38 protein-coding genes and 7 pseudogenes (1 of these 45 running past the window's edge) are annotated in these 53,833 nt (G+C 64.3%); 27 read left to right on the top strand and 18 right to left on the bottom strand.

Annotated features, from left to right (window positions below):
* Positions 1 to 163: 163 nt before the first annotated feature.
* From BRW65_RS20000 to BRW65_RS19985, 4 genes and pseudogenes are all read left to right on the top strand, one after another.
* Positions 164 to 1,205 (top strand): annotated as a pseudogene (locus BRW65_RS20000) (alpha/beta hydrolase).
* 250 nt (positions 1,206 to 1,455) lie between these two features.
* Positions 1,456 to 2,856, top strand: coding sequence for a cytochrome P450 (locus BRW65_RS19995; RefSeq protein WP_073877506.1), 1,401 nt, complete (start codon positions 1,456 to 1,458; stop codon positions 2,854 to 2,856).
* Positions 2,853 to 3,509 (top strand): transglutaminase-like domain-containing protein, encoded by a 657-nt coding sequence (locus BRW65_RS19990; protein ID WP_007172209.1) that lies wholly within the window; start codon positions 2,853 to 2,855, stop codon positions 3,507 to 3,509. Before BRW65_RS19995 ends, BRW65_RS19990 begins: the two co-directional genes overlap by 4 nt.
* Positions 3,510 to 3,585: 76 nt before the next feature.
* A complete protein-coding gene (locus tag BRW65_RS19985; protein WP_047324229.1) occupies positions 3,586 to 4,728 on the top strand; it encodes an acyl-CoA dehydrogenase family protein in 1,143 nt (380 codons plus the stop codon).
* A 50-nt stretch (positions 4,729 to 4,778) separates the two neighbouring features.
* On the opposite strand, the pseudogene BRW65_RS19980 reads toward BRW65_RS19985, so the two are convergent.
* Positions 4,779 to 5,385: pseudogene (locus BRW65_RS19980) on the bottom strand (IS5 family transposase); the annotation flags it as partial.
* A gap of 188 nt (positions 5,386 to 5,573) precedes the next feature.
* Between BRW65_RS19980 and BRW65_RS19975 the strand changes: the two are divergent.
* Positions 5,574 to 6,848 carry an ISL3 family transposase gene (locus tag BRW65_RS19975; protein ID WP_046187320.1) on the top strand — a complete coding sequence of 425 codons (1,275 nt, stop codon included), beginning with the start codon at positions 5,574 to 5,576 and terminating at the stop codon, positions 6,846 to 6,848.
* A gap of 14 nt (positions 6,849 to 6,862) precedes the next feature.
* On the opposite strand, the pseudogene BRW65_RS19970 reads toward BRW65_RS19975, so the two are convergent.
* Both BRW65_RS19970 and BRW65_RS19965 read right to left on the bottom strand, forming a co-directional pair.
* Positions 6,863 to 7,198: pseudogene (locus BRW65_RS19970) on the bottom strand (IS5 family transposase); the annotation flags it as partial.
* Positions 7,197 to 8,485 (bottom strand): annotated as a pseudogene (locus BRW65_RS19965) (IS1380 family transposase); the annotation flags it as partial. The pseudogenes BRW65_RS19970 and BRW65_RS19965, both read right to left, overlap by 2 nt.
* Before the next feature lie 277 nt (positions 8,486 to 8,762).
* On the opposite strand from BRW65_RS19965, the gene BRW65_RS19960 reads away from it, so the two are divergent.
* The 4 genes and pseudogenes from BRW65_RS19960 to BRW65_RS19945 all read left to right on the top strand — a co-directional run bounded on the left by BRW65_RS19960 (position 8,763) and on the right by BRW65_RS19945 (position 13,730).
* Positions 8,763 to 9,773 carry an alpha/beta hydrolase gene (locus BRW65_RS19960; RefSeq protein WP_033721600.1) on the top strand — a complete coding sequence of 337 codons (1,011 nt, stop codon included), beginning with the start codon at positions 8,763 to 8,765 and terminating at the stop codon, positions 9,771 to 9,773.
* 82 nt (positions 9,774 to 9,855) lie between these two features.
* Positions 9,856 to 10,162 (top strand): annotated as a pseudogene (locus tag BRW65_RS32380) (TetR/AcrR family transcriptional regulator); the annotation flags it as partial.
* A 218-nt stretch (positions 10,163 to 10,380) separates the two neighbouring features.
* On the top strand, positions 10,381 to 10,800 hold the full coding sequence (locus BRW65_RS19950) for an MmpS family transport accessory protein (protein ID WP_007172563.1): 420 nt from the start codon (positions 10,381 to 10,383) through the stop codon (positions 10,798 to 10,800).
* Positions 10,797 to 13,730 (top strand): RND family transporter, encoded by a 2,934-nt coding sequence (locus tag BRW65_RS19945; protein WP_007172562.1) that lies wholly within the window; start codon positions 10,797 to 10,799, stop codon positions 13,728 to 13,730. Before BRW65_RS19950 ends, BRW65_RS19945 begins: the two co-directional genes overlap by 4 nt.
* 50 nt (positions 13,731 to 13,780) lie before the next feature.
* On the opposite strand, the pseudogene BRW65_RS31405 reads toward BRW65_RS19945, so the two are convergent.
* Both BRW65_RS31405 and BRW65_RS19935 read right to left on the bottom strand, forming a co-directional pair.
* A pseudogene (locus BRW65_RS31405) lies at positions 13,781 to 13,937 on the bottom strand (DUF5078 domain-containing protein); the annotation flags it as partial.
* A 245-nt stretch (positions 13,938 to 14,182) separates the two neighbouring features.
* The gene (locus BRW65_RS19935) at positions 14,183 to 14,824 is read right to left on the bottom strand and encodes a TetR/AcrR family transcriptional regulator (RefSeq protein ID WP_007172204.1); all 642 of its coding nucleotides are present in this window, start codon (positions 14,822 to 14,824) and stop codon (positions 14,183 to 14,185) included.
* 804 nt (positions 14,825 to 15,628) lie between these two features.
* Here BRW65_RS19935 and BRW65_RS19930 point away from each other — a divergent pair.
* Both BRW65_RS19930 and BRW65_RS19925 read left to right on the top strand, forming a co-directional pair.
* Positions 15,629 to 18,715, top strand: coding sequence for an RND family transporter (locus BRW65_RS19930; RefSeq protein ID WP_007172203.1), 3,087 nt, complete (start codon positions 15,629 to 15,631; stop codon positions 18,713 to 18,715).
* Complete coding sequence (locus BRW65_RS19925) at positions 18,712 to 19,608, top strand: alpha/beta fold hydrolase (protein ID WP_033717417.1); 897 nt, start codon at positions 18,712 to 18,714, stop codon at positions 19,606 to 19,608. Before BRW65_RS19930 ends, BRW65_RS19925 begins: the two co-directional genes overlap by 4 nt.
* A gap of 114 nt (positions 19,609 to 19,722) precedes the next feature.
* On the opposite strand, the gene BRW65_RS19920 is transcribed toward BRW65_RS19925, so the two are convergent.
* Positions 19,723 to 20,169 carry a DUF6188 family protein gene (locus tag BRW65_RS19920; protein WP_007172201.1) on the bottom strand — a complete coding sequence of 149 codons (447 nt, stop codon included), beginning with the start codon at positions 20,167 to 20,169 and terminating at the stop codon, positions 19,723 to 19,725.
* Between the two features lie 75 nt (positions 20,170 to 20,244).
* Positions 20,245 to 20,856: a TetR family transcriptional regulator gene (locus BRW65_RS19915; protein ID WP_007172200.1), complete on the bottom strand. Its 612-nt coding sequence runs from the start codon at positions 20,854 to 20,856 to the stop codon at positions 20,245 to 20,247.
* 428 nt (positions 20,857 to 21,284) lie between these two features.
* Here BRW65_RS19915 and BRW65_RS19910 point away from each other — a divergent pair, with 428 nt between their 5' ends.
* Positions 21,285 to 21,884, top strand: coding sequence for a TetR family transcriptional regulator (locus BRW65_RS19910; protein ID WP_033717415.1), 600 nt, complete (start codon positions 21,285 to 21,287; stop codon positions 21,882 to 21,884).
* A gap of 159 nt (positions 21,885 to 22,043) precedes the next feature.
* Here BRW65_RS19910 and BRW65_RS19905 read toward each other — a convergent pair whose 3' ends face one another.
* Complete coding sequence (locus tag BRW65_RS19905; protein ID WP_179299263.1) at positions 22,044 to 22,580, bottom strand: hypothetical protein; 537 nt, start codon at positions 22,578 to 22,580, stop codon at positions 22,044 to 22,046.
* A 310-nt stretch (positions 22,581 to 22,890) separates the two neighbouring features.
* Between BRW65_RS19905 and BRW65_RS19900 the strand changes: the two genes are divergently transcribed.
* On the top strand, positions 22,891 to 24,147 hold the full coding sequence (locus BRW65_RS19900; RefSeq protein ID WP_420492635.1) for an IS30 family transposase: 1,257 nt from the start codon (positions 22,891 to 22,893) through the stop codon (positions 24,145 to 24,147).
* Here the strand turns inward: BRW65_RS19900 and BRW65_RS31400 are convergent, their stop codons facing one another.
* From BRW65_RS31400 to BRW65_RS32375, 6 genes and pseudogenes are all read right to left on the bottom strand, one after another.
* Positions 24,148 to 24,768, bottom strand: a complete 621-nt coding sequence (locus BRW65_RS31400) for a hypothetical protein (protein WP_007172196.1) — start codon at positions 24,766 to 24,768, stop codon at positions 24,148 to 24,150.
* Positions 24,769 to 25,616: 848 nt separating this feature from the next.
* Positions 25,617 to 25,943 carry a helix-turn-helix domain-containing protein gene (locus BRW65_RS19890; protein WP_007172195.1) on the bottom strand — a complete coding sequence of 109 codons (327 nt, stop codon included), beginning with the start codon at positions 25,941 to 25,943 and terminating at the stop codon, positions 25,617 to 25,619.
* Positions 25,944 to 26,168: 225 nt separating this feature from the next.
* Positions 26,169 to 26,609 carry a DUF6262 family protein gene (locus tag BRW65_RS19885; RefSeq protein WP_007172194.1) on the bottom strand — a complete coding sequence of 147 codons (441 nt, stop codon included), beginning with the start codon at positions 26,607 to 26,609 and terminating at the stop codon, positions 26,169 to 26,171.
* Entirely contained in the window at positions 26,599 to 28,854 is a 2,256-nt protein-coding gene (locus BRW65_RS19880) for a tyrosine-type recombinase/integrase (RefSeq protein ID WP_007172193.1), read from the bottom strand. Before BRW65_RS19880 ends, BRW65_RS19885 begins: the two co-directional genes overlap by 11 nt.
* On the bottom strand, positions 28,851 to 29,960 hold the full coding sequence (locus BRW65_RS19875; RefSeq protein WP_007172192.1) for a tyrosine-type recombinase/integrase: 1,110 nt from the start codon (positions 29,958 to 29,960) through the stop codon (positions 28,851 to 28,853). The genes BRW65_RS19880 and BRW65_RS19875 overlap by 4 nt, the downstream gene beginning before the upstream one ends.
* Positions 29,920 to 30,487: pseudogene (locus BRW65_RS32375) on the bottom strand (tyrosine-type recombinase/integrase); the annotation flags it as partial. The gene BRW65_RS19875 and the pseudogene BRW65_RS32375, both read right to left, overlap by 41 nt.
* A gap of 150 nt (positions 30,488 to 30,637) precedes the next feature.
* On the opposite strand from BRW65_RS32375, the gene BRW65_RS32370 reads away from it, so the two are divergent.
* From BRW65_RS32370 to BRW65_RS19825, 10 genes are all read left to right on the top strand, one after another.
* The gene (locus BRW65_RS32370) at positions 30,638 to 30,901 is read left to right on the top strand and encodes a hypothetical protein (RefSeq protein ID WP_225325868.1); all 264 of its coding nucleotides are present in this window, start codon (positions 30,638 to 30,640) and stop codon (positions 30,899 to 30,901) included.
* Positions 30,870 to 31,802: a tyrosine-type recombinase/integrase gene (locus tag BRW65_RS19865; RefSeq protein ID WP_007172190.1), complete on the top strand. Its 933-nt coding sequence runs from the start codon at positions 30,870 to 30,872 to the stop codon at positions 31,800 to 31,802. Before BRW65_RS32370 ends, BRW65_RS19865 begins: the two co-directional genes overlap by 32 nt.
* Positions 31,799 to 33,022 (top strand): hypothetical protein, encoded by a 1,224-nt coding sequence (locus BRW65_RS19860; RefSeq protein ID WP_007172189.1) that lies wholly within the window; start codon positions 31,799 to 31,801, stop codon positions 33,020 to 33,022. Before BRW65_RS19865 ends, BRW65_RS19860 begins: the two co-directional genes overlap by 4 nt.
* Positions 33,019 to 33,648 (top strand): hypothetical protein, encoded by a 630-nt coding sequence (locus BRW65_RS32365; RefSeq protein WP_007172188.1) that lies wholly within the window; start codon positions 33,019 to 33,021, stop codon positions 33,646 to 33,648. The genes BRW65_RS19860 and BRW65_RS32365 overlap by 4 nt, the downstream gene beginning before the upstream one ends.
* A gap of 89 nt (positions 33,649 to 33,737) precedes the next feature.
* The gene (locus BRW65_RS19850; protein WP_162839945.1) at positions 33,738 to 35,207 is read left to right on the top strand and encodes a tyrosine-type recombinase/integrase; all 1,470 of its coding nucleotides are present in this window, start codon (positions 33,738 to 33,740) and stop codon (positions 35,205 to 35,207) included.
* The gene (locus BRW65_RS19845; RefSeq protein ID WP_007172186.1) at positions 35,207 to 36,931 is read left to right on the top strand and encodes a hypothetical protein; all 1,725 of its coding nucleotides are present in this window, start codon (positions 35,207 to 35,209) and stop codon (positions 36,929 to 36,931) included. Before BRW65_RS19850 ends, BRW65_RS19845 begins: the two co-directional genes overlap by 1 nt.
* Positions 36,928 to 39,129 (top strand): hypothetical protein, encoded by a 2,202-nt coding sequence (locus tag BRW65_RS19840; protein ID WP_007172185.1) that lies wholly within the window; start codon positions 36,928 to 36,930, stop codon positions 39,127 to 39,129. The genes BRW65_RS19845 and BRW65_RS19840 overlap by 4 nt, the downstream gene beginning before the upstream one ends.
* Entirely contained in the window at positions 39,126 to 39,596 is a 471-nt protein-coding gene (locus tag BRW65_RS19835; protein WP_007172184.1) for a hypothetical protein, read from the top strand. Before BRW65_RS19840 ends, BRW65_RS19835 begins: the two co-directional genes overlap by 4 nt.
* A gap of 224 nt (positions 39,597 to 39,820) precedes the next feature.
* Positions 39,821 to 40,405 (top strand): hypothetical protein, encoded by a 585-nt coding sequence (locus tag BRW65_RS19830; RefSeq protein ID WP_007172183.1) that lies wholly within the window; start codon positions 39,821 to 39,823, stop codon positions 40,403 to 40,405.
* Positions 40,402 to 40,995, top strand: a complete 594-nt coding sequence (locus BRW65_RS19825) for a hypothetical protein (RefSeq protein WP_007172182.1) — start codon at positions 40,402 to 40,404, stop codon at positions 40,993 to 40,995. Before BRW65_RS19830 ends, BRW65_RS19825 begins: the two co-directional genes overlap by 4 nt.
* Positions 40,996 to 41,076: 81 nt before the next feature.
* Here the strand turns inward: BRW65_RS19825 and BRW65_RS19820 are convergent, their stop codons facing one another.
* The 3 genes from BRW65_RS19820 to BRW65_RS19810 form a co-directional block, all read right to left on the bottom strand.
* Positions 41,077 to 41,697, bottom strand: coding sequence for a hypothetical protein (locus BRW65_RS19820; RefSeq protein ID WP_225325865.1), 621 nt, complete (start codon positions 41,695 to 41,697; stop codon positions 41,077 to 41,079).
* Between the two features lie 497 nt (positions 41,698 to 42,194).
* Positions 42,195 to 42,707: a hypothetical protein gene (locus BRW65_RS19815; protein WP_225325864.1), complete on the bottom strand. Its 513-nt coding sequence runs from the start codon at positions 42,705 to 42,707 to the stop codon at positions 42,195 to 42,197.
* Positions 42,708 to 42,716: 9 nt separating this feature from the next.
* The gene (locus tag BRW65_RS19810) at positions 42,717 to 43,229 is read right to left on the bottom strand and encodes a hypothetical protein (protein WP_007172179.1); all 513 of its coding nucleotides are present in this window, start codon (positions 43,227 to 43,229) and stop codon (positions 42,717 to 42,719) included.
* A gap of 295 nt (positions 43,230 to 43,524) precedes the next feature.
* On the opposite strand from BRW65_RS19810, the gene mobF reads away from it, so the two are divergent.
* The 4 genes from mobF (at position 43,525) to BRW65_RS31820 (ending at position 53,713) form a co-directional block, all read left to right on the top strand.
* Positions 43,525 to 49,380: a MobF family relaxase gene (mobF, locus tag BRW65_RS19805; protein WP_046182041.1), complete on the top strand. Its 5,856-nt coding sequence runs from the start codon at positions 43,525 to 43,527 to the stop codon at positions 49,378 to 49,380.
* Between the two features lie 248 nt (positions 49,381 to 49,628).
* The gene (locus BRW65_RS19800; protein ID WP_197083339.1) at positions 49,629 to 51,143 is read left to right on the top strand and encodes a serine/threonine-protein kinase; all 1,515 of its coding nucleotides are present in this window, start codon (positions 49,629 to 49,631) and stop codon (positions 51,141 to 51,143) included.
* A 46-nt stretch (positions 51,144 to 51,189) separates the two neighbouring features.
* A complete protein-coding gene (locus tag BRW65_RS19795; protein WP_007172175.1) occupies positions 51,190 to 52,986 on the top strand; it encodes a DEAD/DEAH box helicase in 1,797 nt (598 codons plus the stop codon).
* 553 nt (positions 52,987 to 53,539) lie between these two features.
* Positions 53,540 to 53,713 (top strand): hypothetical protein, encoded by a 174-nt coding sequence (locus BRW65_RS31820; RefSeq protein ID WP_154074410.1) that lies wholly within the window; start codon positions 53,540 to 53,542, stop codon positions 53,711 to 53,713.
* Here the strand turns inward: BRW65_RS31820 and BRW65_RS19790 are convergent.
* On the bottom strand, positions 53,703 to 53,833 hold the end of the coding sequence (locus BRW65_RS19790) for an AAA family ATPase (protein ID WP_007172172.1). Its footprint extends 1,675 nt past the window's final position; only the last 131 of its 1,806 coding nucleotides appear in the window; its start codon lies beyond the right edge, outside the window; the stop codon is at positions 53,703 to 53,705. The genes BRW65_RS31820 and BRW65_RS19790 overlap by 11 nt on opposite strands.

The following is a 53,833-nucleotide window of genomic DNA, read 5'->3' as shown; positions in this document are numbered from 1 at the left end:
CGGCCAGTCCTACCGAATGAAGGACGCCCAACACCGGAAGGAGAACCCCCAACCAATCTAAGAATCACTGCACGGGGTGGGTACTTTTATCCGGCCACCAGCGGGTACTTCTACTTGGCCATTGACAAGGGGGCCGCACCAACGAAAAGCTGGCTGGCTTATCGTGATATCCGTTTCCTCGGATTGGGATCCGAGCCTGACAAGCTACCTCATCGCAACATCCGCACGCGGGGTCCTTCGCCCATTGACGCAAGCACTACCGTCCAACCAGTACGGGCTTGCTGTGATGGATCGGGTGCTTCGGGCGGCGCTCATCGCGTCCCGCCCACGCCCAGGACTGCGCGTAAGGCTGGTCGACACCGTCTTCGCCGGCGATCGAGTGAGGGGAGATTGGGTCGTCGCACCGAACGTCAACCCGGACGGGCCACCGATCCTTTACATTCACGGCGGCGCATTTTCGATGTGCTCTCCCAAAACCCATCGCGGTCTGCTGGGCGAACTGTCTGCCGCGTCGCTGCGCCCGGTCTTCGCGGTCCGCTATCGATTGGCTCCGCGTTACCCGTATCCGGCGGCTGCTGACGACGCACTGAGGGCCTACCGGTGGTTGGCGGGCTCTGAAGAATCGACATCAGCCCGCACGGTAGCGATCGCAGGCTGTCAACGGCAATCGAAAACTGATCAGGAGTCGGCCGCGCACTGGTCAGTATTCACTTGCCGCCGACACAGGCGATTCGGCGGGCGGCCAACTGGCGGTCGCGACCTCGTTGGGTGCACTCGCACATCGCCTGCCGTTGCCTGACCGCATGCTACTGATGTCCCCCGTCATCGATCTGACGTGTCAGCTGGCGACGGCTCGCGAAATCTGGCGCCGCGATCCTTTCGCATCCGCCCGATCCGCGTCGCGGGCGCTGAGTCTCTACGTGGGCGACGCCGATCCGCACGACCCCCGCGTCAACGTGCTCGCCACCGACCTCACCGGCATGCCGCCGACATTGATCCAGGTGGGCGGGAGAGAAATGCTGCTCGACGATTCCCGACGACTCGCCGAGCGCATGCTCGCCGCGGGGTCGTCCGTGCAACTTCAGGTGTTTCGCGGTCAAATTCACGTGTTTCAAGCCCTGTTTCGACTCTTGCCCGAGGCGCGTCACGCTTTGCGCCTCAGCGGGGCGTTTCTCGCCGACAGCGCTGAACGCAAGTTTCCTTGACGCCGGAGCTGAACGCGGGCGCAGCGGCTAGCTGCGCGGCGACCGCCTTTGCGCGCCACTGGGAGCCCGTTGACAAGTCAGATATGCATGTATTAATTTTGACATTATTGGGCGTAATGTAAACAGCTGGTCGGTTCCTCATCGCGAGCAGGCCGCCAACGACGACCACAGGCCGGGGAGCGACAATGGTTAACCCGCTACACGCGCCCGTCGATAAAGCCATAAAGCCCGGGAACGGTTATCTTCGGTCATCTTGATTCCCGCGCCGCAACGGGTGGACGACGGACTTCGCCGGTGGAGTCGGCGGTGGCCAGTGCGTGAACTAGCCGCGCCCCCGGCCGGAAGCGGATTGCGACCGGTTCTCGGTGATGCCGGGCTCCCCTTGGTCGGGCACACCCTCGACTACATCCGGTTTGGGTCCGACCTGGGCAGAGAGCGCTACGAACGGTTCGGTTCTGTCTCGTGGATGGGAGCGTTCGGTACCAAAATGGCGGTCATCGCGGGCCCCCAAGCTACCCAAGAGGCGCTCACCACCAACGCAAAGGCGTTCTCGCAAGACGGCTGGGCCTTTCTCATCGACGCGTTCTTCCACCGCGGATTGATGCTGATGAGCTTTGACGAACACCTCATGCACCGGCGCATCATGCAGGAGGCCTTCACGCGGCCGCGACTGGCCGGCTACGTCACCCAAGTGACCCCTTGCGTCCGCGCAACCCTGCCCACGTGGCCGACCGGCCCGTCCGTCCGCATGTACCCGCTGTTGAAAAACCTGACCCTCGACATCGCCACCGATGTGTTCATGGGTGGCCGAGGCAAAGACAGCAGCGACGCCATTAACCAGGCGTTCGTCGCTACGGTACGCGCGGCCAGTTCGCTCGTCCGCGCGCCGCTTCCCGGTACCCGCTATCGCGCCGGGGTCCGCGGCCGACGGGTGCTTGAGGAGTACTTCGCCCGGCACTTGCCGGCCGCCCGGGCCGGCGACAGCAATGACCTGTTCTCGGCGCTGTGCCATGCCAGCACCGAAGACGGGCAACGTTTCAGTGACTCCGATGTCATCAACCACATGATTTTTCTGATGATGGCCGCTCACGACACATCGACGATCACCACCACCGCGGTAACTTATTACCTGGCAAAGCATCCAGAATGGCAGGATCGGGTTCGCGCCGAAAGCGATGTTCTCGGCGACCGGTCACCGGAGATCGATGATTTGGAAGGGCTCAGGTCCCTCGATCTGGTGATCAAGGAATCCATGAGACTCGTGGCGCCGGTTCCGCTAGTGATGCGCAAAACAGTGGAAGACACCGCAATAGACGGCCACTACATCCCCTCCGACACGCTTGTGGCGATCACTCCCGCCGTCAACCATTTCGTCCGCGAAGTCTGGCATAACCCGGATCGCTTCGACCCCTTACGTTTCGACGTCCCACGCCGCGAAGACCAAGCCCATCGCTTCGCGTGGCTGCCGTTCGGGGGTGGCGCGCACAAATGCATCGGTATGCATTTCGGCACCCTCGAGGTGAAAGCGATCCTGCACCAGATGCTGCGCACGTTCACCTTCGGCCTCGACACCGATTACCGCATCCGTTGGGACAACACATCGCTGCCGATCCCGGTCGACGGGTTACCGATCAGGCTCCACCACCGATGAAGTTAGAGTTCGCGCGGTTCCTTGCACCCACCGAATTCCTCGACTGGAAACACGATGCCGTGCAGCAGTTCACCGAATCGGCGACGCGTAACGCCATTGATTCCGTCGATAAGGCGTGCCGCATCTTCACCGCTGTCCGTGATTCGATCTGGTACGACCCGTATTCCGTCTCCGACGACCCGTGCCAGTACCGAGCCAGCGCGGTCGCCGTCGCCGAGCGCGCCTACTGTGTCCCCAAGGCGGTGCTCTTGACGGCTGCGTGTCGCGCCGCGGGGATTCCGGCGCGGTTGGGTTTCGCCGACGTCCGCAACCATCTGCAGACCCCGAGTCTCCGTGAACGGATGGGTGGCTCGGACGTTTTCGTCTACCACGGCTACAGTCAAATGCTGCTGAATGGCCGGTGGGTCAAGGCCACGCCGGCGTTCAACCGCGAGTTATGCGCGCGCTTCGGGGTCCCTCCTATCGAATTCGACGGTCAGCGAGACGCCATGTTGCACGCTCACACAGGCGACGGCTCCCAACACATGGAATACCTCCATGACCGTGGCGTTTTCGACGACCTTCCCCTCACGGAAATCATCGACGCGCTGCGCGACAACTACAGCGAACTCATCTACGAACCTCCGCCCATATCAGACTCGTTCACCAATTAACAGTTTGAAAGATTATGCTTGTGCAAAGCACTAATGCGGGATATCTCACGGCAGCTAACCGAAAGGACGCCTCCCTATGACAGCCGCCTCACCCTGGCTCAACCCGGAATTGGAAGCGCTTCGTGATCTCGCCGCAAAGTTCGTTGCCACTGAGATTGCACCCCACTCAGAGCGCTTCGCCGAGCAACACCATGTCGACCGGGCGGTGTGGGAACGAGCAGGCGAGCTGGGCCTGCTGTGCATGTCGATGCCGGTCGAATACGGCGGCGGCGGCGGGACATTCGCACACGAGGCAGTTCTGCTCGAAGAGCAAGCTCGAATCGGGGACAGTTCGTGGGGCGCCGGCCTGCACAGCGGCATCGTCGCACACTACATCCTGCACTACGCCCGGGAAGACCTGAAAAGGCAGTGGCTGCCCAAGATGGCGTCGGGCGAATTGATCGGTGCCATTGCGATGACGGAGGCCGGAACCGGATCTGATCTTCAAAGCGTGAAGACGCGCGCCGTCCTCGATGGGGACGAGTACGTCATCACCGGCTCGAAGACGTTCATCACCAATGGTCAGCAAGCCGATCTCATTGTCGTCGTGGCCAAGACCGACCATACTCAAGGTGCCAACGGTATTTCGCTGATTGTCGTGGAAGCCGATCGCCCCGGGTTCCGGAGAGGACGAGTCCTCAGCAAAATAGGTCAGCGCGGTCAGGACACATCTGAATTGTTTTTCGACGGCGTGCGCGTCCCCAAGACGCATCTGCTAGGCGACACCGAGGGGCAAGGTTTCATCCAGCTGATGACGCAACTGCCGCAGGAGCGACTAATCGTTGCGGTCGGAGCGGTTGCCGCCATGGAATTGGCCTTGCAGCAGACGGTCAAATACACGCGCGAACGAGAGGCCTTCGGACGAACGATCTTCGGGTTCCAGAACACCAAGTTCACCCTGGCCGAAGCGGCCACTGAAACAAGGATTGCGCGAGTATTCCTCGACCACTGCATCTGCCTACACCTCCAGGGCCAGCTCGACGTGCAAACTGTCGCGATGGCCAAATGGTGGACGACGGAACGGGCGATGAAAGTCCTCGACGACTGCCTGCAGCTGCACGGCGGGTACGGATACATGACGGAATATCCGATTTCGCGTCTCTGGGTTGATCAGCGAGTACAGAAAATCTACGCGGGGTCTAACGAAATAATGAAAGAGATTATTTCGAGGTCGCTTTGACAAGATAGCGACGACCGAACGCCCGGTGTATCAACGCAGATGAGGATCTGCTACTTGAGACAGGCAAGCTCCACCGCAGATAAAGCCATCGAATGGATCACGGCGCAGGCCAGCAGTACACCGCCGAGGTATGTTAGGGCGTACTTGTCGTAGCGGGTCGCGATGCCGCGCCACTGCTTGAGCCGATTGAAGCCACGTTCGACGGTGTTGCGCAGCGCGTAGATCTCGGCGTCGAACGCCGGTGGGCGGCCGCCGGCGGATCCCTTGGCCTTGCGGCGGTCGATCTGATCTCGACGTTCGGGAATCGTGTGCTTGATTCTGCGGGAACGCAATTGGGTACGGGTGCTCGGATGCGAATACGCCTTGTCGGCGAGCAACCGGAAATCGTCAGCGGACTGGTCTGAATCCCTGCATGTCGCGGCGTAATCATCGAGCAGCGCCATCAATTGCGGGTTGTCGCCGGCTTGGCCGGCGGTGAGCCGGACCGCCACGGGAGCTTCGCGAGGATCAGTCAGCGCGTGGATCTTGGTGGTCAGCCCGCCGCGGGAACGCCCGATCGCATGATCGTCGGGCTCATCGGCAGATTTCTTGTAATTCGAATTCGACAGTGCCCCCTGTGCACAACGTGTCCGAACGGGCGCCCGCCGAGTGTTGATGGGGCTCTGCGGAAATGAGCGTGCAGCAGTGGTTGGCGGATATCCGCGGTGGGGGTTCGTGTCGTTGAGCTGAGGTGGGGCCTCGGTGGGTGACGATTCAGGTTCCTACACGCCGCTTCACCAACACCACCGAGGTGACCCTTGCCTGAGGCTACTGCCTGCCCGCCGTCGGTTGTTGCCGACACGATCATGCGCACCATCGAGTTGGGGGTGACGATCACCGACGCCGCGGTCGACGAGAAGACGACGACGATCTTCTGCAGGCCGGTGGCCTGTGACGCCAGGTGTCCGGACTGCGGCCGGGAGGGCCGCTACCGCGACACTGTGACTCGGCCGTTGACGGATCTGCCGGTGGCCGGCTACCCGCTGGTGCTGCAGGGTGCCCTACCTCGCTACCGCTGCACAACGCCAGCGTGTGGGCGGGCAGTGTTCAACCAGGATCTGGGCAAGTTGGCGGCCCCGCGCTCATCGACGACGCGGCGCTGTGCCCGGTATGTATTGCGGCGGTTGATGATCGACCGCACCACCATTTCGGCGATCGCCGCCGAACTCGGGGTGTCCTGGCATACTGTCAGCTCCATCGCGATGCGTGCGACCGCCGGCCTGATCGCCACAACCGGGCCGGATCGGCTGGCCGGGGTGACGGTGATCGGTGTCGATGAGCATCGCTGGGCGCCTCGGCGTCGCGGCACAGAGGGGTTCGTCACGCTGATCATCGACCTCACGCCTACCCACGACCAGACCGGCCCGGCACGCCTGCTCGACCTGGTCGAAGGACGCTCAGCGACCGCACTGGCCACGTGGTTGGCCGCCCAACCCACCGACTTTGCCCGGGCCGTGGAGGTCATTGCGATGGACGGGTTCGCCGGCTACAAGACCGCCGCCACCGAGGTCATCCCGGACGCGGTCACCGTGATGGACCCCTTCCACGTTGTGGCTTTGGCCGGGACCAAGCTCGACCTGATCCGCCAACGCATCCAGCAGCAGACCCTGGGTCGGCGCGGACACACCGGTGACCCGCTCTATGGGATCCGGCGCATCGCCCGAACCCGCCTGCAGCTGCTCTCCCCACGCCAATACACCCGGCTGACCGAGGTGCTCGACGGCGACGACCATCTCGCCGTCAAGGTCGCCTGGCTGATCTATCAGAAGATCATCGCCGCCTACGCCGACCCGAACCGACGTCACGGCAAGAAGGCAATGACCAGGCTGATCGAGTCGATACGGCGCGGCGTACCCGCCGGATTGGAGGAGATCGCCCAACTCGGCCGCACGCTATCGCGCCGCCGCGCCGACATCCTGGCCTTCTTCGACCACCACGTCTCCAACGGACCCACCGAGGCCATCAACGGCCGCCTGGAAGCATTGCGCCGCAACGCCCTCGGATTCCGCAACCTCACCCACTACCGTTGGCGCTCACTACTACACAGCGGAGCACTCCACCAACTTGTCAATGCACTCTGAATTACGAAGAGCCGTTGATGGGCACGCACGTTGGTCGAATCGACTGATAACAGCTTTTCGATGTCGGCGTGCACGTCGGCGTCGAACCCGAACGAGGCCGCGACCCGGGCGAACATCTCGTCGTACGTGCCGTCCAGCGACCACCGGTGATGGCGTTTCCACACTGTTTGCCACGGCCCGAATTCGGCGGGCAGGTCCCGCCACGGGCATCCTGTGCGAAAATGCCAGGCGATCGCTTCCAGGATCAGCCGGTGATCACGAAACCTGTTGCCTCGCTTACCGTCATGCGACGGCATCAACGGCTCGACCACCGCCCAAAACTCATCACAAATCACACCCGTCCGTGTCACGAGATCGATCTTGGCTGCGGGCGGGTTGATGACGCTCGAAGGCCAGGGTTTGAGTCCAGGCGATCAGGTCGCCAGCCAGGGCGACGACTTCGAGCCAGATCCGGTTGGCCCGGTAGCTGTGGAAAGGCAGGTTACGCAGGCCGGTGTCCTTCAGACAGCGGATACGGTCTTCGGCGCGGGCGCGTTGGCGGTGACGCACTTCCAGGGTCGGCAGCGTCCAGCCGGTTCCGCGAGTGTTGGTCGCAAAGCAGGTGATTCGCCAGCCGTTATGGTCGGTCAGCCGTAGCTGGGCACCGGGGTGAGGACGTTCACGGCGGGCGATGACTCGCATCCCGCGTGGCCATTCCTGGGGGCCGTACTTGGCCGGCGAACGGGTGGGTTTGACCGGGGTCGGCATCCAGTTGGTGAGCTCGGCGACCTGCGCACCCTCACGAGGTGCGCCGTCACTGTCGAGCGCAGCCACCCAAGCCTGCTCGGGAATCGTCTCGATCGCGGCCTGGACAGGGCCGTGAGCGGGAAACCCGATGGAATAGTGCAATCCGGCGTCGGTGAGGTGATGCAGGAATGCTTTAGACGCCCCGCCGGCATCGGCGCGCACCAGCACCTGGCCCCGCTCGGCGGCGGGCAGTTGTTCCAGCGCGGCGCCCAGCACTGTGATGTGATCAGAACTATTGAACGGCGAGGCCTTTCCGGGCGTAGGTCCAGCGCCAGAGTTTCTCCGGTGCCGTGCTCGCCATGGTCGACAAAAGCGCACATCGGGGCGAACCCATAAGACATCTTGTGGGTCGCCTCAGCGCCCTCCTTATCCGAATGCGCCGCCACCAGGGTGGCATCGATATCGACGATGACCTGCCCACCCTCTCGTGTTCCCGGTGTTCCCGCCAGCGGCCGACGCCGTGACCAGACCCGGTCACGGGCTGCAGCGTGTGCCGAGCGCAGCGCCATGACCGCAGCATCGGTGGTGGCGTCATCGACGGCCAACGCCGCAAACAACCGAGACACAGTCGGGTCGGAGGCCACGACTCCGAACAAGTCGCGCTGCGCACGGACTGCGGCCACATCGGCCAAACAGTCACCACCGAGCGCGACCGCGATCGCCACGTCAAGCAGCACCTTGCCCGGATCATGGCGGGCCCGCGCCAGCCGCCACGGCCCCAGCGCCCTCGATAGGACAAGCCCCAGGCCCGCAACCCGGATCGTCTCGTTCATCATCGCCGCGCCCGATGACGTCACCAACGACTCGCGGACATCATCGACGACCAGCCCACCAACTGCGTTACGCTTCACCTACGGAGTTGCCTTCCTGCTTGAGGATCTTGAGACTTCAGCAATCCCAAGAATTCCCTGCAGGACAGGCGCTTCCGTGCATTACACGCCGTCACAACCCCCAACGACATGAAACCTCGAGGCTAGCATTGTGAAGTCGGCGATCTGGGCCCCTCCCGTCCGATCGCGAGGGGTCTGTCGAACGTGCAGACCGCTACCGTCCTCACTCCTTCGCGCGTTACAGCGGACCCCATACAGATAGTATCTAATACATGCGGTACCTGATACCGTTGGCTCTGTGAATTCGTCTGATTGGCGGGATCGGCCCGCGAGCGCCCACTTCGGCTCCATCTGCTGGCAGTCGCGCCTGCTGGCGTTATTGACGGCTATCTTCGCGCGCCCAGTGCTCGCTACCTTGACCGTCATCGGCATAGTCATCAACCGTTTCAGTCCTCACCTGTTGCAGCGTGCACGCCTTGACGTCATCGACAAACCGCTGCGCGTGGTGCCGCCACCGGCGGGAACTCAAGTGACCCCCGTCGCATTGCCACAGTGTCCGGCCGAGTGGGTGGTATTCCCGACGGCCCGCCAGTCCGACCGGGTTATCGTCTACTTCCACGGCTCGGCGCTGGTGACTTTGGGTCTCAATTCGCATCGGCGGTTTGTCGGTAAGCTCTCCCAAGAGACCGGCGCGCGGGTATTCAATGTCGGTTACCGGCTGGCCCCGCAGGCCCGCCTTGAGGATGCCGTGTCCGACGGGCTCGACGCCTACCGCTACGTTATGTCGCTCGGCTTTTCAGCGGATCGCATTGTGCTAGCAGGAGATTCGGCCGGTGGCATGGTGGCTGCCGGTACCGCACTGGCCGCCCGCGACAGCGGGCTGCCGGTGCCTGCGGGTCAGGCGCTGATGTCACCGCTGACGTCGTCGGATATGGGGCTGAAGTACCGGGCCCTCAAAGACCATCGCGACGTGATGTTTCCGTTCATGACGGTGAAGTTCCTCTATGACGTCTTCGGTACTGTCAACGGCACCCGGGCGGCGCCAGTGATGCCGTCGGAGGCCGATCTGCATGGCCTTGGCCCATTTTTGCTCCAGGTTGGCACCCACGAGATGCTGCTCAATGACACCCTCACGCTGGCCGACCGGCTGCGGGCTCACGGCGTACCAGTGTGGGTGCAGCAGTGGCACAAGGCGATGCACATGTTCCAGCTCGGTTTCGACGTCAACCCAGATGCGCTTCGCGCGGTTGAGGAGGTGGCGATGTTTATCCGTCATCTCACCACCGCGCCGGAAAAGAACAGCGCATAATCCGCCCATCGCGCAGGTCGTGGAACATAGAGCAGCCAGTAGCGCAGGGCTTCAAGTGCGGCGCGGACCAAGACGCCGGTCGCAGCACGAGGTGGACGACGAACGGGTTGTCGAGGTCAAGCGGATCAGGACCGCCGCGACGCTATCCCCGCCGACGCAATTGAGAGCTCGTTGCCTGCGCTCGGCCGTTCGGGATCACTGGATATGCTGTTGGCCGCCTACTCGCTGGTGGCCACCCTCTGGCAGACGCCAACCCGCCAGAGCGGCTCACCGATGTCTACGCAAAGGGCGCGCAAGTCGTTCCGCCCGAGTGGAATCTGGGCTTCGCGTCCGCCTTGACCCGCCTGCTGACCGCCAGGTGCATCGGCCTCATCTCTGAAACCTCATGAACAGAAAAGGAGACCAGGACGCAGTGGCTTGGCGAACTGCAACCGGTGAAAACGATGCCAACCTTGTCGATGGCCGGGAACCAGGCGAGACCGCGCAGCCTTCCGCCGGCAATGGCTTTGCGCCAAACGCTAAGTTGCGATCGATCCAGTCGAATGGGCGGTGGGGCGCCCAACTAGCGGGAGATGGTTGGCTGGGGAGGATTCACGTTGGCGCTGCGATGAAGAAAATGTGGATCGTCCTGGTCATCGTGGCGGTGGTGGCGGTAGCGGGCTTCTGCGTACTGCGGCTTCGCACCTTTTTCGGCGTCCACGACGATCAGACGATGACCAGCGGCATCGCCGATGAGATCAAGCCGTTCAATCCCAAGCGCGTGGTTTACCAGGTTTATGGTCCCCCGGGGACGGTGGCCAACATCAACTACTTGGACATCAATGCCCAGCCCCAGAAAGCTAGCAACGTGCCTTTGCCCTGGACGCTCTCGGTTACCTCGACGCTGCCCTCGGTGAGCGTCAACATCGTCGCGCAGGGCGACAGCAACCAAATCGGCTGCCGGATCATCGTGGACGAGGTGGTCAAGGACGAAAGGTCGAGTCAGGGTATGAATGCGCAAACGTTCTGCATAGTGAAGTCCGCATGACCGATGACCGGGCCGCAGGGCTGCCGCATATGCCGGTTTTCGCGCGAACGGTCCACAAACTCGCGGTGCCCGTCGTCTTTGCCTGGGTGGGGCTTGTCGTCGTCCTCAGCGTCTTGGTTCCATCGCTGGACGCGGTCGCCGAAGAACACACCGTGTCGATGAGCCCCAAGGACGCGCCGTCGATGCAAGCGATGAAGCACATCGGCAAAGTATTCAACGAATTCAACAGTGACAGTGCGGTCATGATCGTGCTGGAAGGTGACAAGCCGCTGGGCGATGAGGCCCACCATTTCTACGACCAGATCGTCCGCAAACTCGAGGCTGACACGAAACACGTCCAGCACGTCCAGGACTTCTGGGGGGATCCGCTGACGGCCGCCGGTTCGCAAAGCTCCGACGGCAAGGCCGCCTATGTGCAGGCGTATCTTGCTGGTAACCAGGGCGAGAGCCTGGCCAGCGAGTCTGTCGCGGCGGTCCGCAAGATCGTGGACAGCGTGCCTGCGCCGTCGGGGGTCAAGGCCTATGTGACCGGCGCTGGGGCGTTGATCGCCGATCAGCACTCGGCCGGACAAAAGAGCCTCCAGAAGGTCACGATCATCACCTTCGTGGTGATCATCGTGATGTTGCTGTGGGTATACCGCTCGATTATCACCGTGTTCAGCACGTTGTTCATGGTGGTGATCGAGGTGATGGCGGCTCGGGGGGTTGTCGCTTTCCTGGCCTACAACAACATCATGGGATTGTCGACCTTCGCGGTTAATATTTTGGTGCTGTTGGCCATCGCCGCTGGGACAGACTATGCGATCTTTATTCTCGGCCGATATCAAGAGGCGCGCGGCCTAGGCGAGGACCGCGAAAAAGCCTTCTACACCATGTTCCACGGAACCGCGCACGTCGTCCTTGGCTCTGGCCTGACTATTGCCGGTGCGATGTATTGCCTGAGCTTTACCCGGCTTCCGTATTTCCAGACTATGGGTATCCCTTGTGCGGTCGGGATGCTGGTCGCCGTTGCTGCCGCGCTGACCTTGGGTCCGGCGGTCCTGACCGTCGGCAGTTTCTTCAAGCTGTTCGATCCTAAGCGCAAGATGCGGACCCGGGGATGGCGACGGGTGGGCACCGCGATCGTGCGCTGGCCCGGGCCAATTCTCGCGGTGTCAGTCGCGATCGCCCTCATCGGTCTACTCGCCCTACCCGGTTATCAAACCAATTACGACAACCGGCTGTATTTACCCCCGAGCGTCCCCGCGAATATCGGCTACGCCGCCGCCGAACGGCATTTCCCCGCGTCCCGGATGAATCCGGAATTGTTGATGATCGAGACCGATCACGACATGCGCAACCCGGCGGGCATGCTGGTGTTGGACCGGATCGCCAGGGGGGTCTTCCACATCCCGGGTGTCGCGCGCGTCCAGGCGATCACCCGGCCGCTGGGAACGCCGATCGAGCACACCTCAATCCCGTTCCAGATCAGCATGCAAAACACCACGCAGGTCGAAAACCAGCAGTACATGCACCAGCGCATGGACGACATGCTCAAGCAGGCCGACGCGATGCAACAGTCCATCGACACCATGCAGCGCATGTACAACATCACCTCGCAGATGGCCGCGGTCACCCACCACATGGACGGCCTCACGCATGAAATGTTGGATGTCACAAACACATTGCGCGACAACATCGCCAACTTCGATGATTTCTTCCGGCCGATTCGCAGCTACTTCTACTGGGAAAAGCACTGCTTCGACATCCCGGGCTGCTGGTCGCTGCGATCCCTCTTCGACGCGCTCGACGGTCTGGATCAGATCACCGAAAAATTCACCTATCTTGCCGGCGACATATCTCAGCTGGACGCCTTGATGCCGCAGATGCTGGCGCAGATGCCGCCCATGATCGCCACCATGACGACCATGAAGCAAATGATGCTGACCATGCACAGCTCGATGTCGTCGCTGTATGACCAGATGGACGTGATGAGCCAAAACTCGACCGCCATGGGCCAGGCCTTCGACGCCGCCAAGAACGACGACTCGTTCTACATCCCGCCGGAAGTCTTCGACAACCCCGACTTCAAGCGCGGTCTGAAGATGTTCCTGTCGCCGGACGGGCACGCGGCCCGCTTCATCATCTCCCATGAAGGGGATCCCGCGACCCCGGAAGGCATTTCGCACGTCGAGCCGATCAAGAACGCAGCCAAGGAAGCCATCAAGGGAACTCCGCTGGAGGGCGCCAAGATCTACCTTGCCGGCACCGCCGCGGTCTACAAGGACATGCGCGACGGCTCCAAATACGACCTGATGATCGCGGCAATAGCTGCGGCCAGCCTGATTTTGATCATCATGCTGATCATCACCCGAAGCCTGGTCGCCGCGGTCACCATCGTGGGCACGGTGCTGATCTCGTTGGGCGCCTCGTTCGGACTGTCCGTGCTGGTGTGGCAGGACATCATCGGCTTCAAACTGCACTGGATGGTGCTGGCGATGTCCATCATCTTGATGCTGGCCGTCGGATCCGACTACAACCTGCTGCTGGTGTCCCGTTTCAAAGAAGAAATCGGTGCCGGTTTGAAAACCGGAATCATCCGCTCGATGGCCGGCACCGGTGCGGTGGTGACGTCTGCGGGCCTGGTCTTCGCCGCCACCATGGCCTCGTTCATATTCAGCGATTTGAAAGTCGTCGGGCAGGTCGGCACCACCATCGGCCTGGGTCTGCTGTTCGACACCCTGATCGTGCGCTCATTCATGATGCCGTCCGTCGCCGCGCTGCTGGGGCGCTGGTTCTGGTGGCCGCAGCAGGTACGCACTCGCCCGGCCAGCCAGCTACTTCGGCCCTACGGGCCACGTTCGGCGGTTCGCGCCTACCTGCTGCCCCGGCAAGATGACCCGCAGTCGGCGACCACCGACCGGTTCCCGGCGGCCTCACCGCACTACTAAGGCATTGCTGAGGTGCATGCAGTCCCGACCGCGGCGGGACTAGGGCGGGGTTAGCTCCAGTTCCAGACCGACATTTCCCCGGGGAAGGTAGTTGTTGCACACGTGGGTGGACTTGGCGACAACGCCCTTGTTGTTGCAGAAGATCTTCATGTGATTGGGCCACGCGAACCAAAGCGGATCGCCGTAGACAGCCTCGGAGAACACGCGAGTTTTGCAACATCCAACGCACCTTTCTCAATAGCGCCCGACGGTCGCTAAGACATCGACCTAAACGCCTACTTTCTGCTGCACCCCGCACCAGAAGACACTTCGGCGACATAGGCCCGCTGGTGACGTTGGCGGTTGGTCTATAGGGAAACCATCAAAGACCTCACCGTCGAGCATGAAGTCCTGAAGTCTTGGAGGACAAAGTGAAGCGGCTGCTGCGGAAAGAGGGGTTTGCGGACGGTGGCCTACGATGCGGGCTCATCGGCCTTGCGGCGGTGCGCGGCGAGGAAGTCATCGACGATGCGCTCACAGTCTTGACGATCGATGGCACGCAGCCCGGTGAGTCGGGCAAACGCCACTGGCCCGACGAGTTGACACAGGATGAGCTCCGGGTCGAAATCGTCGAGGTCGGCGCGGGCTTCGGGGCTTTGCAACAGGGCATCGAATGGCTGGCGATACTGGTCGATGATCCGTGTGCGCAGCGCGTGCCGGTCGTGGGTTTCCTGGGTGCCGTTTGGTGTGCGGCCAAGCGCGACCCAGGCCAGGGTGGTGACGTGCAGCGGTGCCTCCTGGAACAGCGTGGCCTGTCGGCTCAACAGTTCGATGAGTTGGTCGCGCAACGATCCCGTCTCCGGTGCAGGGTGGACCTGCGGCAGCAGCCTTTCAAATGTGGCGGCAAGCAGTTGAGTGGAGCTGCTGAAGTGGCGATACAGGGTCGTGCGCGCGACTTTGGAGGCTTTGGTGACCGCGTCGATGGTGACGGCTTCGATGCCGCCGGCGCTCAGGAGTTTGGTGGCCGCATCCAATAGCCGGGTTCGTGAGCGCAACAGGCGCGGGTCGACGTCATCATCGTCGTCGACCGGGAATTCCAGGGTGTCGCGCTCCATGTAGTCACCGTAAACCTCGCGCGTAGCTGGCCGGCACCGAATCGCGGCTGCATCGGTCGATTGATTCGACCCCTAGACGGCTACGCTACTACTAGTAGCGTAGCGATACCACTAGTACACTTGTCTGTAAGGGTCTGTGGGGCGAAGGAGGACGCATGATCGGGCAGCGGGTCGGACGATCCCTGGTTGAGCAGCTCCAGGGCGCGGCCACCACAGGCCGGTTCGTGTGGCGGACGAACGAACTCTGCCGGCGGGCGCGAGGGGGAATCGCACAGACGGGCGGGGCTGGTCGGCGATGAATGTGCCGCTTGGGCTAACCAAGACGCATGTGTGGGCGCGGGGGGTTCGCGATTTCAGGCTGGTCCGCCGCGGTATCACTCGGCGCCTACACCGACAGCCGCCGGTTGATGACCGCGGCCGCGTTCGTCCCCGTCACTACCCTCCTCGCTCCTGCTCCTACTTGGACGACGAGTTGATGAACCGGGAAATGTATGACCACGTGCGCGACGAGCCGATCAGGTTGATCTCCCGGCTGGGATTTCGCCTGCGCCGTTCATGAAGCGGTCACTGTTTCGGAGTCGGTGCATCGTCATTGTCAAACCGCCTGTGCGCAAAGGGATCACGTGTCGCTGTACCGGACATGCTGGACCGTCGACGGCGCGTTGGTCACCGCCTGAAGCGGCTGGTTGCGCGGCGGCGATCAGAGAGCTTCGGACACCGGTGGCGGTTTCGCCGGGCAGGTAGAAGGGTACTGGTAGTACTGTTGCGATACCGTTGATTTCTTTCGAAGTAGCGGGGCGGGGGATGGCAGACAACGGGTGGGTCTCTTCGGGCGTGGCGACCTTGAGTCGCCCTGTTCGGGAGCGACTTCAAAAGGTTGCGGCCGGTGAGGGCGCGTACAGCGATCGGCTAGCGCGCTTGGCGGGTTTCAGTATCCGACATAAGGTGCTGATCATCGGCATGTGGGTGGTGAGCGCCGCTGCCCTGGCGGTGCTGTTCCCGCAGCTGGAAACCGTTGTTAGACAGCAGTCAGTGAATCTCATACCGCGCGATGCGCCATCGCTTCAGACGGTAGACCGCATGGGCGCGGCCTTCGGCGAGCAGGGATCCAAGACGACGATATTTGTCGCGATGGAGGATCCGGCGGGCCTGACTGCGCCGGTGCGCGGACGCTACAACGCGATGATTTCCCGGTTGCGTGCCGATTCGGAGCATGTGCGCTTGGTTCAAGACTTGTTGGCCGACCCAGTCACCGCAAGCCAGGCAGTCAGCCAAGACGGCAAAGCCTGGTATGTGCCGGTGGGAGTGGCCGGAACGCTGGGCGATCTCAAAGCTGCCGAATCGGTCCAGGCGGTCCGCACGATCGCCGCCCAGGCATTTAGCGGCTCACCCACCGATGTTCGCGTCACCGGGCCCCCGGCCACCTTCCGCGATCAAATCGCTTCGGCCGAAGAGGATTTGGTTGTCATCTCGGTCGCGACAGCAGGCCTGATCGCGATGATTTTGCTGGTCGTGTATCGGTCGGTGTTTACCGCCTTGCTGCCGCTGCTGGTCATCGGCGTGAGCCTGGCGGTGGGGCGCGGAGTGCTATCAGCGTTGGGCGAATCGGGCATGCCGGTGTCGCAGTTCACCATCGCCTTCATGACGGTGATCTTGCTGGGTGCCGGCACCGATTATTCGGTGTTCTTGATCAGTCGATATCACGAGCAGCGACGCCAAAACGTCCCGCCGGATCTGTCGGTGATCAACGCGACCGCCACCATCGGGCGCGTGATTTTGGCTTCGGCCGCCACCGTGGCGTTTGCGTTTCTGGCCATGGTGTTCGCGAAGTTGAGCGTGTTCGCCGCGTTGGGTCCCGCGTGCGCAATCGCCGTCTTTGTCGGATTTGCGGCCACGGTGACTTTATTTCCCCCGGTGTTGGCGCTGGCGGCCAAACGCGGCATCGGTGAACCCAAGGCCGACCGCACACGCCGCTACTGGAACTGGATCGCCGTGGCCGTGGTGCGTCGACCCGTTCCACTGCTGGTCGCCAGTCTGGCCCTGGTGCTAGGCCTGGCGGCCGTCGCGCTGACTATGCACATCAGCTACGACGATCGCCAAGGACAGCCGGCGACCACCGCCAGCAATGAGGGGTATCACCTGCTGGACCGCCACTTTCGCAAGGACGTCATCATCACCGAATTCATGCTGGTTGAATCGCCCACTGATATGCGCACCAGCAAGGCCCTGGCCGACCTGGATGAAATGGCGTCTCGGGTCTCGCAACTGCCTGGTGTCACCAAGGTCTCCGGTGTCACCCGGCCCACGGGCGCACGCCTGGACCAGGCTCAACTGTCGTGGCAAAACGGCCAGATCGGTAACAAGATGGCCGGCGCGGTCGCCAAGGGAGACGCCCATAAGGATGACCTGGCCAAACTCACCCACGGCGCCGACCAACTCGCCGGCGGTCTCGCGCAACTGGACACCACCTTGCGCACCGCGTTGACACCGTTGACCGGGATCCTCACCCAGGCCCAATCCAGTGGATCCCAAGTCCAGCGGTTCCGTCCGCTGCTACAGCAGCTTTCGGCTACCGCCCCGGCCGTCGACCAAGCCATCCGAACCGGTCCGGGACTGCGCCAGCAAGCCGACCAAGCCCAAAACGCAATCGCCGCCATCGACCCGCTCGTCGGTGCGCTCAACACCTCCCCATGGTGTGCGACCACACCGGAATGCGCCCAACTCCGCGACCAGGTGCAGATCCTGGTGACCCTGCGCCATACCGGCTTCTTCAACCAGCTCGCCAACCTCGGCGACCTTTACCAGCCCGGCAGCGACACCGCGGCCGGCACCGTGGCCGACGTCCAAAACGCAATCACGTCGCTGGACAAGGCTTTCGGAGCACTCGGCGACCCTGCCGACCTGGCCGGCAACATCCGCCGCCTCCAAAGCGGCATCAGCCAACTCGCCTCCGGCGCACAGGCCCTCGCCACCGGCGTGCACACCCTGGCCGACAGCAACATCGAAATGCTGTCGGGCATGAGCCAAATCGCCACCCAACTGCAGAATTCCGCACGAACCACCGCCGGCTCAGACAACGCCAGCGGCTTCTACCTTCCCACCAATGCCTTCGAGAACCGCCAATTCGCCGACGTCGCAAAGCATTTCCTGTCGCCCGACGGCAAAACCGCGCGTTTCGCCATCGAATCCAGTTACGACCCCTACAGCAGCGACGCGATGAACCTCGCCCACAAAATCACCGAGATCGCCGATGCCGCACGACCCAACACCTCGCTGGCCAACGCCACGGTGTCGATGGCCGGATTCCCCGCCGTCAACTCCGACATCCAACGCCTGCTTTCCGCCGACTTTCATCAGCTGGCCTTTGCGACCCTCGTCATCGTCGGCCTCATCTTGGTCGTATTGCTGCGCGCCCTGGTCGCCCCGCTCTACCTGTTGGGTACCGTCGTGCTCAACTACGGCGCCGCGCTCGGACTGGGAACCCTCGTCTTTCAATATGGCCTCGGCAAGGAAATCGCCTGGCCCGTACCGCTTCTAGCGTTCATAATCCTGGTGGCCGTCGGCGCCGACTACAACATGCTGCTCATCTCGCGACTACGCGAAGAATCGACCCACAACATTCGCGTCGGCGTCCTGCGAACCGTCGCAAATACCGGCTCAGTCATCACTTCGGCCGGGCTCATCTTCGCCGCCAGCATGTTCGGCCTGATCGTCGGCTCCATCGCGATCATGATCCAAGCCGGGTTCATCATTGGCTGCGGCCTACTTCTGGATACCTTCGTCGTTCGCACGCTCACGGTTCCCGCGATCGCCACACTGCTGCGCGAAGCGAGCTGGTGGCCGCAACGGAAACCCCTGACTCACAACGGCCGACCACATCGGACCACATGACAATTAGCCAGGAGCGCATCCGCACCAGCGACGGGATCACTCTCGTGGCCGACTGCTACCGGCACGCCGCGACTCGCCCCGTCGTGCTGCTCCTCCATGGCGGCGGTCAGAACCGTCACGCGTGGGCCACCACCGCTCGTCGACTCCATTCCCACGGCTACACCGTCGTCGCCTACGACACACGAGGTCACGGCGACAGCGACTGGGACCCGATCGGACAATACGACGTCGAACGGTTCGTATCCGATCTGATCTCGGTACGAGGACACGTCAGCGCCGACAGTCCCCCCGCCGTCGTCGGCGCGTCGCTGGGTGGGCTGATCATCCTCGCTACCCATCTGCTGGCCCCACCCGACCTCTGGGCAGCCGTTGTCCTGGTCGACATCACCCCGCGGATCGAATTTCATGGAGCCCGTCGCGTCGTGTCATTCATGGCCGCCCACCCCGACGGATTCGGCTCACTCAATGACGCCGCCGACATCATCGCCGAATACAACCCCCGGCGCGCGCGACCCGAAAATCTCGACGGCCTGCACAAGGTCCTGCGGCAACGTAGCGACGGACGATGGATCTGGCGCTGGGACCCAGCGTTCATCAGCTCCAACTTCGATGTCCTGCAAGGCAATCTCATGACAGGCAGCGAGGAGTTCGACGCCATCAGCGGATTTCTCGCCGAAGGAGCACGTCGAATCACGGCCCCAACGCTGTTAGTACGCGGCGCACTGTCAGACGTAGTCTCCCAGGAAACCGTCAACGAATTCCTCCAGCTCGTCCCGCACGCCGAAACGACGGACGTCACCGGCACCGGTCACATGGTTGCCGGCGACAACAACGACGCGTTTACCGCCGCGGTCACCGACTTCCTCGACCGCACCACAAGGACCCCGACGTAAGCATCCAGCGAACCTGCACCCGCCCCGGCTGACACGTCGGACACCCATCGAGATGGCTCGATCTATCGTTCGCACGCCTTCGGCGCTTGTGCCGTCCTGTCGCCAGGCGCGCGGCTACTGATGCGCCATGGCCACTGATTGTGTTGCGTCTAAGTCATTCTCGTCAACAGGAAGGTCGTGCCGAATCACCCGGACTCGACCCCGCGGCAGACACGCCATGTAGCCGTGGCACTTGCCATAGAGCTCCCACGAAGTCGCCGCCGCATCCGGGTCGACATCGATGCGGTGGCCGCGGGAGAAACACAGATGCAGCGCACCGTCGTCGTCGCACCAGGCACGCGTGCAGATCGCTCCGGCCAGGTCCAACAGTGGCCGCTCCTCGGCCGAAAGATTGATAGGGTCGATCAACACTTCTTCCTCAGGCCAGCCTGCTGCCGGAGGGAGGGTCAGCCGCATCGGTCGGGAAATCACCAGCTGGTTGTGATCGTCCAGGTCGACTACCAGCCCTTCGTGCAGCGAGACTCGTTGCACGGTGCACTGCTCGATCCATTGCGTGTACATAACCACTCCCTTCGACGCACCAGCGAGTCGCCTACCTATGCTACCGCTAGTAGCGCACCGATACTATTAGTATTGCTATGCGCTCTTGCTCGCGTTCCACGCAGCAAGAATGCGCTGCAGACCTCGATCAATGCGCTCGCGCGCCTCCGCTGCTGTCGCCCGTCCGACGACGAAAGCCATTAGATTGGCCAGCCAGATATCTGCGATGACTCCGGCGATCTGTCGCTCGCAAGCTCCCTGCGTCGGCCCACCAACCGTGCGCGCCAGCATGCTTTCGACGACGTCGGCGGCGTGTTGCACTGTCAAGGCTTCGTCTGTGCCCGCCATAACGAATGCCCGAACCACGGCCTCGGTGAGCTGCAGGTTTTGCTGCCACTCGTCGTGGAGCCGCGCTGTCAACGATCCCAGTCGGTCACTCGGGGAAGCGGCGCACGTGCTCCAGTCGCGTTCCTGATTCACCCGCTCGAACTCACGGGCGAGCAGCGTCACCAGCAGGTCGGTCTTCGACGCGAAATGGTCATACAGTGACCCGACAGTGATGCCAGCTTGCTTGGCCACCGTCTTGAGACGCACGGCCTTGAAACCGCCCGCCGTTGCGACCGCTCGGGCAGCATCGAGGATTGCGGTGCTGCCCCCGGTACCGGTCTCGGAATCTGGCGCCGCGCGGAACGGTACGTCAACCGACACTACGACTTCACTTCGGGGATAGACCTTTCGACGAGGAGGTGGCGGGATGACATTCCTCAAATCCCCCTTCGGGGAAGACGATGTCTTTGCAGACCGTTGGATATGCGTGCAGCCGCAAGCGCAACTGCAAGAGCCGCGAGTGCGGTAAACGGGGCTAGCACGAGCGTACTGGTGACACAGCCATGAGTGGGTACTGAAGCTGTGCCGTCCAGACCGCGGTGCGAAACGCGGACCCGATCGGCGGACGCTTCCGGGCGCACTCGGCAGCGAATACTCATGCGGGTAGCCGCAATTCCCCACGCAACCCACGGCACCCGACGCTGCGACACCGGCAAGGAAATACCCCCAGTACTTTCGGTTTCGCTACGCTACTGTTCGTACCATAGCTCATAATGCAGTTGGAATGTCACATTGACGAAGGTGATGGCATGCCGTCAGCAAACATCCGCTCGTTACGGGACCGACGCCGCGCCGAGTTGATCTCCGAGATCCAGAACACCGCACACCAGCTTTTCGCCGAACGCGGATTCGCTGCCGTGACAACCGAGGACATCGCGGCCGCGGCCGGAATCTCGATCAGTACCTACTTCCGCTACGCACCCACCAAGGAAGACCTGCTTGTCGCACCCGTCCGGCAAACGGTCGCCGAAATCGTTGCGTCCTACCGCGCCCAGCCGTCCGATGCATCAGCAACCGAAACTCTGATGCGTCTGCTTATCGAAACCGCTTGGGACAAAGCAAATCAGAATCTGCAATACTGGCGAGAAGCCATCCGGACCGCCCCCCACCTACTGGGCGAATCGGCGCTGATCAGCGAGAACGATAACCACCGGCTCATCGAACTGGTCGCTACGCATATGGACGTCGACGCGGTGACCGACATCCGCCCCTCGCTGCTGGTCCACACGGGTTTGGCCACTGCACAATTCATACTTCGGCGCTGGCTTAGCACGGACACCAAAACGAGTCCACCGCTCCACATTCAACTGGAACAAGCCTTGAGAATCACACTAGCCGGATTCGACTAATCGCGGACCGCGATGAACCATCGCGCTCGGCGGCAGCCGCGGCCGTTGCCACGTCCACAGCCCGGAGGACCCGGCCGGTAACCCGAAACCCCACACCATATTTGTAACGGCAACCACCGGTGATCAAATGGGCTAACCCTAGTGGGGCAGGCGCAATTGCTAGGTAGAGCCCGCTTTTCGGGTGGCAAGATACTGATTCCAGTCGCGTTTGGCATATGCCGCCCAGCGGGTCGCGGTGACGATATCGATGGCGAGTAGGTCGGCCAGAACTGCGCCCGGTAACTCGGCTGCCATTGTGATGAGGCCGGTGTTGCGACCGCCTCGGATTGTCAGGCCGCTATGTTTGAGTCGCTTGCCGAACACGCCCGAGTTGACTGGGCGGTCTGGTGTTCGTCCGGGAAACAGGAGCCGGTCCGGTGTTGAGGGTTCGGGCAGGGTCGAGCGCCGGGTTGGACGCGGCAGTTGTGCGAGCAGTTGGGCGAGCTTAGGAGGCAGCACCATTTCGTGGTCGCGCAGGGTGAGGTAGGTGTGGCCGTCCTGGGTGTGTATCTGGTTCTGTCGTAACCCGAGTACTCGCATGGTGGTGATTCCGTACAGCAGGATGAGCGCACCACTGGCGCGCACATCGATGTCAATGGTGTTGTCGTTGAGGCATCGGCGGAGTTGCTCGAGGTGCGTGGCTTCGTCGATGAACACCGAGGGCGGGCTGGGTCGGTTGGCCGGCGCGGAGGCGCCGTGGGTGATGCGACGCTGAGTTGTCCAGTGCAGGAAGGGCCGGATCTCTCGGTGTCGCCAGGTGCCGTGGGCCAACCAGTTGTCGATGTCTGCTTGGTCCATGGTGGCGAGGGTGCGTCCCCGGGTCTCGAGCCAAGCGAGGAATTCCAGTGCGACGCACACCTGGCGGCGAATGCGTGCTGCCCCGGTGTCGGCGTCGTCTGAAAACTGACCCCGTGTCCCCGGGTGGTTTCTAGGGGCGGTCGCAACACTTCTCTAGGTTCTGGAGGTTGTGTTGTCATCGTCGCGTCGCGTGAAAAAAGGCCCGGGCCGACGGCCACAGTCCGCCAAGCGTGAGCGATTTACGGAGCTGCGCGCCCGGGGCTGGTCCATCTTGGCGGCGGGTCGTGAAGTCGGTGTGTCCCGTACCGCAGCAAACAATTGGGCAAGGGGGTACAAAACCTATCGGCGTGGCGAGGCCGTGGGATTCGTGCCCGCACTCGATCGTTTGGCTGTGCGCCAGATCAGCGATCGCTATCTATCCGAAGAGGAGCGGATCGGCATCGCCGATCTGCGCCGCACGGGCATGGGTGTTCGGCAGATCGCCACCACGCTTGGCCGGGCACCATCGACCGTATCGAGGGAGTTGCGCCGCAACAGCCGCCGCGACGGCCAGTACCGGCCGTTTGAAGCCCACCGCTGGGCGGTTCAGCGCAGAGCGCGTCGTCACCAGCGGCGGGTCGACAAGAATCCCGCCCTGTGTGACCTGATCGCCGAGCTCCTCGCTCAACGGTGGAGCCCGCAGCAGATCGCCCGACACTTGCGGCGCGAATACCCCGAGGACCGATTGATGTGGTTGTGCCACGAAAGCATCTACCGGGCTGTGTACCAACCCCATTCGCGCTTGATACGGCCGCCACAGGTCAGGTCGTCACACCGGGGTCCGTTGCGCACTGGCAGGACCCATCGCCGCGCGCACCAGCGGCCGGGTCGGCGGCGTCCGAGGTTCGCCCAGCCGATGTTGTCGATCCATCAGCGGCCATTCGCTCCCGCCGACCGCAGCCAGCCGGGGCATTGGGAAGGTGACCTCATCGTCGGCAAGAACCAGCGCTCGGCGATCGGGACCCTGGTCGAGCGCCAGACCCGCCTGATTCGGCTGATGCACCTTCCCACCCGTGACGCCGACTCCCTGCGTATCGCGATCGCCACGACCATGGGTGGCCTGCCATCGAACTTGATCCGATCGATCACCTGGGATCAGGGCATCGAAATGGCCCGACACACCGACATCACCGCAGACCTCGGCGTGCCGGTCTACTTTTGCGACTCCCGCTCGCCGTGGCAGCGCGGCAGCAACGAGAACGCGAACGGGCTGCTACGCCAATATTTCCCCAAGGGCACCAGCCTAAGCACCTACACACCCGACCATCTGCGCGCTGTCGAATACGAGATCAATAACCGCCCCCGCCACACCCTCGAAGACCGCAGTCCCGCCGAACTTTTCACCGCGCTGCTAACCTCACCAGACCATCAACTGTTGCGACGTTGACTAGAAGCCACCCCGCCGTTGACACCCGGGATTGCTTAGTGGTTGTTTGGCTCGGCGGGCTCGGTGCAGGAGGTACCAGATGGTGTAGCTGCGGACCAGCCGTGCGTGTTCGGCGGGATAGTTGGCTAGGTGGCGATCCACCCATGGCTCGATACGTTCGAGGTATTCGTTACGCGGCGTCAATACTGCTGTGCGAACGAGGATTTCACGTACGTAGTTGACATGCCCACCGGGTGGGAGCTGATCGAGTGCGTGGTGAGTGATGGTCTGTCCGGTGCGCGCCAGATTCATGAGGAGCTCCGCGGCGGCGCTCTTGCCGAGCCAGACGGCGACGCTGCGTGGATCATTGGCGTTGGCAAGAGCGTCCGCCAGTGGCTTCAGTTGCGCCGGTATCTGGCCATCCGGCCCGGCTAAGGCGTTGTGCAGTAATTCGGCGGTGTGGCAGCGGCTACATCGATTATGCGCGCGAATACCCGGTTGACCGCAATTGGCGCAGCGGTAGTCGAGCGTGGAGCCAGAACATGGCCCGCAGATTTGGCGCTCGTCGGGGTCAAATCCGATCAGCACCGCCTGCTGGCCGCACGCCGCGCATGGTGACGGGTACATCTTCGCCTTGCGCACGCACGGTGTGCAGACAGGCCCCGCTGGCCAATGGCGGGCTACAACGCGCCGTTGTCGGCAGAACGCGCAGGTGGATTTCGAGTGTGGTGAACGTATCCCGGAATAGGTCCTCGTTGTGATGGCGCGGCAGGTGCCGCACAAGTGCGGGCCGAGGACGCTGCTGCTTTGGCGGCGCCGGGTGGCTCCGCATAATCCGCATACCCACACGGTGCTGGCTTTGGCGTAGCAGTTCGTGCAGATGCGTCCTTCCGATGCCACGTACGGGGCGCGGCGCCGTTGTCCGCATCCCGAGCAGGTGTATAGGCGCGGTGGCGCGCACGTGGGACACAGCACGCCGCCGTCGACGAGTCGACGTGCCCGGGGACGGAGGCGTCCGCAGATGCTACATTCCTTGCGCGACAACGGGTCGCGGCTGTAACAGTTCGTGCACACGGGTCCGTCGGGAAGATTGACGCGTCTGCTGACAGAGGTCTTTGCGCATCGCGCGCACGTGAACGATCGATCGAGATCTCTGCAGCGACCACAAATGCGGCCGGTCGGACCGATCGCGGTCAGAGACACGCGCTGTTGACAATTCGTACAGGCCGGCGGCTTCACCGACGCGTGGCCATCAGCCACCAGTACGTGCGTCAAGCGCATAAGCCCCCGCGGGCAGGACGCGTCCGGGTTGAGCACTCCGTCGCCATGAGCGGCCAGGTACGCGTCGACCTGATTGAGCGTTTTCGGCCGGTCGACACGAGCAGCTTTCAGGAGGCGGTCGGCATCTGCAAGCGATAGGTCGCCAAGAGCGCGGACTACGTGAGCGCGGACTCGATCCCACGCGTCGGGCCTGAAGTTCGCCGATCCTCTCATGAGCTGCGGTCAGGTCGACGCACAGTCGTGCGCCGCACCTTCGGCACCTCCCGCGGTGAGTCCCCGGCCGCCTTCTTCACCGATTGATTGACGGCTTCGATTTCGATCAGGTCGTTGGGCGAGCATTCCAAGATGTCGCACAACGCTGCCAGCACGTCCATTGAGAGCCGTTGGGGAGGCGCAGTGACCAGGCGAAACACTTGCTCTCGCGACAGGACCACGCCACGTTCGGCCAACAGCGGAACCAGATCAGTCGTCTGGTACAGCTCCCGTTGCGCCATCAGCGCCCGCAGCCGCCACTGATAACCCATCTTCTTGATCACGGTTGATCCTCCCCGACGGCAATGCCGCGTTTGGTGAGCGCTTCACGGAGCAAACGGTTGCGGTACTCGTCAGACGTGGCTATAGATCGACGTGGTGCTCGCATAGGAATGTCCGACTTGGTGTTGAATTATCTTGAGCCGCTGGCCTATTCGGGGCTTTGACCTGCGGTGTTTCGTTGTGGACGTTGTCGTCGACGTTTGAGGTGGGGTCATGGGGGAGGCCTTTCAGCAGGGACCGATCGTTATCGAGCTGAGACGTTTCCGGGGGGTGCGGGTTGACGTGGTTTCGGATGCGGTGCGCTGCTGGCCGAGTGCTCGGGCGAGTTGGTCTCGGAGCGTGCGGTTCTCCTCGGCCAATTTCCGGTTGCGCTGGTTGGCGGCTTCGAGCCTGCGTAGCAGTGAGGCGTCCGAGGTTCGTTGCCGCGCGGGGACCGGTGTCGCGGGTGCTCGACGGTGGGCAGCGCGAAGCCGTTCGATCTCAGCTCGGACGTCGGATTGCGCGTAGAGCCAGGACCGAGACACCGCCGCTGCTTGAGCCACGGCCTCGAAGGTGACCGGGCGCCCTTCGGCGTCGAGGGTCCTCAATGCCTGGATCGCCTTGGCTCGGGTGAGTTCGTGGCGTTGTCGGGCGGCGACGATGAGGTGCCGGGTGTTGTCAGCCCGCATCAGCAGAATCCAATTCCTCTGAACCGGAGTCGGTTTCGAGTGTGGTGATGATGGTGTCGAGGTTTCCCAGGACTTGTTGGTTCATCTCGACGAGGCGTAACTGACCGCGCGCCTCGGCAGCGGAGATGATCTGCAGGACTTGCTGACGGTGTTCGTGGTGTTGCGGCAGGAACTCGGGCGTAGTCACGAACATCGGACATGTCAGACAAGCATTGGCATGCGGGCAGGTCTTTTGAACTGGCAGCCCGCAGAAGCCGTTGGGCAATGCTTGGGTCACGCGCCCGAGCCGTTGCTTGGCCCAGTTCGCTTCGGCCAGTGGGCCGTCGGGGTCGATCGCAACGGTTTGGCCCCTGGCATCGACCTTGCGGGCGGACTCCCAGTGCCGGCGGACGGTGGTGTCGTGAAGGCGGGCGTAGTGAGCTGTCATCTCACCGCTGGAGTGATCGAGTAACACCCGTACGACTTCTTGCGGCACGTCCCGGTTGATCAACCGTGTTCCAAAGGTGTGCCGCCATTGGTGCGGAGTCAGATGCACTGGACGGCCGTGCTCGTCGCGGATCTCGCAGCGCGCCAGCCAGTCCCGTAGCTGGCCGCGGTAGGAGGGCGTAGTCAGCGGCCGGCGGCCGTCTGGGTTCATCTTCGGAGCGGCGAACAGCCAGGGGCTGCCGTTGGTCCAGCGGCGCAGGATCCGCTGTTGTTGCTCGGCGATGGCCTGCTCGACTTCCTCGTCGATCGGGACGAGAGCTTCGCGTTTCATCTTGCCGTTGGTGTAGCGCAGATAGGGAGCTCCGTCGCCGCCACGGATGACGCAGTCGAAGGCGATCTTGGTGGCGTCACCGACGCGCAGTCCGCAGCGCATCAGGATGATCGTGAGCAGCCGACTCTCGGGGTTGTTCCATCCGTCGAGGTTCGCGGGCTGTTCGACCTGGGCCATGATGTGCTCGGCCAGCCCGCGGGGCAGGCGTTTCGCGGGTTTGGGGAAGTCGTCGGGATAGAACGCGGCACTCGCGGGCAGGTCGTGGTCCCACTCGTGGCGGCGGATCGCGTCGAGGAACGCACCGAGCGAGCTGATGTCGCGGCTGCGGGAGTGCAGTGCCCGGGGGTCGGTGGACAGGTCGGCCAGGTAGCGCTCCAATACCGCGCGGTTGATGCCGGCCAGGCTGGTGATGTCGACCGGCGGGGACGCCAAGAAGCCGGCCAAACGCGTCACCGCCTGGACGTCGATGTAGGTCTGGTTGGGGCTGCGTCCGATGCTTAACCGCCAGCGGGCGAACCGCTTGGCCAGATCCCGCAGCCACGGTTGCGCAATGCCGTCGAAGCGCAGCCGCTTGCGGCCCTCGACGCCGAGCCGGTGCAGCTCCCACACGTCGCGCGGGAACTCGGCCTCCCACCCGCTGCCGCAGTGCAGGTCCTCCAGACAGCGATAGGCGTAACGCAGAAACGCCAGCTGTCCGTTCTGGCCGTGTTGCGCAGCGTGGTTGGCGTCGAAGAACTCGATCCAACGTGCCATCGGCCAGTCCAGCAGCGAGGCCACCCCACTGGCGGCCGTGAGTGCGATGACAGGACGCGCGACGGCAGCGGGAGTCTTGACCTGGCGTTCATCGTGCCGGCACTGCAGCGCGTACTGCATCTCCAATTTGAGCTGTCGGCGATCACCGAACGGTCGGAAGTCGAACCGGTCGTCGCCATAGGACTCGCAGAGCACGATGAACTCGTCGATGTCGGGACATCCCACCGCTGCCCATCGGGACCGATGATTGACGCAGAACGGCGACCGTCCCTGCGTCCATAGCGTGCAATAGGACAACGCGCAGACGGGATGATCGGGATCATCCACCGGAGCAACGGCAGCCAGCCATACGTCTCGGTCGGCGATGCCGGACCGTTCCCAAAACCCTTGGTGGCGTGGGCATAAACCCCGGCGAGCACCTCCGTACCGGCAGCCCTGGACGGCGCAGACCGTGAGCTCTTTGCGCCCGAGCCCTTCCGGTGCTGCAGTCGTGGCGAACACGTCGATGTCCGGGCGGCCTTCTTGCTGCCAACCGACGTAGTGGCCTTTGCAGAGCCCGCGGGTGCGCGGTTGGCGCACGCAGCCCGGCACCCGGCACGGCGCGGTGTCGAACACCAGCGCACCACGCTCGGGAACGAGGATGTCCACCCGGAACTCCGGTCGAACCGCGGCCACCAGCTTGCGCAGCAAGCCCGGAGCCGCAGCCGACGGTAGCGGCGGGACTGCCGCGGTCACCACTGCACCTCCTGCCCGGTCAGGAAGCCGGCCGCCTCCAGAGCCCGGCGGGCGTCCTCGACGGACAGATGCCCGTAAATGTCCATCGTGGTCGCGATCGAGGAGTGCCCCAGCAGCGTGCTGACGACCTCGATCGGGGTGTTCTGGCGGAGCAAACGCGTGGCGTAGGTGTGCCGATACCAGTGGGGATCGAAGTCGATGCCGGTGCTCCGGCGCAGCCGCAACACCAGGTCGTAGACCGCGGGATAGCCCCACGGGTGCCCGAACGGTTCGCCCCAGAGGTTGACGAACACGTAGTCGGAGTCCAGATCGCCGTATTCGTCGTGCAGGTAGTCGGCGTAGAGGCGGATGAGCTGCGGGCTGATCGGGATGGTGCGCGGTGTCGCCGACTTGGCGCGCGCCCTGTTGTCGTTGGATCGCGGCGCGACCGTCAACTCACCCTCGGCAGCGGCCACGTCCTCGTGACGCAGACCTAGCGCTTCACCAATCCGAATCCCTGTGTCCCACAACAACGCCCACAACAAGCGATCCCGCAGGTGGATGCAGGCATCTAGGATCGCCTGCACCTGACCGGCGGTCAGAATGGTCGGATGCTGACGCGGGGTCCGGAGCTTGATCGTGCGCCGCCGCTCCGGCTGGCCGCTGCTCAGGTGGTAGAGGAACGGCTTCCATCCCGAGCGCCGGCGCCGACCTGGGTGCAGTTCAGTGACCAAGTCGCCGAGGTCGACTCCGTGCCGGGCGTGAAACGTGTAGAGGCCGCTGATCGCCGCCAGCTTCCGGTTGACGGTTCCCGCAGAGCAGTGATGCTCAGCCGAGGGCAACAGCACCACTGCGCCAGCCCGGCCAGCCGGCGGCAGCCGCAGCCAGGACACGAACTCCCCGAGATCCTCCAATCGGACCTCGCGCCAGTTCAGGCTGCGAGCGTCGAGGAAGACGAACCAGTCCTTCAGGTCGTGCGCATAGGCCTTGACCGTGTTCGGGGACCGCTCGATGTCGGTCAGATAGGCCAGGTAGCGCTCGATTGGCTCCACCGAGCCGCCTCCGTCGCCGAGGACCGTCCAGGATTCAAGCGACGAAGTGGGCATCAGTACCCGTTGCACAAGCATCAAACCTCCGTGGAATCTGCGTGATGGACCGCTGCAGATAACCACCTCCGCCACGAAGATCGCCGCCAACGCCACGTGCGTGTTGCACGTCGTGGACACCCCTGTGCGGGCTCGAGAGAACTTGCACGAAGCGCTCCGGGTAATCGAATTCGGTCAGGTGTGTGACGTAGGGTCTGGCGCAGCGAATGCAGGTCCAGCTCCTGCGGCAACCCCGCGGCGTCACGCGCAGCCACAAAGGCCTCGTTCGCGGCGCGTCTGGAGAGACGGCCGCAACGTTCGGTGACCCATAACGCCGGATGCCGGCCCGCTCGAAAGCATGGACGAACCTCCTCCAGGTAGGACTCGAAAACCTGGACAATCCAGTCCATTTCCGGCACCGTCAGCACGACGCGTCGCTTCGGCGAACTACCGCGGGACGCTTTTCCGAATCGGACGAATACGCCGCCAAAACGCCCGTAGGACGGTAGCTTTGGATTCGATCTCAGATCCACCAGGTCTAGCCCCACCGCCTCTTGGCGCCGCAAGCCTTCTCCGGGGGTCTGCGACCTGTTGCATGACGTCGCTCGTAGTGGGTGATCTGGTGGGCGGTGCGGCGTTTCTCCGTGGGTGTGGTGCTCGTGGCTGGTAGTCGTTTCTGACTGTCGACTTGAAAGCGAGGGCCCATGCGAGCGTTTCCGGTGAGTTTGCCGTCCGGGCAACGGTATTGGACGGTGCTGGATGAGGATCTGCAGGTAGTCGGCATCGCCGATGAGTATCTGCGGCATCAGCGGTTCGGCCGCGACGGCGCGGAATCCACGACGAAGGCGTATGCACACGCGATCGCGTTGTTCCTGCGCTGGTGCGCCAGGACGGGCCGGTCCTGGCAGGCCGGTGTCGAGCAGTTCGCGTTGTTCATGACGTGGCTGGCCCATGCCGGACCGCTGGCCAGCGGGCGTCGATGACGTCGCTTCGGGAGTGGTGTTGGCCGGTCCGGGGGCCGCCCCGGCGCGGGGCCCATCGCGGATCAACGGGGTGCTCACCGCGGTGCGGGGGATGGTGGTGCACGCGGTCGCGACCGGCAACGGCTCGGCGGGTTTGGTGTCGATGCTGTACGAGGTGGCCGATGACCGAGACCTGCCGGCGGAAGCCCGCAACGACGATGGCCACCTGGCATGGCGGATGCGGGCCCGGCACCGGTTGCGGGAACCGGAAACGACGATCGATCGGGCCAGCGATGAGCAGATCGTCGCGCTGCTGCGGGCCTGCCGGTCCACGCGGGACAAGCTGATCGTGCTGCTGATGGCCAGGGGCGGGCTGCGTCGGGGCGAGGTGTGCGGGCTGCGGCGCAGTGATGTGCACCTGCTGGTGGATTCGCGCCGGTTGGGATGCGAGGTCGCTCGGGCGCATCTGCATGTGGTGCGCCGAGACGACAACCCGAACGGGGCGTGGGCCAAATCGCGCCGACAGCGGGTGGTGCCGCTGGATTTCCTTGTCGTGCAAGCATTCGACGTCTACGAGTTCGAGCGCATGCGAGTTCCGGCCGCGGCGGGTAGTGATTTCGTGTTCGTCAACCTGTTCCGCGGCCGCGTCGGCGCGCCGATGCGGCCCGACGCGATCGGCGAGCTGATGGCAGCGGTCTCCCGCCGGGCCGGATTGGACACCCCGGTCCGCCCGCACCAGCTGCGACACGCCTACGGCAGCAACGTCGTCGACGCCGGGGCCGGTATCGACGTGGTCGCTGATTTGCTCGGACACGCGGCTGTCTCCTCGTCCCAGATCTACCTGCATCCGGACGCATCTCGACTGCGGGCCGCGGTGGACGCGGTGCCCAGCCCCCGCGAACAGACCGGAGCGAGCCGGTGACCGCCGTGACGTCGGCCAGGACGATCCCGGGCGATGAGGAATCCTGCAAGTTCGCGCATGTGTTGGACGGGGCCGCCCTGAGTGGCGCGGCCACGCACCTGGCCAGGGCGCTGGACCAAGGACTGCTTGACGAGGCCGGATGGGATCCGGTGACCCGGGTGCTGTACTTGCCCGCGCAGCATCGGCTGCTCGGCCGGAAGGTGTGCCGGGTGGAACGATGCGTCGGAACCGTCCACAACGACGCCCCCGAGATCTGCCACCGATGTTTCACCAGGCTGACCGGCATGGGCATGAGCGTCGAGGACATCGCCGCTGCCGAAAGCCTGCCCGCCGCACCGGTTCCCGCGGAACGCTGCGCCGTCCCGCAGTGCCGGTGCACGCCGACGGTGCGGGACGCGGTGATGTGTGAACCGCACGCCCAACAGTTCCGGGGCAGGCGCATCCCGATCTCGCTGGAACAGTTCGTGAGCGATCCGCGAGTGCGGCCAAGGCCGCCGCTGCCGGCATGCCTGGTGCCGGCGTGCACCCGCACGGCCGACGGCGCGATCGGCTACTGCACGACCCACTATCAGCGATGGAGCGTGGACCAGCAAGAGCATGCCGAACTCGATGAACAGTGGTGGCGGGTCCGGGAATCGGGCGTGGCCGAGCCGGGGCAGGTCAACCTGCGGGCGCTGCCTTCCCTGGTAGTTGTGGAAGTGCTGACGGGCTTGCAGACCCGTGTTAGGGATGGCTTGCGGCTCACCGACGTTGTGCTGCGAGCGGTCTGCGACACGCTGCGTCGCCACCAGGTCGGCTCGATCCACGACTGCGATCCGGGCCTGGCTCCCGGCAAGCGTGCACGCTCGGTGCTGGCCTCGTTCGCCCGCGACGCCCGCCGCGTGTTGGCCGATCCGGGTGTCGAGCAGGATAAGGACCGCTGGGATCTGGCGATCTTCGGTACCCCGGCACGCTGTCGTTCACCAAGATCACCCAGCCCTGGCTGGCCGGGGCCGCGAAGCGGTGGGCTGCCGAGCAACTGCCCCAGCACCGCGGCAGCGGCGCCTCTCGCGTTCGCGGCAAGATCAACAGCATCGGGCTGCTGTCCGAGCACTTGCATCGCCGACCCGATCACGGGCTTGACCCGACCGCGCTGGGCCGGACCGACTTGGAGGGATTCCTCAACCGGCTCGGCCATCTGGAGTTCACCGGCCAGATCGGTCGCTACCGCCGCAACATGATCTGCCGTGACATGCGGCAGGTGTTGGCCGGGATCCGATCCCTGGGGCTGACGAGAACCGGACGGCCGGCGGCCGGGTTGCCCGGCGACTGCGCCATCGAACGCGCCGACATCCCCGCCGACCCCGAACGCGGCGAGCCCGGCCGATGCCTGCCACCGGAGATCATGGCCGTCCTGTGCGCCAACCTCGACTCCCTCGAACCCGTCGAGGTCAGGGTCGCCACCCAGATCGGCATCGACACCGGCCGCCGCCCCGAGGACATCCTCAATCTGCCGCTGGATTGCCTGGCCCGCGACAAAGACGGCGGCGACGTACTGGTCTACGACAACATCAAAGCCAACCGGCTCGGCCGACGGCTGCCGATCAGCACGGCCACCGCCGCGGTGATCACCGGCCAACAACAACGAATCCGTCAACGCTTCCCCCACACCCTGGCCGCGAAGCTGAAGCTGCTGCCCACGCCCTATCGAAATCCCGACGGGCACAAGGCAATCAGCAGAACCACCCTGCAGGCGCGCCACCGCGACTGGGTGGCCGACCTGCCGACACTGCGCACCCGCGATGGAGTCGAGTTTGACATGACCAAGATCGTGCCCTACGCCTACCGGCACATTGTCCCCGCTTAGTTCCCGTGTTGCGATTGGCCTGAAAGGCCCGGGCGTGCTCGGCGTTTCTGCTTTGGTGAGGCCGTGTGGTGTTTGTATGGTCTCCAGTCGTGATCTTGAGCTTTTTCTCGTCGCAGGGCTGGCAGTCCTGGGGTGTCGAGCACCGGCCGGTGATCCCAGAGGGGATGCCGGTGCTGATCGATGACGACTTGCTGTTCGAGGACGGCCCGGCCGTGCCGCGGCCGACGACGGTGATCAATCGGTGGTTGCGGCTGCTTCCGGCCAGCGGGGCTCCGGCGCCGAGTTCGTGGGAGAACTACGCGCGGGCGGTCAAGGAATGGACGGAATTCCTCGCCGAACACGGTGTGGGCCTGTTCGATTCGCGAGACCGGCTCAAGGCAGGGCTGAGCCGATACGCCGAGCACCGCGCCGCCGGAGCAATCCGGGCGAGATTCGCGGCGACCACGTGGGCGCAGCACATGAGCATCCTGTCGCTGTTCTACCGGTGGGCGATGGACGAGGGATACGCCGAGGCGGAGCCGTTCACCTACCGATCCGCGCGAGCGGTCTTCGCCGGCACCGGCCGCGATGTCCGGGTGAACTTGGCGGTGCGCCGCACCCCGAAACCGCATGTGACCATCAAGTATTTGGAGCCGGACTTCACCGACCTGTTCCGGAAGGGGTTGCGCGGTTTGGCGCCGGATGGCACCCGCGACACCGGGTTCGCGGGCCGGGAGATGACCCGCAACGCCGCGATCGGGGACCTCGCGCTGGCGACCGGGTTGCGGCTGGGCGAGTTCACACATCTGCTGCCGTGGGAAATCCCGGCTCTGCCGCCGGCGCCGACGGTGATCCCGATCCCGTTTCCGGTGCCTGCGGGAATCACCAAGGGCCGCAAGTTCAGAACCACCTGGATCTCCTACGACGCCTTGGCCGGGCTGCACGACTACCTGCAGCTCGACCGCGCTGCCGTCACCGACGGATCGGCCTGGCGGCCACCACGACGCCGGGGCGAACCGCTGCAGGTCACCGAACCGGACGCCCGTGGCGGCCGGATCAACGGCGTCCGCCGGTCCTGGGAGTCGCTCACCCCGGCCGAGCGACGGCGGCTGGTGGCACCCGAGGGCGGGTCGTGCCTGCTAGCGGTGAAGGGTGATGGTGGCCCGTTCACGGCGTGGGCGACGGTGTTCGAACGCACCTCCGACCGGATCCGCGCACGGTTCGAACCACGGTTCCCGCACGTCCACCCGCACCGACTCCGCCACTCGTTCTCGATGCAGACGCTGGAATATCTGGTGACCGGCTATTACCGACAGGCAGCGAAGCTGGTATGCGACACCGACGCCGACGCAGCGCTGGTGTTCTACCTGACCAAGGCCGACCCGCTGCTGGTGCTGCGCGATTTGCTCGGGCATTCCACGGTTCTGACGACCGAGAAATACCTGAAACGTCTTGATACGACGCGGATTTACCGGCAAGCCTACGAAACCGCCGGAGCCGCAGCGGGACTCACCGAGGATACCGCCGCACAGCGGGAAGCCGACGCCGAGTTCGACGACGACACCGAAGAGGAGCTGTGATGCCGACGACGGTGCTCGATGATCCGCTGCGTTTGGCCTGCGTGTTCAGCGACGGCAGCAGAGCTGCATTCGATCTCACGGGGTTGCCGAACCCCGGGTTGGTGCGTGATCTGGCCACCGGGTTGGTGGAGCTGATCCATCCTCACGGCAGCGTCGATACTGCTGGCACCGTCGACCAGTACGTGCGTGGGTTGCACAGGATGGTGCGAACACTTTCTGATCAGGGTTTCACCGGCGGTGTCGGCGATCTGCGGCGCGGACAGCTGGCGCAGTTCTGGATGGCGGGCCCGAACTGGCTGGAGGCGCTGACTCGGTACTTGGTGGAAGGTTATGCGCGATCCGGCGGCCGTCTCGGCGAGGGGGTGCTGGAGCTGGCCGCAGGGCGGCACTTCAACATTCAGCGCAATCGGCGCCCGTTGCCGCCCTATTCCGAGGGCGCATGGCAGCGGCTGACCATGGCCTGCCGACAGCAGGTCGACGACTCCTACGCGGCACATCGGCGCGCGCTGGCGTCCGCCGCCGGAGGGCGGCATCCGGGCACGGGTGCGTGGACTCATCAGAACTTCTGCTGGCTGTTGTCGACACTCGGCCCGCTTGGCAGCAGCGAAGCTGCTGAGGAAATTGGCATGTCCATCAACGTTTTCCGTCATCGAGGAGTCATCGCTGTCTTCCACGAGGCTGCGCTGGCGATGTTCCCGCATCTCGAGGTCGTGATCGCCTACCGGCTGCTGTTCGGGATCTATTCCGGCATCGTCCCCGACGGCATCGCCGACTTGGACATCGGGGACATCGACTGGGCCGGGGATTCGACTGTTCTGCTGTCCTATATCAAACGGCGCACCGCCGCCGAGAGCGCGACGTTGCCGCGGCCGGCGGTGCGGTTGCTCGAGCAGTGGCTGGCGCACTCGGCGCTGTTGCGCAGCTTCGTGCCGCCGGACGAGCGCACCACGCTGTGGTTGGGGATGAGCCAGCCCGGCTACTCCCGCCGCCTCGATGACGTGAACCGGTCCGCGATTGGCCGGTGGATGCGCCGCCATGGCATCGTCGGCGACGACGGTCAGCCGATGAAACTGCACCGGTCCCGCATCCGCACCACCCATCACGCGATGCGGGACAAGAAGTCCTGGACCGGGAATGCGCGCGCCACGATCGACCCGAACCACACGCCCGCGGTCGAGGGTGACCACTACCTGTCGGCGACGACTCCCGGTCAACGCCACGCCGTCGAGACGATCATCGCCGACGCCCAGCACGACATCCTCCGCCGCGCGCACCCTCCGGCCGTGATCACCGAGGAAGACGCGGCGGCGCTCGCCGAGGGTTACCCGCAGCTGCTGGCGGTGATGAAGCTCGACGAAGGCGTGCTCGCCGAGCTGGTCGGTGGCGCGCGGGATGTGTTCACCGCAGCCTGCGCCGATCAGCTGGCCGGGTTACACGGGCCGGCAGGCAAACCATGCCCGGCACGTCCCTGGGTCTGCCTGCTCTGCCCGCTGGCGGTGTTCGCTCCGCGGCACGCAGTGAACCTGCTGCGGCTCAAGGCATTCTTCTCGCGCCAGTGGCAGCAGATGCCCGCCGCCCACTTCATGACCGTCTTCGGCCCCTACGCCGCCCGGATCGACCAGATCCTCGACCGCTTCGACCCCGCCGAACTCGCTGTCGCAGCCGCACGCGTCACCGACAGCGACGACGAAATCCCCTTGCGCCCAGAGGAACGCACCGCATGACGAGCACAATCGCGACCGCAGCACCCGGCGTTCAACCACGGTCGCCGTTCACCGGCGCGGACATCTGCCGCGACGCCGGGCTCACGCTGCCGGGCGGCACGCCACGACCGGTATTCGACGACGACCTGTGGGATTTCACCGACGTGGTCGGGCTCCCGGTCCAAATGGCCCTTTACCGACGCCGATTCGACTTCACCACCATCACCGACACCCGCTGGCGGCTGGTCGCCAAGGAGCTGATCCTGGCGCTGCTGGCCCCGAATCACAATGCCGTGGTCCGTCTGCCACGCGCCTACCGCACCCCACTGCATCTGACCAGCTGCTACAGCCGCCTCTACGAGGCCGGCAAGTTCTTCGGCTGGCTCGATCAGCGGGGCATCACTGCCCTCACCGAGCTCGACACCCACCTCTGCGAGGAATACCTGGCGTTCCGACGCTACGTGATCGACCCCGACGGCGTCATCGTTGGCGAGCAGAGCCCAGGCGTCCGGCGCGCAGCCGCGCAGATGATCGTCGATCTGGTCGACTACCGTGACCTGTTCACCGCCGACCGGGTTCCGGCCGATCTGCGCCCCTGGGGCGGCGCAACAGCATCCGCGGTCGCCGAAATGCCTTCTGGTCGCGACGGAAACAAGACACCTGCCGTTCCTGCCGAAGTGCTGCAGCCGATGCTGGCCGCGGCCCTGCACCTGGTGCAGATCCTCGGCCCGCACGTTGTCGAGCTGAACGAGCAGATCCGCAAGATCGACCGTGTCTGGGCTACCGGAGCCCCCGGGCTTCGTCACGGCTCCCCGGCGATGGTCAGCGACATCACGATGCTGCTGGCCGACCACAGGGCGACCGACACACCGCTGCCGATGCTCGAAGAACACGACGTCAACCGCAGACTCAAGGCTGGCTGGGACGCGAACGACCCGCTGCTGCCGGTCTCCACCGGGACCCTGGCGCGGCAGGCCGGATACGTCCAGTTCTGGGCGAAATGGATGCCCACACTGCGCAAACCGCTGATCGACACCCTCAACACCGTCGGAGTCGAGAAGATCTTCGGCCGCAACGCCGCCGAAGTCCCGGCCGCCGATGGTGCGACCTTGCTGCCTTGGACACTGCCAGTGCACCGGTCCGAAGCGGTCGCCATGGTCGGCATCGCCCGCACCGCAGCGATCGTTGTCCTGGCTGGCGCGTCCGGAATGCGGGCCAGTGAGCTGATGGAACTGCGGGTCGGCTGCCGCCGGGTCGAGGAACCGATCTCCGGCCTGAAGTGCTATCGCATCGCCAGCAAAATCATCAAAGGTCAGGGCCTCGGCGGCACCGACGACGAATGGGTCGTCATCGAACCGGTCCACCGCGCGATCGAACTCATCGAGCAGCTCCACGACGACCCGCGTGACGGTGTTCTCCTGCTGTCCCGGTTCAGCTTCCGAGTCCGCTACCTCTGGTTCCGCGCCTGGGTGAATTCCCCGGCCGGAGCCCGTCTCGGACTCGTCCCGATCCCCGACGAACCAGTAGCACTGCGTATGCTCAGAAGAACGGTTGCCCTGGAGATGGCTTACCGGCCTGGCGGTGTCCTCGCCGCAAAACTGCACCTCAAACATATCGCCGCGGCGACAACGGAAGGCTACGCGGCTCGACCGGGCGGCGCTCAAGCAGAGTTGCTGGCCGAGGTCAACAAGCTCGAGGCCGACCACATACTCAAGCTCGTGCTGGCCGAGTTCCGCAACTACCAGCAAGGCATCCTGCCCGCCGGACCCGGCGCCCGCAGCCTGACCGAATTCTTCGCCACCATCGACACCGACCCGAACACCAAAGCCACTGCGGCGCCGAAGATCCAGCGCAACGACCGCGACATCCTCAACCTGCTGTCCAAACGCGCCACGGCGCTGCACCTCGGCCCAGCGAACTACTGCTGGTTCACCGACCCCTCCCGCGCGCTCTGCCTGAAACTTGCAGGCACCCTGACCGCGGACCGGCCGATGATCGGCATGTGTGACTCCGCACGCTGCCCGCAGGCCACCCACCACCAGCACCACCGGCCCGTCTGGGCCGAGCACGCCGAACGCACCAAAACCTTCCTCGGCCAACTCGGCAAAACCCGAACCGCCGAACGCGCTCGTCTGCAGGCCGACTACGACCGCGCCGTCCAGGTCATCACCAGCATCGACACTGCCACAGGAACCAGCGCACCCGAGGAACAGGCATGAGAATCACTGCCGCCCAACGCATCCACAACGAGAACCGCATCCGCGCCGCCATGGACCGGCTTCTGCGCGGCGAGATCTCACCCGGCGGCAACTGCGATATCAAGACCCTCGCACTATCAGCCGGGGTCGACCGCACCGCCTTCTACGGCACCCGGCCCTACGCACACCTACGCGCCGAATTCGAGCACCGCCTCCAGCAGCTTCAGCAGGCCGGAGAAACCCCGGACCCGAAAACCGCACAGATCGAACGCCTCAAGACGGAGGTCGAGAAGCTGAAAAACAACCTCGCCCACGTCAACTCGACAATCCAGGAGCTCACCAACTTCCGAAGCCAGGCCCTGGCCCGGATCGCTGCCCAGCACGACGAGATCCTTCGGCTCCGCACGGCCAACGACCCGGCGGCAGGCATCACCCGCCTCGCGTCGAATCGCCCGAAATACCAGCAGAGGGTAATGGGACCATGCTGACCGACCCGGCAGTGACGTCCATCACAATCGGTTTCGCGTTATCGCCACACGAACGGCGATCAGCGTCACGAACTCCACGCCGAGAATCGGCCACGTCAAACGCAACACGAACCCGACCGCACACAGCCACTGCGGAGACAAGCCATTCCTACGCCCAACGCCACGCCGACGCCGGCATCCCGATCGACGTCCTGGCCGAACTGCTCGATCACCGAAGCTATTCGGTGACCCGCCGCTACTACCGCATCGGCGAGGACCGCCGCCGCGACGCCGTCGACACGGTCACCACGCTCAGCTTCGACCGGCACGGCAACCGGATCTGGCGTGACGCACACGCCCTGCTGGACTCCGAGCGCGCCCGCCACGCCATCGGCGAGGTCGCCGTCCCCGACGGCACCTGCACCGAACCAACCAACGTCAAGGCCGGCGGCGGTGCCTGCCCGATCCGATTCCGCTGCGTCGGCTGCGATCACTTCCGCACCAACATCGCCTTCCTGCCCGACCTGCAGGCATACCTGGACGACCTGCTGCGCACCCGCGAACGGCTGGCCGCCACCATCGACGGAGTGGACGAATGGGCCCGCGCCGACGCCACCCCCACCGAGGAGGAGATCACCCGAATCCGGCGACTGATCAACAGGATCAAAGGCGACATCGCCGAACTCGACGACACGGAGCGAGCGCAGATCAACGACGCGGTCGCCATCGTGCGTCGTCATCGTGCGGCCCACACGGTCCCGCTCGGCATGCCCACCCTCGCCGCCACCCCACCCGCACCAGCAACCCCCGCTTCGGAGGCCACCGCATGACCACAACCACCGACACCACGTCGAATCACACACGCGCACAATCTGTCTCGTCGAGCACACGCACCCGATCGATGCTCGACGGCCGTCGCGGCGACTCGATGCGCCGACGCCGGCGCGTGCTGGCCGCGATCGACCAAGCCGCAGCCGCCGGCGACCGGCTCAGCGCGGCCGCGATCGCTCGTGCGGCCGGAGTCGACCGCACATTCCTCTATCGGTACCGCGACCTACTCGAGAAAATCCATGCGCTGCAAACAGATCCAGTCCCCGACGAACACACCGGCCCCACGGTCACCCAAGCCTCACTGCAGGCCGACCTGCTCGCCGCCCACGAACGCGCCGCCCGGCTCAACGCCCGCATCCGCCAACTCGAGCAGCGGCTCTCCCAAGCACTCGGCGAACAAACATGGCGCGAGTCCGGGCTCGACGCCCCAACCGACATCGATGCACTCCACCAACGGATCACCCATCTCGAACAGCAGGTCCTCGACCAACAACAACAACTCGACGAACGCGACGAAGACCTCGCCGCCGCCCGCGCTACCAACCGCGAACTCATGGCCCGACTCAACGCGCCAGGCCGGCCCCGCTGAAACCGCGAGTCGACTTGCACCACACCTGTTGCAGCAGATAGCATCCCAACATCAGCTTCTGAACTGCACAAACTCAGAGAATCACGCCGCTGCATCTGGTTGAGCCCCGGAGAGCAGCCCATACGCGTAGACGGTCTTCAGCAGCGTCGAGTCCCGCAACGCTGACAACGCTCCCTTGCGGTGGCGAAGTCGCGCCTGATCTACCAAGCCATCGGCGGCATCGAAGAGCTCTTGAACCTCGTCATAGCTCAGCGGGCGCCGTCCCGGCCGCCCCTCAAACTCGTTGACGTGACGCACGGTGTTCCAGTCATGCAGGATCTGTGCCGGGGCCTGCCCGAACCGCTCAGCGCACAAAGACGCCCATCCATATCGCGTGTCAGTAACGAAGTCGCCGAACAACCGCAATGCGTTTTGGTATCCCCGTACCGTCGAGTCAGCTTTTGGCTCCGCACCGGAAAGCAGTTGGGAGAAAAACGCATCCGCGTCATCTGCTTGCCACTGCCAGGGATACGTCCCGGTGAACTCGGCGAAACGGCGCACCACGCTCGCCCGCGCCTGCACCGTCGGTGGCTTGCACACCCGGGCTCGCTGCTGATCAGCCCAGCCAGACAGCATCGCGGTGAAGACCGTGGCTTCTGGATCCAACGGAAGCACTTTCGACACCAGCGACAGCGCTGCTGACCCCGGCAACTCGACGCCCACCATCCTGTTGTACTAGATGCGACAATGATGCGCCAGACGTAAGTGTCGAGACAGCACCCTTTCTGAGGTGTGATCCGATGTCCGCGGGACGCGCTTTACTGGGCGCTATACTCGCTCTCAACCGAGCAATTATGTTGCAGCAGATGCAATTCCGCTCGTCCTGCGGCAGAAGTGAGTACGGTGCATCGACCCGCAAGTGCACTGAACTAGTCCGACAAGCACCCTGTTGGCGCCAAGCGTCGCCTCACACCGCCCACAGCGCCCCGGCCAGGGTTCTTCCCAGCCCCGAGCAGTGCGCCGCAGCCGCATACGGTGAAGCAATCCGGCCGACGTGCGGGCCCGTCTTAGCCAGCGTGATACCCGGGGCCAACATCGTCGCCGTCTACTGGGCGATGCATACCGCCGTCTATCGGCTGGATCGCATCCACCCCGTTCCCACAGCAGCGCAGCACGACCGGCAGTACTCGCCGGCTAAATCACCAACAGTGCTTACACCCTCACCACAACATCGGCATATCACCGAGGCGCGCCGCCTCCACTGCGGCCCGATCCCAGCCGCGTTCCCGCAACACCGTGTGCAACGCGACCGAGCGCTCCCGCCGAGCCCATAACCCATCACTGGGAATCGACCTGCGGCCTCCTCCGCGCCGCATCCGGGCCATTCGTCGCATATTTTCACTCTGAGTGCCGATTACCACATGCTGGAATGTCGCCTCGGCCGCACAGACTTTCACGCACAGCGGGCTATCGCACTCGTGCAGGCCCAACTCGTCTGGCTGAAGGAGCACACTGAGTCGACGCGCCAGCGCGTACCGGTGCGGCCGCACGCAAATCCCTTTACCCCCACGGTAAATGAAGAACCGGCCATATCCGTCTTTACCGATAGCCCCCGTGAAAAAATCGCAGTCGTCAGCGCCGGGTCCTTGCACCACGTCGGAGTCAAAGCGCCGGCATTCGTCGGCGTGCACAACAGGATCGACCCACAGCGGCATCCCCAGATGAACACGCACGCGCCCACGCTAAACCCGGCCACCGACACCTTCGTCATGCGCCGCAGCGCCATTCGCACCTAGTGCTTGCGCCGCCGCGCCATCGTCATGCGCAGTAACGCCGTTCGCACCTAGTGCCAACGGCGCCGCGCCAGGGGCCGCCGCGCCGTTGCCCTCACCTAGTGCTTGCACCGCCGCGCCAGTGTGCGCGCTCGCCGCCTTTAACATCATCCGAACGCTACCGACTTTGACCCCAGCCAATTCCGCTATCGCCGCGAGTGATTCGCCGCGACCCTGCATTCGAGCCACCGCGATGCCGCCGGCCTGGCGGTGCGTGTGCCGACGCCGCTCTGCCTCTGCCCGAATCTCGAGGATGCGAGTTGCCTCCCACTCCTCCACGGCCGCCAGGCGACCCAGCTCAACGAGTAACGACGCCGCGTCATCGACGTTTTGCCGCTCGCACTCCACGCGTGCCTCGTTCGCTCTAAGCTGCGCCTCGCGAACCCGCCTACGCGCCGCTGATTTCGAGTTGATCGTTCCCATCGCCGCACCATACGACGAACCGGCTGTCCCGCTCTACCACACTGACCAACATCAGTGCGTCCACATTTGTCCACCACCAATGTTTCCCGATCCCCCAGTCCCACAACATAAGCCGATCCCACCCTCATGCACCACACACCAATGACCACCGGCATCAACCGTTCTGAACCACCCCAGACACCACACACCTCTTGCATTAAGGTCACAGTTTCCTAAGAACCGCCTGATCTGTGTAGGACAGATCTGCGGTGTCGTCTCTAACGTGCGCCTCGAAAGGGATTGCACTGCAGTGACGATGACTAGCCACAAGCTCACCGCCGGAGACGGTTACCAGTACCTGATCCGGCAAGTCGCTGCTGTCGACACCACCGCGCGCGGCCGGGCCCCGCTGATCGACTACTACTCGACCAAAGGCGAATCTCCGGGCCGATGGGTGGGATCGGGTCTGGCATCGCTGTCCTCGACAAGGGCACGTCCGGTGCCCCCCGAAGACCTCGCGAAAGTTTGGGCCGTACCGGTTGATTCGCCGGTCACCGAGGCCCAAATGAAGGCCCTGTTCGGGGAAGGCTTGCACCCCAACGCCGATGCGATCACCAAGTATGTCGCCGAATGCGGCGTGCGCGGCCTCGCGGCCGCCGAAGCCGCCAAACTGGGCCGCAAGTTCCATATCCGCGACAGCGAAACCACCTTTGTGCGCGCCCTGGCAGTGGCCTACCGCGATCACAACGAAGAAGCCGGCCTGCACTGGAACGCGCCCATCGCCGCGCCCACGCGCGCCGCGATCCGCACCGTTGTCGCGCGCCGAATGTTCGCTGAGCAGTACAAGCGCGCGCCCGCCGACGATCGCGAACTCAGTGGGTTTATCGCGCGGGAAACTCGCGCGCGCACGACCGCGGTCGCCGGCTACGACTTGACGTTTTCGCCCGTGAAGTCAGTGTCGACGCTGTGGGCGATCGCACCGCGCGCCGTCGCAACAGTGGTAGAGGAATGTCACGACGTAGCGGTCGGTGATGCGCTGGCGTGGCTAGAAACTCACGCCGCATTTACCCGTTCAGGTAAGGGTGGTGTCGCCCAGGTCGACACCACCGGGCTGCTCGGGGCGGCGTTCACCCACCGCGATTCACGCGCTGGCGATCCTGATCTGCACACCCATGTCGCGATCTCCAACAAGGTCGCCACGGTGGGCCCTGACGGTGTGTTGCGTTGGCTGGCGCTTGACGGGCAGCCTGTGCACCAGTTCACCGTGGCCGCCTCCGAGCTGTACAACACGCGCCTGGAAGCCCACCTTGGACAGCGACTGCAGCTGCGGTTCGCTGATGTGGTCGGCGAGGGCCGCGGCAAGAGGCCGGTGCGTGAAATCGTGGGAATCTCAGTCGAGCTGATGGCCGCGTGGTCGTCGCGGCGGCTGGCCATCGAAGCCCGCACCGCCGATCTGGCCAAGCAGTTTCAAGCCGCCCACGGCCGCGAGCCGACCCACGTGGAAACCATCGCGTTGGCTCAACAAGCGACCCTAGAGACCCGCGAAGCCAAACACGAACCCCGATCATTCGCCGAGCAGCGCCACATGTGGCGCGGCCAAGCGATCGAGGTGCTCGGCGCTGTGCGGGAGCTGACCGCGATGCTGGGCACCGTCTTGTCCGCGCCGGCGCCCCAAATCGATGCTGTCGATGACGACTGGATCACCGCGCGCGCTGCCCAAGTCATCGCCACGGTTGCCCGGTCCCGCGCGACCTGGCAACGCCACCACGTGTTCGCCGAGGCGCAGCGCCTCGTTCGTGGCAGCGGGCACGCCGCCGACGAGACGCTGGCCGACAAGATCACCGAGACTGCTTTGGCCGAGCCGCTGTCGGTTCAGCACATCGATATCGACGACGGTGAAATGGGAGAACCTGCGCAGCTGCGTCGCCGCGATGGAACCAGCGTGCATAGCCGCCACGGCAGCGCTACCTACACCTCTCAGGAGCTGCTGGCCGCTGAGCGACGCATCGTTGCTGCCGCCCTCCGACGCGGCGGGCGCACGGTCGAGGACATCGATATCGAGCTGGCGCTGGCAGACTCGGCCGCACGCGATAAGCAACTCAACGAGGGCCAGGTCGCACTGGTCCGGGAAATGGCAAGCAGCGGGCGCCGAGTGGCGTTGGCGCTGGCCCCGGCCGGTACCGGGAAGACCACGGCGATGGCCGCGCTGTCGCATGCGTGGCGCTCCTCGGGCGCGACCATCGTCGGCTTAGCCCCCACCGCGGCGGCAGCCATCGAACTGGGCGAGGATCTGTCGGCCCCGACCGACACCATCGCCAAATACGTCTGGTCGGCCGACCCGGCCAGCGGGTCGAGTCGCTCTGCCCCACCGCCATGGTTCACCAACGTCGGACGCGACACGCTCATCATCATCGACGAGGCCGGCAAAGCCGGAACGCTCGAACTTGATGCGGTGATCACCCACGCCTTAGCCCGTGGCGCCAGCATCCGGCTGGTCGGTGATGACTGCCAACTCGCGTCGATCTCAGCCGGTGGCGTGCTGCGCAACATCGCCCACAAGACCGATTCACTGACGCTGTCTCAGTTGGTTCGCTTTGGCTCCACCGCCGAAAGCGCAGCGACCCTGGCGATCCGCAGAGGAGACCCCTCTGGACTCGGGTTTTACATCGACCACCAGCGTGTGCACGTCGGTGCCGATCAGACCGCCGCCGACATGGCCTACACCGCGTGGGCCGCCGACCTCGACGCGGGCCGCGATTCCCTCCTGTTAGCACCCACCAACGCCATCGTCGATACCCTCAACGCCCGAGCCCGACTCGATCGCCTCGCCGCGGCTGACCCGGCAACACGGCGCGGCCACGAAATCACCCTTTCTGATCGGCTTGCCGCCTCTCCCGGCGACCTTATTCGCACCCGCCGCAATGCCCGCCGGCTGCGCTTGAGCCCCACCGATTACGTGCGCAACGGCTACCGCTTCCAAATCCTGGAAATCCACCGAAACGGCAGCATCAAAGCCCGCCACCTCGGCAGCGGCCAAACAGTGCGCCTCCCCGCCCACTACGTCATAAAGCACGTCACCCTCGGCTATGCGGCAACCATTGACTCCGCACAAGGACTCACCGCCGGACACGCCTGCCACATCGTCGGTGCCGGGAGTCTCACTCGCCAACTGCTCTACGTGGCATTAACTCGCGGCCGCATCGAAAACCACATCTATCTATCCACCGCGGAATCCGACCCGCACCGGGTGTTGTCGCCCAAAGCAACTCACCCCGAAACGGCCGTCGATGTCCTGACCAAAACGCTGTCACGCGACGGCGCACAAGTCTCGGCCACCAGTGCCGCACGCGAAGCCCGCGACCCCTTCGTGCGGTTGGGCCCGGCCGCGGCGATGTACTACAACGCCTTGGGCGACGCCGCCCAGGCCCTGGCTTCCCCGGCCCTGCTGGCCCAACTGCACATCACCGCCGATCAGCTCTATCCAGGGTTGACCCGCGCCGAAGCATGGCCAGTGCTCTGCAAACACTTGGCGATCATCGGCGCCGACGGGCGCGACCCGTTCGCCACACTGACCGAGGCCGCCAGCGTAGGCGAGCTTTTCAGTGCCCACGATCCCGCCGCGGTGCTCGACTGGCGCATCGACCCCACCGGCGGACACTCTGCCGGTATCGGGCCGCTGCGCTGGCTGCCCGCCACTCCCACTTTGCTGGCCAACGACCCCGCATGGGAGAACTGCCTGACCGGTCGCGCCGTGCTGGTTGCCGAGCTGGCAGACCAGATCCGTGAAACCGTCACCCACCAATGGACACCGGCGACCGCGCCGGCCTGGGCCAAACCCGTGCTGGCCGCCAACCCCCAACTCGCCGCCGAAATCGCGGTCTTCCGCGCCGCCCACAACGTGGTTGCCGAAGACACCACCCTGCTCGGCCCACCCCAATACGCCGTGCGCGCCCGCACCATCCAAAAACTCCTCGAAAACCGGGCTCAAGCGGTGGTGCGCACCCAAAGCCCGCATGCTCGCCGCTTTGAGCAGCTGATCGACTCCATCGATCCGCGCATCCGCGCCGACGGGTACTGGCCCCAACTGGCCGCCCACCTCGCCCAAGCCGCCACCAGCCGGCCCGACCTGCCCGGCCTCGTTCGCGCGGCCGCCATCCAACGTCCGCTCCCCGACGAGCTGCCCGCCGCCGCGCTGTGGTGGCGTCTTGCCGCCGAACTCACGCCCGCGGCCACCGTCGATGCCCCCCACACCGGCCTGCGCCCTGCCTGGATCGCTGACTTGCACAACGTCTTTGGGTCAGCAACCGCGCAATCCATCGTCGCCGATCCCGCCTGGCCCGGCCTCGTCTCAGCTGTCAATGCCGCCGACCCCACCCGCTGGACCCCCGCCGACCTTCTTCACGTCGCCGCCGAGCACCTGGCCGACGTCGACCCCGACCACACCATCCCCGCCTACCAATACGCCCGCACCATCACCTACACCGTCGACCTGATCGGCGGCCACCACGACCACGCCGACCACCCGCTACCCGAACAACCCCCACTGCACCCCGAGGAAGAAGAACAACTTCCCCCCGACCCCCACGCAACCAGGATTGACATGCCTGCCACCGACCTGTCTACGCAACCGTGGCACCCCGAACTCGTTGAGCCCGACCCGACCAACACCCCGCTTGAGACCGCCGACGAACTCGCCGGCCTGGACTTCGACGACCTCCCCCGCCACCGCGTGGCACCCCCGCCACTGCCGGCCGCTCTGCTTGACCTCACCAGCTTGCGGACCCAATACCAGCAGGCGCTGGCCGACCATCAGGCCCTGCATGCCCGCGCCGCAATTGGTGACGGACCGGCAATGCGCCAAGCCACCCCGCGCATCCGCGAACTGCGCCAGCGCGCCGACGCCGACCGCCCCTACTTGATCGCCGTTCACGACGTGACCGCCGAATGGGCCGACGCCGAAGCCGAATACGAGACAGCGCTAAGCCATGTCGACTGGGCGCGCAACCAGCTCGACGAGCTGCAGGCTCAACCTGACGTCGACCCACTTGACATCGCCTCGGCCAAACTCGATGTCCAACTGCGACTCATGGCACTCCCCGACACTGCGCCCGCCGAGCGCTATCAGGCTGCGCTTCGCGAAGCACTCGCGGCGCGTGCAAAGGCCGCCGGCGGCGCGGACCGCGTCATCAGCGGTGACGACGTCGACAACGTCATCGCCGAAGCACGATCCGAAGACGATCGCGCCGTGCTGGCCGCCCGCCGGCGCTCCAGCCAGCTGCGCCGTGACCTTGACCGCGCAGAACTGGCTGCCGCCGCCGCGTTCGCGGCCGCCGAAACCCGTTCGGCCGAGCACATCACCGCCCAACTCGGCCAACTGGCCATCGAGCTACGCGTGCTCGAAGCCGCCAGCCGCTTCCAACCGCACCGCCCCCTCAGCCTTGCCAACAGTGCCGCCGCCGACCTCTCCCCCGCCATAGCCGCCGCCATCACCAGCACCGCAAGGCTGCCCTTCGCCGTCACGGTCGTGCACGCCCAACCCTCGCCCGAGCGCCGCGCCGCCCTGCACACCCTGCACAGCGCGGCTGCAGCCTCCGAACGAAAGATCCTGTGGTGCAGCCCTACTCGCGAACAAGCCGAGGACGCCGTGACCAACGAGCTCGCCGACACCGCTGCCACCATCACCGAAACCCACGCCACCATCACCAACAAAAAGTCGCAGTCGCCGTTACCCCCCGGCAGTCTCATCATCATCGACGACGCCGCCAGCGCCGACCCTGCAATAATCGCCGACCTCGCCGAACACGCCGCGGCCAACCAGTCCGGCCTTGTCCTGCTCGACACGACCGGCCAAACGTGGCCACCCAAGCCTGCCCAGCGGCTCCTGCGACTCGTCGCCACCGAATTACCCTGGACGACAACCATCGGCGCGCCCCCAACGTCGGCTGTCATCAACCGCGGGACCCCGCCCGACCTCGACCCCGCGCTCACCCAGGCAGGGCGCCTGCACCCAGCCATACTCGACGAGCGACTGCGCGACAGCCTCGCACGCGCCGCCCAGCTCCACGCCACCATCCACGCCGCCTACCAGCGACACCTTGAGGCCACCTGGCTTCGCGAACGCGGCCCCCACGCCAAGCAACAATCTCCAGAAATCGGCATCACCGATGACTGAGTGATCTGCTTAGAACAGGGATCCGTTCCGTTCGGGGTCTCTCGCAGCCAAATTACCGACTCGTCGTCGTCCCCACCGTGCTACGACGCGCGGACGTGGGCAACCGGTTTTGTCGCCGCTCGGCGACGACGCGATAAATAGTTGAGCCAACCACAACCAATTCGGTGTTATACTTGATTTGAGAACAACTATTTCTGGAGGCAACCGTGCGTCTTGGCGGAATATCGGAGGTGGCCGAGGAGCTCGGCGTGAGCACTCAGCGCATCGCGACACTGCGGCAGCGAAACGACTTCCCCGACGCGGTGGGGGAGATTGCGCAGGGCCCTATCTGGGACCTCGATGTTGTCGCTGGATGGAACAGCTCAGGCCTCCGTCAGACCAAGGCCGGCAGGCCGAAGTCGGACGAGAAGACCCGCACGCTGGGTGGGCGATTCCTGCTGGAACACGCTCGGATCGGTGGTGGCGGCTTCGCCGACGTCTTCCGTGCCACCGACCGCAAGACCAGCGAACTGGTCGCCGTCAAAGTGCTGAAGGACACCGTCGCGGTTGACCCCGAAGCCATCAAGAGGTTTCGGCGTGAGCTTCGGCTCCTCGAAGACCTGCACCACCCCAACGTTATTTCGGTGCTTGCCCACGGCGAGACCGACGACGACAACATCTGGTATGCGATGCCGTTGGCGCAGGGCAGCCTGACCGACTACGTCGACACGGTGGGCGGCCAAGCGCGATTGATCGTCGACATCATGCGTCAGATCTGCACGGGGCTCGGTTACGTCCATGATCGGGGCATCTATCACCGAGATCTCAAGCCGGCCAACGTTTTGCGGCTGAGCAACGGCGATTGGGCGGTATCGGATTTCGGGCTTGCCGTTGAGGCCGAGCGGCACACCGACCCGCTGACCTCAACGCTGCGACAAGGGTTGGGCACGTGGGTCTACACAGCACCGGAGCAGTGGCAACGGGCCCGAAGCGCCGACCACCGTTCCGACATCTACGGTCTGGGCAAGATCCTGCAGGAGCTCGTGACTCAGGACTTCCCAGTGAACAACGAGGTGGAGCCCGGCCCGCTGCGACCTGTCATCGAGACCGCGATCGCCAACTCGCCTGATCGCCGTTACCAGTCGATCGAGCACTTCATGAATGCACTCGAGCGTGCTGTTGATGCACACGAGGAATACGTGGCCAACGAGTCGAAGGAAGAGGCAGCGGAGCGCCTGCAGGACCGCATGCGCAGTCCGTCGGTCGCCGACGCGGACTTGATCGAGATGATCGAGTGGGCAGCCGCGTTGGATGAGTCCAGCCACGACGACATGCACGTGCTGACCCGAGTGCTGCCCTGGTGCACTCGAGGGTCCGTCAAATTCCTCTGGAGCGAACAGCGGGGCGCGTTCCAGCGCGTCTACCAGCGGTTCACCGACTTTCTGAGGCATGGGAACTTCTCGTTCGAGTACTGCGACGTGCTGGCTGACTTCACCCGCATTGTCGTGGCCGAGACGAAGGACTCCAGCGTGATGCGGATGAGCGTGGGCGCGCTCGCGTCGCTGGGGCCCCGCCACAACCGGTGGCACGTGCGTGACGTCCTGGTCAAGATCCTGCAGGAGGTCAAGTCTGACGAGATGGCCTCGGCAGCAGTGGAAGCGTTGCGGGCGGCCGACGCCGATGACGTCGAGTGGTCGATCAGCGATTTCGCGATCCGCACGCTGCCCCCCGCGATCCGTAGCGGCGTCGAGAAGCTGCGGCCTCCGAAGAGTTCCGCATCCTGAACCAGATCGCCTTGCCGACAACGTTTTCCACAAAAGGGGTAGCTTTATGAAAATCGACCAGTACGTCACCCTGCGACCCACCGTGACGGGCAATGCGTCCTTGCGCGAGCCGCAGATCGAGGCATACGAAACGCTCACCGGGCACGACTTCGACGCTCCCGAGGGCCGCGAAGTCTCCGTCGTGCTGCCGGTGGGCTGCGGGAAGTCAGGCCTCCTGGCTCTCACGCCGTTCGCCGCACAGTCTCACCGCGCACTGCTGGTCGCACCGAACCTCAAGATCGCCGACCAGCTGCTGAAGGATCTGACACCTAGCGACCCGAAGTTCTTCTACCTTAAGCGCAAAGTGTTGGACTCCGCGCCGTTCCCAGAGCCCGCAGAAATCCGAGGCACGTCGACCAACGTCACCGATCTCGAAGTGGCTGACATCGTGGTGACGAATATTCATCAGCTCCAGCGAGCCGAAAACACCTGGCTTGCAAAGCTTCCTGCCGACTTCTTCGATCTGATCATGTTCGACGAAGGCCATCACAACGTGGCCGAGAGCTGGGACACTCTGCGGCGGCACTTCCCGGACGCACGCATCGTGAACGTGAGCGCCACCCCCGGTCGTGCCGACGGGCGAATCATGGCCGGTGAAATCATCTACAGCTACCCCATCTCTCGCGCGGTGGAGAAGGGATACGTCAAGCGCATCAACGGCTACCGCCTCAACCCGACCACGCTGCACTACGTCCGGCGCCCTGACGACAACACCGAAGTCGAGGTGTCCTTGGAAGAGGTCCGCCGCCTCGGCGAGCGCGACGCAGGCTTCCGGCGCAGCGTCGTGAGCTCAGACGCCACCCTCACCACCATCGCCGAGGCCTCCCGCCAGAAATTGTTCGAGCTGCGGGAAAAGACCGGCGAGGCCAGGCTTAAGATCATTGCGGCGGCGTTGAACATGGAGCACTGCAAACAGGTCGTCGCCAAGTTCCGCGAACTGGGGCTCCGCGCCGACTTCGTTCACAGCCTGATCGAAGGCAAGAGCAAAGCGAACGAGCGAGTTTACCAGCGGTTGGAGAACCACGAACTCGACGTGATCGTACAGGTGCGCAAACTCGGTGAAGGATACGACCACCCGTATCTCAGCGTCGCCGCTGTCTTCAGCATCTTCAACAACCTCAGCCCTTTCATGCAGTTCGTGGGGCGCATCATGCGGGTGATTCCAGATGTTGACCCCTTCGATGCCGTCAACGATGGCGTCGTCGTTTTTCACGTCGGCGGCAACATCACCGGGGTCTGGAACGACTTCCAGGAGTTCGCCGAAGCAGACCAAGAGTTCTTCGCGCAGCTCATCGACGAGACCGTTGTTGAACCCCTGCCCACTCGCGAACCCCCACCTGGAGGTGGCCAGAACGCTCCGCTGCCGGTGATCACTGGCCAGGCCGACATCCAACTCGAAAACCTGACCCTGATCGCCCTCAGCGCCGACCCAGATGTTGCGCAGGCCCTGACCGTGCTCAAGGAAAAGGGTATCGACACCGGAGTCAAATTCGATCAGCTACAACGCGTCCAGCCCACCAAACAACAGACACGTCGATCCAAAAAGACCCTGCTCGACGATTTGGTGAAGAACGAGGCTGGCAAGTTTCTGGCCAAACACAGCCTCAATCGCGTTGGCCGCGAGCTGGACCGCACCCGGGAGAACTTCGTCACCGTGAAATCGGCCATCGACAGGCGGATCAAGACAATGGTTCCCAGCGGTGCCACCAATAGGAAGGATTACACCGCGGACGACTGCGACTACCTCATCGCGCGGTTGCCTCAGATCGTTGCTGCGGTCGAGGAGGAACTGCGACATGGGTAAGCCCCGCTCACTGCTGCGAACGCTGTCGATTGGCACGGCAGGACGACGGCACCCGTGTCGGTCAGACAAAAACCACGTGCTCAATAAGGGCGACCCGATACTTATCGTCAAGGTCGACCGTGACACTGCCCACTACTGCAGCGATTGCGCTCGAACGTTCATCAACACCGCCCGACAACAGCTGTCTGCCCTTGAAGAAGAGCTCGGGCGAACAACCCCGCCAAGCAGCTGACATCCAGAGTCGCACTCAGGATCCCGTCCACCTCTCTAATCGTCGGGGACAGCCTTACAGACCTCCGATGGTTCTGGCGTGCCAAGGCGGTAGTCCGTGATGTCGGGCTCGTCGACCACAGGTCCCATCGCAGTCGCGACTCTCGGCAGCGCGGAAAGCATTGTGAGAGCGTCGAAGCGGTCACGGTCGCGACTCATATCGTCGTAGACGATCTGAAGGTCCGAGGTGGGCAGTTGTTGCTGCAGTTCTTCGAAGGCTGCGGCTGCCGCGCCCGGCTCGGGCAGGCCCGACCGGACTACCCAGACATCTAGATCGCCAGGTGTGATAGCGGATGCAGCCAAGTGCGAGGTAGTCGATGAACGTCGCACCGACGAGCTCACGGCCGGCGACCACCACGAGGCCATGCTGACCCACGTCCACCTGGACAGCATCCCCAGCATCAGTGTGGCCTACAACGATCCGCATTTCAGCGCCCACGATGGGCTTAGGGCGTGACGAGCTCAAAGGCCGCCAGGACGTCGGTGAGGGCAGCGTCCATGTCTGCCAGCGTGATTGTGCTAATGCTGCTCAGGTCGGCGGTGAGCAAGTCCACCGTCGGGTCCGCTGCGATGCGGG

Source organism: Mycobacterium paraffinicum, from assembly GCF_001907675.1.
Lineage (GTDB): Bacteria > Actinomycetota > Actinomycetes > Mycobacteriales > Mycobacteriaceae > Mycobacterium > Mycobacterium paraffinicum_A.
The sequence above is the reverse complement of the archived record's forward strand: the minus strand, read 5'-3'. Positions and strand labels throughout refer to the sequence as shown.

What these genes read in the sequence shown, in the direction of transcription:
- mobF (WP_046182041.1), top strand. Translation starts at nt 43,525, where the DNA reads ATGACTAGCCACAAGCTCACCGCCGGAGACGGTTACCAGTACCTGATC.
- BRW65_RS19945 (WP_007172562.1), top strand. Translation starts at nt 10,797, where the DNA reads ATGACCGATGACCGGGCCGCAGGGCTGCCGCATATGCCGGTTTTCGCG.
- BRW65_RS19930 (WP_007172203.1), top strand. Translation starts at nt 15,629, where the DNA reads ATGGCAGACAACGGGTGGGTCTCTTCGGGCGTGGCGACCTTGAGTCGC.
- BRW65_RS19975 (WP_046187320.1), top strand. Translation starts at nt 5,574, where the DNA reads ATGCGCACCATCGAGTTGGGGGTGACGATCACCGACGCCGCGGTCGAC.
- BRW65_RS19935 (WP_007172204.1), bottom strand. Translation starts at nt 14,824, where the DNA reads ATGGAGCGCGACACCCTGGAATTCCCGGTCGACGACGATGATGACGTC.
- BRW65_RS19840 (WP_007172185.1), top strand. Translation starts at nt 36,928, where the DNA reads ATGACGAGCACAATCGCGACCGCAGCACCCGGCGTTCAACCACGGTCG.
- BRW65_RS19795 (WP_007172175.1), top strand. Translation starts at nt 51,190, where the DNA reads ATGAAAATCGACCAGTACGTCACCCTGCGACCCACCGTGACGGGCAAT.
- BRW65_RS19845 (WP_007172186.1), top strand. Translation starts at nt 35,207, where the DNA reads ATGCCGACGACGGTGCTCGATGATCCGCTGCGTTTGGCCTGCGTGTTC.
- BRW65_RS19985 (WP_047324229.1), top strand. Translation starts at nt 3,586, where the DNA reads ATGACAGCCGCCTCACCCTGGCTCAACCCGGAATTGGAAGCGCTTCGT.
- BRW65_RS19925 (WP_033717417.1), top strand. Translation starts at nt 18,712, where the DNA reads ATGACAATTAGCCAGGAGCGCATCCGCACCAGCGACGGGATCACTCTC.
- BRW65_RS19990 (WP_007172209.1), top strand. Translation starts at nt 2,853, where the DNA reads ATGAAGTTAGAGTTCGCGCGGTTCCTTGCACCCACCGAATTCCTCGAC.
- BRW65_RS19885 (WP_007172194.1), bottom strand. Translation starts at nt 26,609, where the DNA reads ATGCGGGCTGACAACACCCGGCACCTCATCGTCGCCGCCCGACAACGC.
- BRW65_RS19835 (WP_007172184.1), top strand. Translation starts at nt 39,126, where the DNA reads ATGAGAATCACTGCCGCCCAACGCATCCACAACGAGAACCGCATCCGC.
- BRW65_RS19875 (WP_007172192.1), bottom strand. Translation starts at nt 29,960, where the DNA reads ATGCTTGTGCAACGGGTACTGATGCCCACTTCGTCGCTTGAATCCTGG.
- BRW65_RS19950 (WP_007172563.1), top strand. Translation starts at nt 10,381, where the DNA reads ATGAAGAAAATGTGGATCGTCCTGGTCATCGTGGCGGTGGTGGCGGTA.
- BRW65_RS19825 (WP_007172182.1), top strand. Translation starts at nt 40,402, where the DNA reads ATGACCACAACCACCGACACCACGTCGAATCACACACGCGCACAATCT.
- BRW65_RS32365 (WP_007172188.1), top strand. Translation starts at nt 33,019, where the DNA reads ATGATCTGCCGTGACATGCGGCAGGTGTTGGCCGGGATCCGATCCCTG.
- BRW65_RS19910 (WP_033717415.1), top strand. Translation starts at nt 21,285, where the DNA reads ATGCCGTCAGCAAACATCCGCTCGTTACGGGACCGACGCCGCGCCGAG.
- BRW65_RS19865 (WP_007172190.1), top strand. Translation starts at nt 30,870, where the DNA reads ATGCCGGACCGCTGGCCAGCGGGCGTCGATGACGTCGCTTCGGGAGTG.
- BRW65_RS19920 (WP_007172201.1), bottom strand. Translation starts at nt 20,169, where the DNA reads ATGTACACGCAATGGATCGAGCAGTGCACCGTGCAACGAGTCTCGCTG.
- BRW65_RS19810 (WP_007172179.1), bottom strand. Translation starts at nt 43,229, where the DNA reads ATGGGAACGATCAACTCGAAATCAGCGGCGCGTAGGCGGGTTCGCGAG.